The 57,018-nt window shown below is 41.8% G+C and carries 54 protein-coding genes and 1 pseudogene (1 of these 55 running past the window's edge); 12 read left to right on the top strand and 43 right to left on the bottom strand.

The window, feature by feature from the left end; translation table 11 throughout:
• Positions 1-497: 497 nt before the first annotated feature.
• Complete coding sequence (locus AA980_RS07305) at positions 498-1,028, bottom strand: DinB family protein (protein ID WP_034725069.1); 531 nt, start codon at positions 1,026-1,028, stop codon at positions 498-500.
• Positions 1,029-1,245: 217 nt separating this feature from the next.
• On the opposite strand from AA980_RS07305, the gene AA980_RS26210 reads away from it, so the two are divergent.
• Entirely contained in the window at positions 1,246-1,389 is a 144-nt protein-coding gene (locus AA980_RS26210; protein ID WP_024030769.1) for a DUF3934 domain-containing protein, read from the top strand.
• A gap of 85 nt (positions 1,390-1,474) precedes the next feature.
• Here AA980_RS26210 and AA980_RS07300 read toward each other — a convergent pair whose 3' ends face one another.
• From AA980_RS07300 to AA980_RS07280, 5 genes are all read right to left on the bottom strand, one after another.
• A complete protein-coding gene (locus tag AA980_RS07300; RefSeq protein WP_024030768.1) occupies positions 1,475-1,684 on the bottom strand; it encodes a hypothetical protein in 210 nt (69 codons plus the stop codon).
• 17 nt (positions 1,685-1,701) lie between these two features.
• The gene (locus AA980_RS07295) at positions 1,702-2,907 is read right to left on the bottom strand and encodes a hypothetical protein (protein WP_156351212.1); all 1,206 of its coding nucleotides are present in this window, start codon (positions 2,905-2,907) and stop codon (positions 1,702-1,704) included.
• Positions 2,904-3,368 carry an RNA polymerase sigma factor gene (locus AA980_RS07290; RefSeq protein ID WP_024030766.1) on the bottom strand — a complete coding sequence of 155 codons (465 nt, stop codon included), beginning with the start codon at positions 3,366-3,368 and terminating at the stop codon, positions 2,904-2,906. The genes AA980_RS07295 and AA980_RS07290 overlap by 4 nt, the downstream gene beginning before the upstream one ends.
• Positions 3,369-3,993: 625 nt before the next feature.
• Positions 3,994-5,376 carry an L-cystine transporter gene (locus AA980_RS07285; RefSeq protein ID WP_024026895.1) on the bottom strand — a complete coding sequence of 461 codons (1,383 nt, stop codon included), beginning with the start codon at positions 5,374-5,376 and terminating at the stop codon, positions 3,994-3,996.
• 119 nt (positions 5,377-5,495) lie between these two features.
• Positions 5,496-7,685 (bottom strand): alpha-galactosidase, encoded by a 2,190-nt coding sequence (locus AA980_RS07280; protein WP_024026894.1) that lies wholly within the window; start codon positions 7,683-7,685, stop codon positions 5,496-5,498.
• A 164-nt stretch (positions 7,686-7,849) separates the two neighbouring features.
• Between AA980_RS07280 and AA980_RS07275 the strand changes: the two genes are divergently transcribed.
• Positions 7,850-8,455: a DedA family protein gene (locus AA980_RS07275; protein ID WP_024026893.1), complete on the top strand. Its 606-nt coding sequence runs from the start codon at positions 7,850-7,852 to the stop codon at positions 8,453-8,455.
• Positions 8,456-8,542: 87 nt separating this feature from the next.
• Here the strand turns inward: AA980_RS07275 and AA980_RS07270 are convergent, their stop codons facing one another.
• The 20 genes and pseudogenes from AA980_RS07270 to atoD all read right to left on the bottom strand — a co-directional run bounded on the left by AA980_RS07270 (position 8,543) and on the right by atoD (position 31,839).
• Positions 8,543-9,298: an NRDE family protein gene (locus AA980_RS07270; RefSeq protein ID WP_024026892.1), complete on the bottom strand. Its 756-nt coding sequence runs from the start codon at positions 9,296-9,298 to the stop codon at positions 8,543-8,545.
• A 141-nt stretch (positions 9,299-9,439) separates the two neighbouring features.
• Positions 9,440-10,771, bottom strand: a complete 1,332-nt coding sequence (locus AA980_RS07265; protein WP_024026891.1) for a cation:proton antiporter — start codon at positions 10,769-10,771, stop codon at positions 9,440-9,442.
• Between the two features lie 164 nt (positions 10,772-10,935).
• A complete protein-coding gene (locus AA980_RS07260) occupies positions 10,936-11,673 on the bottom strand; it encodes a TPM domain-containing protein (protein WP_024026890.1) in 738 nt (245 codons plus the stop codon).
• Positions 11,673-12,233: a LemA family protein gene (locus AA980_RS07255; protein WP_193392234.1), complete on the bottom strand. Its 561-nt coding sequence runs from the start codon at positions 12,231-12,233 to the stop codon at positions 11,673-11,675. Before AA980_RS07255 ends, AA980_RS07260 begins: the two co-directional genes overlap by 1 nt.
• Before the next feature lie 233 nt (positions 12,234-12,466).
• Positions 12,467-13,468 (bottom strand): SPFH domain-containing protein, encoded by a 1,002-nt coding sequence (locus tag AA980_RS07250; protein ID WP_024026888.1) that lies wholly within the window; start codon positions 13,466-13,468, stop codon positions 12,467-12,469.
• Positions 13,469-13,678: 210 nt separating this feature from the next.
• Positions 13,679-14,512 (bottom strand): TPM domain-containing protein, encoded by an 834-nt coding sequence (locus tag AA980_RS07245; protein ID WP_034724044.1) that lies wholly within the window; start codon positions 14,510-14,512, stop codon positions 13,679-13,681.
• 38 nt (positions 14,513-14,550) lie between these two features.
• The gene (locus AA980_RS07240) at positions 14,551-15,579 is read right to left on the bottom strand and encodes a TFIIB-type zinc ribbon-containing protein (protein WP_024028509.1); all 1,029 of its coding nucleotides are present in this window, start codon (positions 15,577-15,579) and stop codon (positions 14,551-14,553) included.
• 100 nt (positions 15,580-15,679) lie between these two features.
• Positions 15,680-16,075, bottom strand: a pseudogene (locus tag AA980_RS07235) (PspA/IM30 family protein); the annotation flags it as partial.
• A gap of 159 nt (positions 16,076-16,234) precedes the next feature.
• On the bottom strand, positions 16,235-17,491 hold the full coding sequence (hflX, locus tag AA980_RS07230; RefSeq protein WP_024028511.1) for a GTPase HflX: 1,257 nt from the start codon (positions 17,489-17,491) through the stop codon (positions 16,235-16,237).
• A 539-nt stretch (positions 17,492-18,030) separates the two neighbouring features.
• Positions 18,031-19,020 carry a LacI family DNA-binding transcriptional regulator gene (locus AA980_RS07220; RefSeq protein WP_024028513.1) on the bottom strand — a complete coding sequence of 330 codons (990 nt, stop codon included), beginning with the start codon at positions 19,018-19,020 and terminating at the stop codon, positions 18,031-18,033.
• 2 nt (positions 19,021-19,022) lie between these two features.
• Positions 19,023-20,081 carry an aldose epimerase family protein gene (locus AA980_RS07215; RefSeq protein ID WP_024028514.1) on the bottom strand — a complete coding sequence of 353 codons (1,059 nt, stop codon included), beginning with the start codon at positions 20,079-20,081 and terminating at the stop codon, positions 19,023-19,025.
• Between the two features lie 115 nt (positions 20,082-20,196).
• Positions 20,197-21,675 carry a UDP-glucose--hexose-1-phosphate uridylyltransferase gene (galT, locus tag AA980_RS07210; protein WP_024028515.1) on the bottom strand — a complete coding sequence of 493 codons (1,479 nt, stop codon included), beginning with the start codon at positions 21,673-21,675 and terminating at the stop codon, positions 20,197-20,199.
• 40 nt (positions 21,676-21,715) lie between these two features.
• A complete protein-coding gene (locus tag AA980_RS07205; protein ID WP_024028516.1) occupies positions 21,716-22,897 on the bottom strand; it encodes a galactokinase in 1,182 nt (393 codons plus the stop codon).
• Between the two features lie 168 nt (positions 22,898-23,065).
• Positions 23,066-24,691 carry an ATP-binding protein gene (locus AA980_RS07200; RefSeq protein WP_034724047.1) on the bottom strand — a complete coding sequence of 542 codons (1,626 nt, stop codon included), beginning with the start codon at positions 24,689-24,691 and terminating at the stop codon, positions 23,066-23,068.
• Between the two features lie 187 nt (positions 24,692-24,878).
• Positions 24,879-26,300 carry a sigma-54 interaction domain-containing protein gene (locus AA980_RS07195; protein ID WP_024028518.1) on the bottom strand — a complete coding sequence of 474 codons (1,422 nt, stop codon included), beginning with the start codon at positions 26,298-26,300 and terminating at the stop codon, positions 24,879-24,881.
• A 163-nt stretch (positions 26,301-26,463) separates the two neighbouring features.
• Positions 26,464-27,249 (bottom strand): 3-hydroxybutyrate dehydrogenase, encoded by a 786-nt coding sequence (locus AA980_RS07190; protein WP_024028519.1) that lies wholly within the window; start codon positions 27,247-27,249, stop codon positions 26,464-26,466.
• Between the two features lie 42 nt (positions 27,250-27,291).
• Positions 27,292-28,731 (bottom strand): GntP family permease, encoded by a 1,440-nt coding sequence (locus AA980_RS07185; RefSeq protein WP_024028520.1) that lies wholly within the window; start codon positions 28,729-28,731, stop codon positions 27,292-27,294.
• A gap of 379 nt (positions 28,732-29,110) precedes the next feature.
• Positions 29,111-30,295 carry an acetyl-CoA C-acetyltransferase gene (locus AA980_RS07180; protein WP_024028521.1) on the bottom strand — a complete coding sequence of 395 codons (1,185 nt, stop codon included), beginning with the start codon at positions 30,293-30,295 and terminating at the stop codon, positions 29,111-29,113.
• A 243-nt stretch (positions 30,296-30,538) separates the two neighbouring features.
• A complete protein-coding gene (locus AA980_RS07175; RefSeq protein ID WP_024028522.1) occupies positions 30,539-31,189 on the bottom strand; it encodes a 3-oxoacid CoA-transferase subunit B in 651 nt (216 codons plus the stop codon).
• Positions 31,186-31,839, bottom strand: coding sequence for an acetate CoA-transferase subunit alpha (gene atoD, locus AA980_RS07170; RefSeq protein WP_034724051.1), 654 nt, complete (start codon positions 31,837-31,839; stop codon positions 31,186-31,188). Before atoD ends, AA980_RS07175 begins: the two co-directional genes overlap by 4 nt.
• A 182-nt stretch (positions 31,840-32,021) precedes the next feature.
• Here atoD and AA980_RS07165 point away from each other — a divergent pair, with 182 nt between their 5' ends.
• Complete coding sequence (locus AA980_RS07165) at positions 32,022-32,333, top strand: winged helix-turn-helix transcriptional regulator (protein WP_024028524.1); 312 nt, start codon at positions 32,022-32,024, stop codon at positions 32,331-32,333.
• A 21-nt stretch (positions 32,334-32,354) separates the two neighbouring features.
• Positions 32,355-33,275: a DsbA family oxidoreductase gene (locus AA980_RS07160; protein ID WP_024028525.1), complete on the top strand. Its 921-nt coding sequence runs from the start codon at positions 32,355-32,357 to the stop codon at positions 33,273-33,275.
• A gap of 60 nt (positions 33,276-33,335) precedes the next feature.
• On the opposite strand, the gene AA980_RS07155 is transcribed toward AA980_RS07160, so the two are convergent.
• Positions 33,336-34,568: a Zn-dependent hydrolase gene (locus AA980_RS07155; protein WP_024028526.1), complete on the bottom strand. Its 1,233-nt coding sequence runs from the start codon at positions 34,566-34,568 to the stop codon at positions 33,336-33,338.
• 345 nt (positions 34,569-34,913) lie between these two features.
• Positions 34,914-35,795 carry a LysR family transcriptional regulator gene (locus AA980_RS07150; RefSeq protein WP_024028527.1) on the bottom strand — a complete coding sequence of 294 codons (882 nt, stop codon included), beginning with the start codon at positions 35,793-35,795 and terminating at the stop codon, positions 34,914-34,916.
• A gap of 221 nt (positions 35,796-36,016) precedes the next feature.
• Between AA980_RS07150 and AA980_RS07145 the strand changes: the two genes are divergently transcribed.
• A complete protein-coding gene (locus tag AA980_RS07145; RefSeq protein ID WP_024028528.1) occupies positions 36,017-37,078 on the top strand; it encodes a YeiH family protein in 1,062 nt (353 codons plus the stop codon).
• A gap of 64 nt (positions 37,079-37,142) precedes the next feature.
• Here the strand turns inward: AA980_RS07145 and AA980_RS07140 are convergent, their stop codons facing one another.
• The 6 genes from AA980_RS07140 to kynU form a co-directional block, all read right to left on the bottom strand.
• Positions 37,143-37,862: a hypothetical protein gene (locus tag AA980_RS07140; protein ID WP_024028529.1), complete on the bottom strand. Its 720-nt coding sequence runs from the start codon at positions 37,860-37,862 to the stop codon at positions 37,143-37,145.
• A complete protein-coding gene (locus AA980_RS07135) occupies positions 37,862-38,614 on the bottom strand; it encodes a hypothetical protein (protein ID WP_156351182.1) in 753 nt (250 codons plus the stop codon). The genes AA980_RS07140 and AA980_RS07135 overlap by 1 nt, the downstream gene beginning before the upstream one ends.
• Positions 38,598-39,494 carry an ABC transporter ATP-binding protein gene (locus AA980_RS07130; RefSeq protein ID WP_024028531.1) on the bottom strand — a complete coding sequence of 299 codons (897 nt, stop codon included), beginning with the start codon at positions 39,492-39,494 and terminating at the stop codon, positions 38,598-38,600. The genes AA980_RS07135 and AA980_RS07130 overlap by 17 nt, the downstream gene beginning before the upstream one ends.
• Positions 39,491-39,871: a GntR family transcriptional regulator gene (locus AA980_RS07125; protein ID WP_024028532.1), complete on the bottom strand. Its 381-nt coding sequence runs from the start codon at positions 39,869-39,871 to the stop codon at positions 39,491-39,493. The genes AA980_RS07130 and AA980_RS07125 overlap by 4 nt, the downstream gene beginning before the upstream one ends.
• Before the next feature lie 354 nt (positions 39,872-40,225).
• Positions 40,226-40,696 (bottom strand): nucleoside deaminase, encoded by a 471-nt coding sequence (locus tag AA980_RS07115; RefSeq protein WP_024031064.1) that lies wholly within the window; start codon positions 40,694-40,696, stop codon positions 40,226-40,228.
• Between the two features lie 107 nt (positions 40,697-40,803).
• Positions 40,804-42,096 carry a kynureninase gene (gene kynU / locus AA980_RS07110; RefSeq protein WP_024031063.1) on the bottom strand — a complete coding sequence of 431 codons (1,293 nt, stop codon included), beginning with the start codon at positions 42,094-42,096 and terminating at the stop codon, positions 40,804-40,806.
• Between the two features lie 337 nt (positions 42,097-42,433).
• Between kynU and AA980_RS07105 the strand changes: the two genes are divergently transcribed.
• Positions 42,434-43,681 (top strand): GGDEF domain-containing protein, encoded by a 1,248-nt coding sequence (locus AA980_RS07105; protein WP_024031062.1) that lies wholly within the window; start codon positions 42,434-42,436, stop codon positions 43,679-43,681.
• Between the two features lie 211 nt (positions 43,682-43,892).
• Here the strand turns inward: AA980_RS07105 and AA980_RS07100 are convergent, their stop codons facing one another.
• Positions 43,893-44,483, bottom strand: a complete 591-nt coding sequence (locus AA980_RS07100; protein ID WP_024031061.1) for a biotin transporter BioY — start codon at positions 44,481-44,483, stop codon at positions 43,893-43,895.
• Between the two features lie 508 nt (positions 44,484-44,991).
• On the opposite strand from AA980_RS07100, the gene AA980_RS07095 reads away from it, so the two are divergent.
• Together AA980_RS07095 and AA980_RS26200 are read left to right on the top strand one after the other, a co-directional pair.
• Positions 44,992-46,497 (top strand): sodium-dependent transporter, encoded by a 1,506-nt coding sequence (locus AA980_RS07095; protein ID WP_024026428.1) that lies wholly within the window; start codon positions 44,992-44,994, stop codon positions 46,495-46,497.
• A 1-nt stretch (position 46,498) separates the two neighbouring features.
• On the top strand, positions 46,499-46,603 hold the full coding sequence (locus AA980_RS26200) for a methionine/alanine import family NSS transporter small subunit (protein WP_082195658.1): 105 nt from the start codon (positions 46,499-46,501) through the stop codon (positions 46,601-46,603).
• Between the two features lie 131 nt (positions 46,604-46,734).
• Here AA980_RS26200 and AA980_RS27475 read toward each other — a convergent pair whose 3' ends face one another.
• Positions 46,735-46,899, bottom strand: coding sequence for a hypothetical protein (locus tag AA980_RS27475; protein WP_024026427.1), 165 nt, complete (start codon positions 46,897-46,899; stop codon positions 46,735-46,737).
• Positions 46,900-47,123: 224 nt separating this feature from the next.
• Here AA980_RS27475 and AA980_RS07090 point away from each other — a divergent pair, with 224 nt between their 5' ends.
• Entirely contained in the window at positions 47,124-47,660 is a 537-nt protein-coding gene (locus AA980_RS07090; RefSeq protein ID WP_024026426.1) for a ribonuclease H-like YkuK family protein, read from the top strand.
• A gap of 55 nt (positions 47,661-47,715) precedes the next feature.
• Here the strand turns inward: AA980_RS07090 and AA980_RS07085 are convergent, their stop codons facing one another.
• The 4 genes from AA980_RS07085 to AA980_RS07070 are packed head-to-tail and all read right to left on the bottom strand — an operon-like array spanning position 47,716 to position 51,343.
• Positions 47,716-48,672, bottom strand: a complete 957-nt coding sequence (locus tag AA980_RS07085; protein WP_034723050.1) for a siderophore ABC transporter substrate-binding protein — start codon at positions 48,670-48,672, stop codon at positions 47,716-47,718.
• 19 nt (positions 48,673-48,691) lie between these two features.
• Positions 48,692-49,453 carry an iron ABC transporter ATP-binding protein gene (locus AA980_RS07080; RefSeq protein WP_024026424.1) on the bottom strand — a complete coding sequence of 254 codons (762 nt, stop codon included), beginning with the start codon at positions 49,451-49,453 and terminating at the stop codon, positions 48,692-48,694.
• The gene (locus tag AA980_RS07075) at positions 49,450-50,400 is read right to left on the bottom strand and encodes an iron chelate uptake ABC transporter family permease subunit (protein WP_024026423.1); all 951 of its coding nucleotides are present in this window, start codon (positions 50,398-50,400) and stop codon (positions 49,450-49,452) included. The genes AA980_RS07080 and AA980_RS07075 overlap by 4 nt, the downstream gene beginning before the upstream one ends.
• On the bottom strand, positions 50,393-51,343 hold the full coding sequence (locus tag AA980_RS07070) for an ABC transporter permease (RefSeq protein WP_024026422.1): 951 nt from the start codon (positions 51,341-51,343) through the stop codon (positions 50,393-50,395). Before AA980_RS07070 ends, AA980_RS07075 begins: the two co-directional genes overlap by 8 nt.
• A gap of 304 nt (positions 51,344-51,647) precedes the next feature.
• On the opposite strand from AA980_RS07070, the gene AA980_RS07065 reads away from it, so the two are divergent.
• Both AA980_RS07065 and AA980_RS07060 read left to right on the top strand, forming a co-directional pair.
• Complete coding sequence (locus tag AA980_RS07065) at positions 51,648-53,297, top strand: M20/M25/M40 family metallo-hydrolase (protein ID WP_024026421.1); 1,650 nt, start codon at positions 51,648-51,650, stop codon at positions 53,295-53,297.
• Positions 53,298-53,427: 130 nt separating this feature from the next.
• Positions 53,428-53,913, top strand: a complete 486-nt coding sequence (locus AA980_RS07060) for a lipoprotein (protein WP_024026420.1) — start codon at positions 53,428-53,430, stop codon at positions 53,911-53,913.
• A gap of 150 nt (positions 53,914-54,063) precedes the next feature.
• Here AA980_RS07060 and AA980_RS07055 read toward each other — a convergent pair whose 3' ends face one another.
• Both AA980_RS07055 and AA980_RS07050 read right to left on the bottom strand, forming a co-directional pair.
• Entirely contained in the window at positions 54,064-55,062 is a 999-nt protein-coding gene (locus AA980_RS07055) for a DUF418 domain-containing protein (RefSeq protein ID WP_024026419.1), read from the bottom strand.
• 100 nt (positions 55,063-55,162) lie between these two features.
• On the bottom strand, positions 55,163-55,774 hold the full coding sequence (locus AA980_RS07050) for a methyltransferase (protein ID WP_024026418.1): 612 nt from the start codon (positions 55,772-55,774) through the stop codon (positions 55,163-55,165).
• A gap of 235 nt (positions 55,775-56,009) precedes the next feature.
• Here AA980_RS07050 and AA980_RS07045 point away from each other — a divergent pair, with 235 nt between their 5' ends.
• Entirely contained in the window at positions 56,010-56,828 is an 819-nt protein-coding gene (locus tag AA980_RS07045; protein ID WP_024026417.1) for a PRD domain-containing protein, read from the top strand.
• 49 nt (positions 56,829-56,877) lie between these two features.
• Here AA980_RS07045 and nagE read toward each other — a convergent pair whose 3' ends face one another.
• Positions 56,878-57,018: the end of an N-acetylglucosamine-specific PTS transporter subunit IIBC gene (nagE, locus tag AA980_RS07040; protein ID WP_024026416.1), read on the bottom strand. 1,305 nt of this gene lie beyond the right edge of the window; 141 of the gene's 1,446 nt are visible here — the last part of the coding sequence; the start codon falls outside the window, past its right edge; it ends in the stop codon at positions 56,878-56,880.

Here is a 57,018-nt window from a genome sequence, read left to right as displayed (position 1 = left end):
CCGGTTTCCCGAAGTTATCCCAGTCTTACAGGCAGGTTGCCCACGTGTTACTCACCCGTCCGCCGCTAATCATCGGGAGCAAGCTCCCAAAGATTCACTTGCATGTNAGGATCAAACTCTCCAAGAAAGTTGATTAGCTCATAAAAGTTACGTTGGCTTAGTTTTATAAAAAAACTAAAAAATATTGTTTGTTGACGTTTTTGTTTGTTTAGTTTTCAAAGAACAATTTCTAGTGCTTCGCTTTCAAGCAGCTATATTAGAATAACATTTTAAGTTGTTAATGTCAACAACTTTTTTTGTTTTCTTTCGTCTTGCTGACGACTTTTCATATATTACAGGAGATTAATAGATTGGTCAATACCTTTTCTAAAGTTTTTTTAAAATAAGAAGCAATGATATTGTAAACAAAGCAGCGGTGGGGGTTAGGCTGCTTTGTTCAGGGCCGGTCCACTTTGGTAACAGGGATATTATAAGTGACCCTACCTCTTTAACTCCTTTTAAGACTCTTTAAGTTTGCGTATCATTTTTTTGATAATGCGAATTTGTCCGCGATGGTTCAGCTCGTCTTCAAACACATGAAACCACTTAAAGAAATTGTTTGCCGGTTTGTCCCACCAAAACGGGGTTTGCTCAAATAACCATTCATCAGGCAGGGTTTTAAACGTTTCAATTGTCGTGTTTCTGACATCGGTTAATTGCTTCAAGTAATAATCAATTGTGTTCCCCTTGATTTGCTCCCTCGCGCTGCTCCCTAAATCTAATCCAGGATTTAGTTGACTAATTTCTTCTTCCGTTAGATCCCGGATTTCAAAGGTTTCAATTTGGTACGCTTTCTCCACGGCAGCCATATGGGCTAACAGCATTCCGATTGAATTCGCCTCGTCATCATAAAGGAAGTCCAGCTCCTCAACCGTTAAATCTTTTACAGCTTCCATTGTCGTTGCTCTCGTGTAATTCATCATGGAAACCAATTTGCTAAACTCTAGACCCAAGCCGTCTTTTTGATCAATCAAAAATAATGTTTGCATATCCATTTCAAGTACCCCCCTTTGGAAAAATAATACTTACCTATTATTCGGCATTTGCTTCGGAAAACCCTTTTATGGAAAATGCGAAAGGTTTTAGATTTCTATTAGGATCTTTCTGGAATGATTGTTCTAACATTTTTCCGGGCTAATTACAGTGGTTTGTGTTAAACTAACCAAACGACGTTTAGCGGAACGAACAAAAAAATGGAGTGGTTATATGAGTAAAGCTAAGGGAAAAAGCGGAACAGGCCAAGGAACTGGCAAGAAGGGCTGGAATCGCTGGCAGGCCGGTGCCAACAAAGCAAAAAGTGCCAAACCATATGTCAGTAAAGGCACGAAAAAACCAGATAAAGCACAATAAGACCGACAACTTCAATAGAACAAAATACGATGCTCTTTATTTCAAGAGCATCGTATTTTGTTCCCTTATTATTTTCACCCCGCAGCTACTCTCTCATAAAAGATGCCGGTTTACTTCCCTTGCTCACCACAACCTTTTCACCACGGCCTACTACACGACTCAAGAGCTTTTTCCAAAATGATTGTACTTTTCTCTTTTTCGCAAACCAACTAAACCGCTCCGACTGGCATTGTTTATATCCCTCTTGGACATCTTTCATTCGTTGCTTGAGAGTATATTCATTCACATGAAACATTTCTCTTCCTCCCCCTCTTATAGAGATAGTTTACCAACATTATGAAGAGCCGCTCCATTTTCCTTTGACTTTTCTTCTTCAACACTGCCTGTGTTTACTCGGATGATGTTCTGAAGGACACCTATTAATTTCTTATCGTGAACGGTTACCTCCCCAAGGTTATCTATTGCTACAACCTTATTTCGCAGCACATCTTCGCTTACATCTTTATTAAGAATAAGCTTTCCGTTAACGATAAAATTGGTCGGATCATCTAAAGCGAGGAATTGTTCGTTTGACCAGACTTCTTCCCCCTCAATCATGATAAAGCTATGTTCATAGGATAATATTTCTGTATCTAACAGGCTTGTGAGTTCATACATAAGATCTTCTACCTGCTCATGGCAAACGATAACAGATGTAGAATGAACCTTGGCGATGGTCTCGGTGATTAATTCTCTTGTTACATCTACATCAAACAAAATCGGCTTTTTTGTATATAATTTCTTTTGTTTAAAGCGGCGTATCGAACGGTTGTTTAACCGCAGAGTTCTATTTAACACCTCATATCCTGCTGGAATCACCTCTATCTTACAACCCGCTAAAGAAGCTGTTTTTTTATATAAAAAGGCTTCCTGCTCTTCGTAAAGAAAGATTTTTCCGTGAACCTCCAACTTGCTTATTTTTTCGTCGAATTTTTCCATGTTTAAATCTTTTGAAAAGGAAAGCACTCCACTGATAACTAAAAACGCTTGCTCATCAATCGCTTGGAGGAAGGAATTTGTTAAGGTAAATTTCCCGCTTTCCATCCGCGGCGGTGTCCCTTGATAGCTTTCAAGCTCAAATGCCCCTTTGGAGATAATAGGGCTTAGTAGGCCGGAGAGATGAGCTGGACTATAAACCTTTCCATTTACCATTAAATGAAGCAGTCCTTTTTTCAAATCATCAGGATGAACGTTTTTGTCGACAATGACTTCGCCGTTCACGAGTAGATGTACCGGTTCCGAAATTGATTTCAGGTATGCATCATCGAGTTTCAGTATTCCATTAAAAAGGCTATAGCCCTCTGGCACCTCAGAGGTCGAACCAATATTTCCAATATTCAACGCTGATAAAAGACCGGCATTTCCTTCTCGATAAAGTACCATTCCAACATTTTCAATTCGTTCGATTCCCTTAATGCTTTCTTCTGTCGCATCCAGTAAATTTAATAATCCAACATTTCCAATTCGTTGATTCATCATTTTTCCTCCTCTAATACCGTTCTTAATTTTTTGATGGCTAAATGAAGTTTGTAACGCACCGTTGCGGCTGGAAGCCCCAATTGACTGCCGATTTCCTGGCTGGTAAGCCCGAGCCAATAGCGTTTAAAAATCAAATCACTTGTTTCCTGCGGCAAGTGGGATAAGAGTTCGGTTATTTCTAGGTGGCTATGGGCCGCCCCCTGAATGGAAAAGTCTAAATCGTCCTCCCACTCAGTTAACCGTTTTTCTTTTCTTCGTTCATCAATCATTTTGTTCTTCATGACACGGAAGAACCATGCCCGCTGCTTATAGTCTGGTAAAGTGTGAAGCTGCTCTTCCCTAAGTGCCTTAAGCACCGCATCCTGGACAAGGTCATTCGCTTCTTGTTCATGCCGAGCTATCGACCGGGCAAAGCGGTGCAGATCGTCTTTTAACCTTTCATATAAATCACTCACTCCCACTTTGATCACTCACTTTTGTTTTTTTAAAAGATAGGCTGGGTTAAAAATGAATGTTGATTTCCGTTCCAGGCGCTTCGCTTTCCGCGGGGCGGGCGGTGAGCCTCCTCGGCGCTAAAGCGCCTGCGGGGTCTCACCTGTCCCGCTGCTCCCGCAGGAGTCTCGCGCCTTCCACTCCAATCAACATTGTGCTCAGTAATAACAATGTTCTTTAACACGGCCAAAAGATGTTAAGAAAGTATAAATGAAGAATTTTTACTTTGAAGACTGTGATTCGCTTTCATTTAAGCGAAGAAAATTTGTTTTCTCTGCGTTCTCATATAGGTAACGATTGAAGAGCGCAAAGTGTTGGAGGAATTTGAATAAATATTTTAAACTTTCTTGGGGGTTGGATGAACGAACTCGAACAAAAGTCCTTTACTTGTATTTAAACAAACGTTGGAACAGTTTTCCAACCTTACTAATCCAAGTCATTCAACCAGTTCCAGAACACAAAAAACTGGATAGCCATTTTTAGCTATCCAGCAGCGGAATAAGTTTGGGTGTCAGGCACCGCAAAAACACATTTGTCCACCCCACGCGGACACAACGATGGTGTCTGACACCCATTATTTATTTATTTATTTATTTAAGCTTCAACAACGTTTGGTTGTTGGTATATTTCGGTTTCGAGTTCTCCTGTTGCTTTGCTTGTTAATACGCCTGCTGTCATGGAGCCGCTGACGTTTAGGGCGGTGCGTCCCATGTCAATAAGCGGTTCGACTGAGATAAGCAGTCCGGCTATCGCAATTGGCAGGTTCATGACAGATAAAACGATTAGCGCTGCGAAGGTTGCCCCGCCGCCAACACCTGCGACACCAAAGGAACTAATCATCACGACTAGAATAAGCGTCAGAATAAAAGATGGACTTGTCGGATTAATTCCAGCCGCTGGTGCAACCATTACGGCTAACATCGCCGGGTAAATCCCTGCACAGCCATTTTGGCCGATAGAAAGTCCGAAAGAACCGGCAAAGTTGGCAATCCCTTCTGATACACCAAGATCTTTTGTTTGTGTTTTAATTGTCAATGGTAATGTTCCCGCACTTGATCTTGACGTAAAGGCAAAGGTTAACGTTGGCAATGCCTTTTTCACATAATTCACAGGACTTAGTTTAGCAAAGGATATTAATAGTAAATGCACAATGAACATAAGGATGAGCGCAACATAGGAAGCAATGACAAACTTACCTAGTTTCGCAATCGCTTCAAAATCACTTGTAGCTGTCACCTTGGTGATAATCGCTAGGATGCCATAAGGTGTTAGACGAAGGATAAGTGTAACAACCCTCATAATAACGGCGTACAACGTATCAATGATTTTCGCGAAAAATTCACCCTGCTCCGGATTCTTACGTTTGACCCCAAGATAGGCAATCCCGATAAAGGCTGCAAAAATAACGACTGCTATCGTGGAGGTTGGACGTGCTCCTGTTAAATCTTGAAACGGATTACTTGGAACAAGTTCAAGAATTTGCTGCGGGATCGTCATATTTTCAACACTGACAGCCTTTTCTTGTAAAAGAGCATTTCTCGCCTTTTCCGCATCACCTTCGTTTAGATGGATGCCATCAAGACCAAATCCTAAGGCCGAACCAATGCCAATAGCTGCCGAAATGGCCGTCGTTGCAAGCAGAATGCCGATCACTAGGAAACTAATTTTCCCAATATTCTTTGTTAATTTTAATTTCGTAAAGGCACCGACAATGGAAATGAATACAAGCGGCATTACTACCATTTGTAATAGTTTTACATATCCGTTGCCAACAATGCTAAACCAATCGATGGAGCCAGTTGTGACTTCGTGTGTAGTACCGTAAATTAAATGAATGATAAAACCAAAGATAATACCTAAACCCAATGCAGTGAAAACACGTTTTGAAAAAGAAACATGCTTTTTTTGCATGATGAACAAACCAAGAATAAGTAATAGTAAAATTGCTACGTTCACAATGATCAGAACGGTATTCATCAAATTCCTCCTTAGTTAATTTATTGAAAATTCTATTACACATATTCCTATGAGTCAAGTCGGAATTTCAATTACTATTTAAGAAAAATGAAAACCTCCCAGTAAGGAGGTTTTCATTTCTAATTTACCTTTTCAATTTGATAAAGATGTGAACTGTAATCTTTTTTAATCAGTGGAAGCGTTAAGCCAATTTGCATAAGCTCATCCCCGAAAAAAACCTTATCGTCATTATTTACTTTGTACATTGCCTCCCGCTTAAGTCCGCGCAATTTCAGCCGAAAAAAAGGGGGATTCGGCGTTGCTAGGGTTTTATAATAAAAAACAACCGCGCGTTCCTGTTTAGGCGAAACATACATCCATGCCGTATCCATTCCAGCAAACGGACTTAACAGCCTGAATTGGTCACCAAAACAGACTAGGTCTTTGATTTGATGATATTGTTGGATTTGCGCGGCGACTAACGTTTTGTCGTCCTCGCTCAGTTTATCGATGTTTAATTCGAATCCTAAATTTGCCGCCATCGCCACATGGCATCTCATTAACAGCGGGGTCGTTCTCCCGACTTGGTGATTCGGCACATCTGAGACATGTGCCCCCATCGTGATCGCGGGGTATATAAGACTTGTTCCATATTGAATTTTTAACCGTTCGACCGCATCGGTATCATCACTCGTCCAAGTTTGCGGCATGTAATACAGCATGCCAGGGTCAAAACGGCCGCCGCCTCCCGAGCAGCTTTCATATAAAATCGTGGGAAATCGTTCGGTTAGTTTTTCTAAAATCCAATACAGACCAAGCATATAGCGGTGTACTGTTTCTCTTTGCCTTTCAGGTGGAAGCGCTGCCGAACCAATTTCAGTCATATTACGGTTCATATCCCATTTGACATAGGAAATCGGGGCACTCTTGAATACCTTCGAGAGTGTATCGATTAAGTAATCACATACCTCTTTCCTGCTTAGATCAAGGACCAATTGATTTCTTGACGGCGTCCGCCTGCGTCCCGGTACATGCAGGCACCAATCGGGATGCCTGCGATACAACTCGCTATCTGGCGATACCATTTCCGGCTCGACCCACAATCCAAATTGCATCCGCTTCTTACCAATATAATCAGCCAATCCTGCCAATCCATTCGGCAATTTCTTCCGATTTACCACCCAATCGCCTAACGAACTTTTATCGTTGTCACGACGCCCAAACCAGCCATCATCCAAGACAAACAGCTCAATCCCCAGCTCGTTTCCGGCATCGGCAATCTTCTTTAACTTTTTTTCATTAAAATCAAAATAAGTAGCCTCCCAATTATTAATCAAAATCGGGCGCGTTTTGTCGCGATAAACACCGCGGCAAACCCTTGTTCGCAGCAATTTATGATACGTTCTAGACATTCCGCCGAGACCGTCTGAAGAATAGACCATAATCGCCTCAGGAGTTTGAAACGTTTCCCCCGGTTTTAACAGCCAGGTAAAATCGAATGGATTAATCCCGATGCTGAGCCTTGTTGTTTGAAAAGAGTCTACTTCAATGGCAGCTTGGAAATTCCCGCTGTACACTAAACTAACGCCATAAACATCGCCGTACTCTTCATCCGTATTTCTCGAGAGCAGGGCAATAAATGGATTATGCTGATGGCTGCTTGCCCCCCTGGCGGAAGAAATGGTCTGTATCCCGTGGTGTAGGGAGGAGCGTTCGATGTGACGTTCCCGGCTCCAAGTCCCGTGCAGATGGAGCCAGTCCCAGTCCGCTTGATGGAAATCGACGGACATACTCATACATTTATGTAATTCCACTTCCCTGCTCCCAAGGTGCTCGAAGGAAACAGACCTTGTGATGACATCAAGGTCACGGTAGATTGTATAATGGAGGTTCATTCCAACCCCAAGCAGTGAATCAACCAGGGTGATGATTAATGTATCCGCCTCAGAATCATCCTCGATATAGGCAGCCGGCAATCCTTTTAGCGGACGTTTCCCTTGAAAAATCTCATGAGAATTATAGACAAATTCCGTTATCGTTGACCCATCCGCTGAACGCAGCTGATAGGCTGGCGAACGAAAATCGCCATTTCCATAAGCCGGATACTCCTGAGGCAGAGTATCAAGCGAAAACTTTGGGTCTTTCGGTTCTGTCGTCGGCGAAAACGCCCTGCCCTTAAAGGCTAGGATAGAGGAAGATTGGCGCGTCTTAACCTGCCTGCCCCAATACAAATGGGCCGGATACTTCCCTAAGACAAGCTGAATGATGTAACTAACCCTGCCATTAGATAAATGAAACACTTTCTCTTTTTCATTCCACTCAATCGGCATGCAAATTCCCCTCCTTATCAATCCAACTATATTCATTCCAAAACTAAACAATGCGACCAAGTCAAAACGGGGTAATATACAACAAAGGTCTTACATTTTTTCCGCCTTTTAGCAGAAAATAATGACGGTAATTATCTATATTGAAACTAGGATGTGTAAATGTTATGCAGCATTTGAATCATTTAATAGAACACTATGGGTATTTTGGCATTATTATTGCGTTGGTCGGAGGTATTATCGGGCTCCCGATTCCTGATGAGGTTCTGCTGACTTATGTAGGATATAACATTTTTAGTGGCAAAATGTCTTACTTACCTTCACTTCTATCTGCCTTTGCTGGGGCATGTGGCGGTATTTCGCTTAGTTATTTCTTAGGTGTAAAACTAGGCCTGCCCTTTTTAATAAAGTTTGGACCTAAATTTCATATTACGGAAGAAAAAGTGAGTAGGACAAGAAAACTTTTTTTGAAATTTGGACCTTTTCTCTTAATCGTCGGTTTTTTTATCCCCGGAGTCCGGCATATCACTGCCTATCTTGCAGGTATTAATGGCTATTCCTATCGAAGGTTTGCTCTGTTTGCCTATTCTGGCGCGGTAACCTGGTGTTTTTCTTTCATAACTCTCGGAAGGACGCTCGGTGAGAAATGGATTCTCGTTGGAACATATCTTTCTAAGTATAGTATTTATTTAATTTTTGCATTCCTGCTCGGCTGCCTCATATTTTATACCTATTGGCGAAAAAAAAGGCTGCTGGGGTTGGTCGATAAATAACATCCTTATAATAGAACTCCTTGATTTCAGGGAGTTTTTCTTTTTTAGCCGATAGGAAGACTAACTTTCATAAGCTAAACAAAGATCTTATAGTACGATCGTATATTTTTTATTATTTTCTCCAGCCTTTGAAAAGACCCGTTCCGCGTATTGAATTTCTTTTTCCGACATTAATAAAACCGTTGAACTTCTTGTCCCGTAATGCTCACTTTTGATAAACAGCGGTGAGAGCATTCTTTCCCACTCTAATGAAATGCCAGTACTAGGAAGGATACTGTCCGGTGCAGGGTCAGAATGTTGGAGCAGCTCGAAAAGCTTGTCTGCCAAATCTTCCTGTTTCCCTGTTATGATTCTTGACAGACCTTCCCTGCCTATTTTTACTTTTGGCCATTCGGTATTCAATAAATGATTACTGACACCATAAATGCCAGGCTCAATCTTTCGCAGCATCTGCTCAATATTCGAATAATAAAACAACTCATTTGCATCGCCTGCAAGTAGGTTATAGCCTGGATATTCATTATTGTAATCAGCAAGGCCTTGCAGATAATCCTTTACATTCCCTTTGTGTTTCAAGGCTTCCGCCACCAGTTCACCGCGCGACCGTTTGCCTTCAATTAACTCTTGGGGATTGCGATAGTTGGTTAGGGCAGCAAAACGCCCTTTGGTGGTGATTCCCATCCAAGTTCCCATTTTTTCTAGATCCCGGCCGGCGAGGATTTTAGGACTCTCTTCCCAGTAATGTACTGGGGCAGTCGGCCTCTGATAAAATTCATCACGGTTCGCCGCCACGATGAGTTTATATACCGGATGTACTTGATAGGCAAACAAAATTAAACACATTCCAATCACAGCCCTTTTATTAAAAATTATAACAATTTTGGGTGTCAGGCACCATGTGAAAAATTCACATGGTGCCTGACACCCTTACTGACACCCTTACCTTATTTCTAAATACGAAAAAAACCGGGTATTCCCCGGTTTCTACTTTACTGGATAATTTATTTCTTTAAATGTGTCATCGTCACTTCTTCGCCGAGGGACCACTTTCTCATCGCCTGGCATTAGTCTCCAGCCTTTGCTTACAACAATTCGCAGCCACGTTCCAGGAATCCAGGAAGTCACCAACGCTAACATAACAAGGATAGCGAAAAACTCCTGATTAATGATACCCGTTGAATAGGCTACCGATGAAAGGACGATGCCAGGGCCGCCCCGGTCATTGATTGCCAATCCTAAGTTTAAACTTGTAAAGGGGTCTTGCTTGAGGGTACGGGAAGTAATGTAAACAGCTAACGTTTGTGTTAATGTTGCAAATAATAGATAGCCAAGGAAGAACAATGGGTTAAAGTGTCTGACAAGATCTAATTGTAATCCGACCGTCGCAAAGTAGATCGGGATAAACCATGAAAATGAGATATTCGACACCCCTTGTTCTAGCCGTTCAGACACCACTTTTGGCAAGGCTACTTTTGCAACAATCCCTGCAAGCAGGGCACCAAAGATCGCCTCAACATGAAGATTACCGGCAAGTGATGCAAGCATAAACATGATAAATAAGAAGTATCCTAAATTGGATGACCTGAACAAGAGGTTCTGTTTAATGATCGTCATTCGTTTAAATAGCAGGTAGCCAAGAAACAAGGTGCCAAGAATAAACGCAGTCGATATCGAGATACTTTTCACCGCAGTACCTAGAGTAAAAACGCCTCCTTCGCTAGCGATGGCAGTGGCGAACCCTAATGCAACCCAAAGCAGTACGTCATGAATTCCTGCGCAGGCAATAACAATTTTTGCAAAACGGGTATGCATAATTCCCAGGTCATTAAATATTTTGGATATAACCGGAATCGATGTTATTGCAATGGATATTGCAATAACAATTTTGAAAGCTAAGGTGTTGTTAGCTGTACCCAAATACGGAGTAATGTTAAACCAACCCGCCGCAAGCCAGCCCACGATAAAAGCTGGAATGGTCGCACCAATTACTAATGCCGAGGTGATTTTTGCGTCTTCCTTACTAAATTTCGTCTGGAATTTAAGCCCTGAGCAGAACATCAAAAGCAGTAAACCAAACTGATAAAGAAGGCCAAACAATTTATCCTCTCCGGCAAAACCCAGAAACAACCATTTAAATGCATCCGGGAAGAAATGCCCTAATAGCGTTGGGCCGAGGACTAAGCCTGCGGCAACCTCCCCTATAACTCGTGGAATGAATATTCGCTCCGCTAAATACCCTAATAAGTGTGCCATTGCTAATAAACATCCCATAGCCATAAGAAAATGACTAATTTCCGCCCCGCTTAAACTAAACATTCCGTGCATCATCCTTTTCAACTTTTATTGGTTACTTTTTATAAAGGTATGCAATAATAGCCTCAGTGAAATGGACAATTGTCCACTGCTTGTCAAAATTAAAAAAAGGGTGTCAGGCACCATGTGAAAAATTCACATGGTGCCTGACACCCTTTTAACAAAAACTACCAGCCCCGGCTGGCGCCGCCGCCTCCTGAGGAACCGCCCCCGCCACCGCGGGATCCTCCGCCGCCTCTTCCTCCACCCCTGAACAAGATGGAAAGTAGAAGGTAGGTGAGGGTACCGCCAAAGAATTTAAAGTCAAGGAACACGACGACAACTACAATAATAATGAGGAGCCATGGCGGAATCCCTATCCCTTCATTCTTAGGTGCTGTCTGCTCTCCTCCCTTGACGCCATATTCTGCAAGTACCTCTTTCACCAGGACCTTATACGTTTCAACAACAGCATTATTCGGCTGCTGATTTTTCAAACTTGGAATAGCATATTGATCAAGAATCCGTCCTGCCTTACCATCAGGAATTCTGCCCTCGAGCCCGTATCCTACTTCAATCCTTGCTTTCCGTTCCTTCATTGCTAAAACGAGTAAGACACCGTTGTTTTCCTTTTTGCTTCCAATTCCGTACTTTCGAAATGCCTCAACGGCAAATTCCTCTATTGTTCGATCCCCGATTGTCGGGACCGTCAAAACGGCAACCTGTGCTGTCGTTCGATTTTCAAGGCTTCTTCCTAAATTGATTAACTCAGCCTTTTCCGTTTCGTTTAAAACATGGGCAAAATCCTGAACATAAATATCTCCCGTAGGGGCGGGAATTTGAACATCCTCAGCAAGTGCATTTGCTGCACATAGTAGCAAGGTGAAAAACACCAATAGAAGGCTGAAGACCCGTTTCGCATTCATCACCCATTGCCCCCAAAGTCAACCTGAGGTACTTCCTGTGCTTTAGGATCCGCTTTAAAATATTCCTTTTCATTAAACCCGGCAATTCTGGCGATGATTGCTCCCGGGAATTGCTTTACTTTTTTGTTAAACACAGCTACCTGGTCATTATAATCCTTCCGGGCAACAGAGATTCGATTTTCCGTTCCGGCCAGTTCATCCATTAATTGGGCAAACTGCTGGTTGGCCTTCAGGTCTGGATAGTTTTCTACAACGACGAGCAAACGGCTTAACGCTCCTGATAATTCGGCGTTTGCAGTCGCTTCCTCTCCCGGTGTTTTCGCCCCGGCAAGTCGTGCACGGGCATCGGAAATGGAGGTTATCACTTCTTTTTCATGTGCGGCATAACCTTTTACCGTATTTACTAAGTTGGGGATCAAGTCTAGCCTTCTTTGCAGCTGATTTTCAATTTGTGCATAAGACTGATTCACGTTTTCTTCGGAATTGACAAAGTTGTTATAGCTGGACATGAACATAAGCCCAAAAACAACAATGACAGCAATAACAATTCCGATTGCCATAAAACCTTTTTTCAAAATATCCACGCTCCTTTCTCACCTATAGGATATATCACTTTAAAAATAAGTTCCGTTTCTAATATTAGGATGAATTTCATCGCTCAATTATATGCTTATATTTGTATACCCGTTACTAAAAGCTATTAATCGAATAAAAAAAAGCCCAGAGACAATTCTTATAGAATCATCCCCACGCTTTCTTAATTCTAAGTAACGGGCGCTTGCGCATTCTAAATTTATATGAGCTTTTGCCCACAGTTTGAGCAGAAATTGGCCGCTCCTGTTTTTGTCCCGCAATTCGGGCAAAAGTTTGGTCTTGGTTGGTCTCCTGCATTCGGTTGTGAAGGAGGTGGTGTATTTTGAACTGGTGCAGGCTGATTTTGCGTATGCTGATTCTGATTCATTTGATTCATCATTTGGCCCGCAACATTCATCCCCATCATCATTCCAGCCATATCTGATGCCGTCCCGCCCCCGCTCATTTTTCCAGAGGCCATGCCGTCTGTTAAGGAGATTTGCTGGTACCTGCCAACATCACTTACCATGCCGTGCGAAGCATTTTTAGTAATCATGTCTTGAATCTCTTTTGGATAGCTGAAGCTCATGACATTAAACCCGGTAATGGTGATGCCGCTCTTGATCATTTGCATATCTAAATCCTCTTGAATTCCTTTTGAAATGTCGAAGGAATTTGCCTGCAGATTGAACATATCCTTCCCTTCCCGTGTAATCCATTTCATCAGGAGCTGATCAAGGATGGATGTGATGCGAATTTTGACATCCTCCACTACATATTGATCCTTTACACCGGCAATTTGATCGATTAAGGCAATATAATCATGTACTTTAAAATTAAATGTTCCGTTCGCGCGAATCGGCATGCCGCCTGGGAGTCCCAATGTCGGGATATTAATCGCATTTTGCGTTCCCCATTTCACCACAAACTCTTTCGTATTCACAAACAGCACTTCTACCCTCATACCACTATTGAAGCCAAACTTGAATCCCTTTAAGGTCGATAAGAAGGGAATAATTTGTGACTCGATATCGTACTCGCCGTCATCCCGAAACACCCCTTCGATTTTTCCATTGTTAAAAAAGATTGCATCTTGACCAGGTCGAATAATCAGTTTGCTCCCCTTTTTAATTTCACGATTGCTCCATTTATAAAAAATCATATCATCTCTAAACTCTTGCCATTCCACAACATTTGCAAATTGATTTTTAAAAAAAGACATCGATCAGCTGCTCCCTTCTACTAATATCAGAATTTATATGTTTTCGAATTTGAGAATTGTCTAGCTCCAGCGCCCTAGCGGCTAATGTCCTTCGCTCTCCGCCCTACGATAAGTCAACATCGCATCGCTAACGCTCTTCGTGTTTCCTTTATCTCAGTTGGAGCGCTCCAGGCCATACGCCGCTGACCAGGGCGCTTGCGCTTTTCTTACTTAAAATTTGCCTCTGCTGCCGCTATGCGAGTGACCGCCCCCAGTGATTCCGCCTCCACCGCCGCTATGGGTATTATTAGATGGTTTCCTTTGCCGTGTCACTGTTTGTCTGACAAAATTATCATATTTGTTTAGTACTCTTGATTGATCACTATTCATATAGGTTCCGGCATTTACCGTGACCCTGCCGCCAGAGCGATATGCCATAATCGCTACAACTACACCGGCAACGATGAAGGAGGCAATTAATTGAAACCACCATTGAAAAAATATATTCTCCTGGTCGGCCCCCGAATCATAGCCGTTGTACCCAACCGAACTTCCACCCGGCCCATAGTCCGAATATCCATCCGACCCGCTGCCGTCATTCGGCTCATTGCCCATATATTCATGGGAGGCAGTTATAAATGCCGAAAAGGCTTGAAAGTAGTGACCATCTGATAGATCAGGGGTAATGTTATCACGAATCTGATCCAACCGTCCATCACTCAAATATTGCTCCGCTTTTTTAAAACCTGCCAAATAAATATCCCGTTCTTGCATGTCGATGGCTAGTATCGCTGTATTTCCATGCGGCTGGTCATACCCGGGAGCATTATCATCATAGAAATCCTCCACATATTGAACGATATCCTTTCCATCCGTTCCACTTACCGTGAGAATGATAAAAGCGGTCTCCCTCTCTTTGCCCAGTTCACTTGCGATATTTTGAAGTTCTGCCGCCTCATTATCCGTCAGTAAATGGGCAAAATCATAAATATACTTGTTCCGATCAAAGTTTTCAGCTTTAGCCGGCATTGCCCATGGCAGCAGCAGAAGAAGAACCGCTATCATTAAGAAAAAGATTCCTCGTTTTTGCAGATAAATCCTGCTCACCAAAACCCGCCTCCCATCATATAAGAGACACATTTTAAGGCAAGGAAGGTTCCAGCCGCGATGCCGCTAAACCACATCGCCACTTTAGATGTGCTGATTGGCGGTTTGCCGACTATTTTTCCCGTCTCGCCATTCATCGCAAACGTATAATCAGAATTGTTATAATCATAGCTGACCATCCAAACCGGCAGTAATACATAATCGCTGTTCTTGTTTATCGTATCAATTTGTTTATTCGTATAATTTACTGAATGATAGCCTGTTAAAGTTGAACGAATATAAGAATCAATATAGCCGCTGATTTTATCTTTCGCTCTTGGAAGCAGCTCTTCGTCTGTATAATTGTATTTTTCCGCAATATATCCCGCTAAATATGGGGTTTTAAAATCTTTTAATTGATCATATGGGTATGGTTCTAACCTATCCATTAATTTATCATTCATCTTTTCCGATGCATCAACAGGGATTTTGACATAATCAAGGTTGATATCACGGAAAGCATCAAAATACTTCGTTTCTGTATAAATATAATCTCCCTGTGTGTAGGTTCTGACTTTTGTACATGTGGCATTTACTTGCACCTTACTATTTAAATCAAATAACCAAAATGGAACATACATGCCCGTCAGGCTCTTAATACGGTCTGCATTCATGAAGCCTTTTGGAGTCAGCAGCCCTTTTCTGCACCATTTTTGAAACGCCTTCGTTGCCTCTTCCTTACTGATCATAAATGGAATGACCTTTGCCGGTGCAAGAGTACCCGATAATCTGTCGGCAATGACAACACCCGCTCCGCAGAAACTGCAGTTTGTTGCGGCTGTTTCAGCCTCTGTAATAAGAACAGCCCCACAATTCTCGCAATGGTATTCGTTCGCCTCATCCTCCGAGAATCTTACCGACCTCAATTCTTCCGGATAATTTTCAATATTTTCGTGTCTGCCGCAGCTCAGGCAAGATAATTCCCCTGAATCGGGATCAAAGCTCATATCACTCCCGCAGCTAGGACACTTATAATGAAGAATCATTTTTTATCACCTCTTTTTGGGACATGGGGTCAGGGGACCTTGTCTCTCTTTCTTTCTATTTATCGAATTGGGACAAGTTTCTTACCCTCTCGTCCCCGAGTAGTTGACCGATATCCGCAATCAGTTTGTTGTGCATTTGTTTCATTTTCTGAGCATTTGATGAAGCCAGTTGATACGCTGCTTGCAATTGCGATAATTCTGCCGCCAAAGCTGCTTTCTTTTCGAGAAATCGCCTCGTATCCCCTTCATTACCGGCTTCTAATGCCTTGAGACGATAGCGCTCCATTTTTTCCATATCATCGTGGCACTCATTTAATGCCCTTTTTGCCCTCTGCTCTTCAGCCGCCACTGATGCCGTTTTCGCTTTTATCTTCCCTAAATCGCTGTTAAGTTTTTTTAAATACTGCTTAATCATTTTATCTGGGTCATCAGCCTTATCCAATATTGCGTCGATATTGCTTTCCATAATATCATTAAATCTTGAAATAATACTCATCCTGATTCCCCCCCAATTCTGAAACAAATATAAAAAAGCATCTCTACATATATACTGTTTGATTTTAAAAATAGTTTCACTTTTTTGCTGCCGTATTTCGGACATGGGCACATTGTCCCTCTTTCTATTGAAAAGGGACGAGGTACTGTCCCCTCATCCCTAGATCACATACTGCTGATATTTTTCAAAATCATTTTGATTACATTCCACGGTTAGCTTTGTGCCGTTATCGTCATAGCTCGTTGCAAGCACATTCGCATTCTCGTTAAGGTAGGAAACTAATCGCCCTCCGTCAAAAGGGATCAGCATGTCGCAATGGATTTTATTTTTAAAAACGCGTTCGCCGATCAGCTCGGCTAATTCCTCGATTCCGACTTCTTGTTTCGCCGAAAGATACAGACTTTCGCCCTTCAACTGCGGAATTTCAATATCAACTAAATCCGCTTTATTATAAGCGTAAATCATAGGAACATTTTCAATCCCGATATCTTTTAGCGTTTTATTGGTTACGTCAACTAGTTTTTGATAATTAGGACTGGAAAAATCAACGACAACAATCAATAAATCCGCTGTTGCAGCCTCTTCCAAAGTCGACCGGAAGGCTTTGACGAGATGGTGCGGCAGCTTATCAACAAATCCGACCGTATCAGACAGCAAAAAGGGCTGATGATTGGCCAGTTTTATTTTTCTAACCGATGTATCAAGGGTGGCGAACAACATATCTTTCTCAAACACTTGTTTATTGAAGGATTGATGGGATCTTCTTAGCAGTGCATTCAAAATCGTTGATTTCCCTGCATTCGTATAGCCGACTAAGGAAACTAGCGGCACACCGCTCTTCTTGCGTTGATTGCGTTGTGTTTCCCGCTGCGCGACGAGCGCCTCTAATTCCTTATTCAAGACCACGATTTTTGCTTCGATTTTCCGGCGGTCGAGCTCTAATTTGGTTTCACCGGCACCTCTATTTTTTAGTCCGACACCGCCGCCTTGCCGCCCTAACGATTCGCGCTGGCCAGTAATCCTTGGGAGCATGTACTTTAAGTGTGCCACTTCCACCTGGAGCTGTGCCTCTCTCGTTTTGGCTCTTGACGCAAATATATCCAAAATCAACATCGTCCGGTCGATTACTGTTTTGCCCAGCTCTTGCTCAAGATTGCGAATCTGCGTGGCGGATAACTCGTCATTAAAAATGACTAATTCTGCATCCAGCTCTTCAAGGAATCGGAGCGTTTCTTCAATTTTTCCAGTGCCGATATAATGAGTTTTATTTATCCTGTTTAAATTTTGCGTAACCTCAGCGACTGAATCGATGTGGCAAGCGGCGGCAAGGTTCGCCAATTCCTTCATTGAATAGGAAAAGTCCGCTTGCTGCTTGATATTGACACCTACTAAAAGCGCTTTTCGATTTCCTTTCATGGTTAAATTCCTCCATTCATTTTGAAAAATTAGCCAAAAAAAGCACAGACCTCTGCCTGTGCTAAAGTAAATGGAAAAAACCATCTTGAAAACGCCGATAAGGTATTGACCTTTTCTGGCTTGTTAGTGGGTTTTGTTTGAAAAATAACCTATACAAGTTCTTTATTACGATAGCAAAGAACAAGTAAAGGATGCATTCCTCATATTATTTATTTTAAAGACAGCAAAAAAGAGGGGACATTTTAATGCGGGGTCCCCGCTTTTTCACTTACCGTAAGATAAAGGTTTCCCTAAAAATAGGCAGACCAATCCCATTTACTCTGCACAGCAGGCAGAGATTTGAACGTTATTCAATTAACGGTTCAAAGTTTGGAATCGCAATCTGCAAAAATACACAGGGAAAACCTCCATTTCTCTATAATTACGATAATGATAACATCATATTTTTTGGAAATCAATGGGTTTTAAAAGAAACATCCGAATTACAGACAGAACCTTCAAAATTCCTTTTCCACTAGTTATGAAATGGTTAGTTTGGGTTAAAAGCTGCTATTTCTTATGACGAGTTCGGTGGCGATAAATATTTTCTTGGCTGTCTTTCTGCCTTCGATTCGCTCTATCAGTGTGTCTACGGCGGTTTCGCCCATGAGCTCGGTATACACCTTTACCGTGCTTAACGCGGGAAAGACATATTTGGAGACACTGATATCATTGACACCGATAATATTCACGCGGTCAGGAACAGAAATCCCTTCCTCTAGCAATGCCCTGAGCGCTCCTACAGCAATAGAATCATTCCCAGCAAAAAAAGCAGTCGGCAGGTTATCGCTATGCTCCTCAATTGCCCGTTTCATCAGAGAATACCCGTCATCAACAGAAAAAGTACCATGGTACATAAAGGTTTCGTTCAGCATTCCTTTGTCAGCAAAATAGCGTTTGAATGTCCGTTCTCTTGGATCTTCGATAATAGAGGTATTGTCTTTAAACCCCTCTCTGCCACCGAGATAACCGATGTGCTTATGCCCTTTTTCAATAAAATAATCGAGTACTTTACTCGTCGCCTTTTCAAAATCAATTACAATTGAATCAAACCGGTCTTCATCCGGAGAAGTGTCGACAAAGACAATATTTTCGCTAATCTTAACCAGCTCACCCACCTGCTGACTGCTAAATTTCCCGATGGCAATCAGCCCCCGAATCTCATTCTCCTTTAAAGCCTCATAGTTGTCTTGAAAAAACTTGGCCGTGTCAAGCCCCTGCTGAAGGCAGCGGTTTTCAACCCCTAGCCGGATCGACATGTAATACAAATCTTCGAGCTCTTCCTTTTCGGAATACCATTGCAAAACGGCAATTTTCCCCGACTCCTGCTTTCGTGCCGGTTTCTTTTTATACGATAATTCCTCTGCAGCTTCAAAAATCCTCTTTTTAGTATCATCGCTGACTGAAAGGGTGGTGTCATAATTCAGCACGCGGGATACCGTCGCAATCGAAACGCCTGCCATTTTTGCAATATCTTTAATTGTTGCCATTTCTATTCTCCTAATTTTTCAATGAAAAACTGGTACGTTGTTGTTGAATAGTATAATTCCTCTGGGTTTAAAATGACAGTTGGAAATTCCGGATGATGAATCGCGTCAGGCAGGCCTTGTGTTTCCAAGCAAACACCTAAATAATTTCTTGCCGGAACACCTGAAATAGAGAAGGGGCCCATTAATTGATTCGAGGTATATAGGACCACACATGGCTGATTCGTGGTAACCGCCAGCCCCCTACCGCTTTCCTTATCACGTAAAACGATCGTGTTTTCCCCTTTTTTTGCAAAAACAAGCGGGTGATCATAGCCATTTCCGGCCAGCACATTTTGTGGATGCGTTGAATTCTTCCCGTCCCTTAAGCTTCGCTCCTGATAAAAATCAAATGGGGTGCCTGATGCGTCCATCATTTTACCTGTTGGAATCAAATCAGGCCCCAGCTCCAAAAAGCGATCGCTTTCCAGTTGAAGCTTGTGCTCCAAACAATCTCGTTTCAAATCACCGCTTAAATTAAAATACGAGTGATTCGTCATGTTCAGCAATGTTTTTTGATCGGTTCTGCCTTCAAAGGTCACGCATAGTTCATTTTCATTAGTTAGCAGATAGGTGACACTTGTTGTCAAATTACCCGGATAGCCTTCTTCACCATCAGGGCTAACGTAAAAAAACTTCACACCCACAGCATCGTTTGTCACTAATTTTTCCGTTCTCCAAATCACTGAACTAAAGCCCTTGTTCCCGCCATGTAAGTGATTAGGAGCCTCATTAGCCGCCAGCCTGTATTCTTTTCCATCCAACGTAAATTTAGCACCGTTTATTCTCCCCGCCACACGACCGACAACAGCTCCAAAGTACGGGGACCATTGGAGGTAATCATTAAAGTCTTCGAAACCGAGCACAACATTTTCAAAGTTCCCGTCACGGTCAGGGGCGACGATTTTGGAAATCACACAGCCGTAATTCAGACATGAAACTGTCATACCTGAATCGTTGGCAAGAGTATACTCAATAACGGACTCAGCCTCATACGTGCCGAATAATCTTTCTAGTATTTTCATCAATATTCACTCCTTTATTTCTTTGGGTCATAAATTTTCTTTCTACAGGAGGTGCAATTCAACAAATTCCAAACGAGAATCTACAAACATCAAGCCCCTGCCAAAAAATCCTCCACTATAATGATTCGATAAACCGCCGGAATCCGGCCGCTCCCGCTCGATCCCGTTTAAACACTCCGGCATCCTCTAATACCCTCAAGAACTTCTTCCCAACTTCCTCCCGTACCAGACCCTCTATATTCGATTCACTGGCAACCGCATGGTAGCGGGTTTTTAACTCTTCCGCCCAGCTTACATGATAATCAGCCACTTCAGTAGTTTTACCGAGGATGAAATTCCCGACTTCCTCTAGTTCTTCCTTTAAACGTGCTGGCAGTACAGCCAATCCCATAACTTCAATTAAACCAATGTTTTCCTTCTTTATATGATGCACATCGGCATGTGGATGGAAAATTCCCAGTGGATGCTCCTCACTGGTCCGGTTGTTGCGCAATACTAAGTCTAATTCGAAATAATCTCCTTTTTTGCGGGCAATCGGGGTTATCGTATTGTGCGGAGTCCCTTTAGTCCACGCCAAAACTCCGACCGCTTCATCACTGTAATTTTTCCATTTTGCTAAAATATGAGCCCCTGCTTCCACTAACGAGTCTTTTCGTTCTGAACGCAGACGAATAACCGACATTGGCCATTTGACAATAGAGCACTCGATATTCGGGAACCCCCCCATCGCAAACTCCCAGTCCGAATTTGCCTTCGCCATCGCAAATTCATAGTTGCCGCCTTGATAATGTTCATGCGAAAGAATCGAACCGCCGACAATCGGAATATCGGCATTGGAACCAAGGAAATAATGAGGAAATTGCTCGACAAACGTTAAAAGTCGCGCAAAAGTCACCGGGCTGATTTTCATATCGGTATGCCTTTCAGACAAAACAATACAATGCTCGTTGTAATACACATAAGGTGAAAATTGCAGATACCATTTCTCTTCCAAGAGATTTAACCGAATCATCCGGTGATTTGATCGGGCCGGGTGCCCGATTCTCCCGGCATACCCTTCATTCTCAATACACAGCAGGCATTTCGGATAATTGGTTTTTTCTGCCGCCCGTTCGCGCGCAATACTGACCGGATCCTTTTCCGGCTTCGATAAATTAATCGTGATGTCGATTGCACCGTACTCTGTCTCAGCCTTATACTCGATATTCTTTTTAATCTGCTTCATCTGAATGTAATTGCTATTTTTACTTAATTGATAAAAATAATTCGTCGCCGCTTGCGGATCCTGTTGATATTTTTCAAAAAAAAGCTGATTAACAGTGGACGGGCGCGCGATAAAGCAGTTGATTAGTTTGCTAGAAAAGACTTCTTTTTCATCAAAAAGATTTTCAATTATCCCTTGCGAGCAGGCATACTCAACCATCTGCTCGAGTAAATCAGGAATATCAATTTTCTCACTCATTTCCATTTCGTTAAAATCAGCTAAATGAAGCAGTGATAAAAGCTGATTGCGAGCATAGATTTCATCTTCCCGTTCGATTAATCCTGCAGCAAGCGCTTGATGAACTAATTGCTGGACTAATTGATTAATCATTTTTCGCTTCACCTGCACCGTTTACAACGAGTTCACTCATTTATACCGTCTCCTCGATTTCAATTTCCTTTGCACCGTCGCCAATGCTGGCAACGTAAAAAGCTGCCTCGTAGCCAATTTTAGCAAGATAGGCCGCACCCACATTAGCAATGAAGCTATCGACCGCATCATTTTCAACAATCGCGATGGCACAGCCGCCAAATCCGGCACCTGTCATCCGCGCTCCAATGACACCCGGCTGGTTCCAAGCAGCTTCTACCAAACTATCAAGTTCTAAACCGGTCACTTCATAATCGTCACGTAAAGAAATATGCGATTGGTTCATCAACTGTCCAAACGCTGCTAAATTTCCCGCTTTCAGCTTCTCTAATGCCTGGAGCGTCCTCGCATTTTCATAAACCGCATGCTTCGCCCGTTTGCGTACGGTTTCATTTGTAATCAACGATTGAAATTGAGCAAATTCTTCTTCCGAAAGCTGTCCCAGTGCTTCAATAGGAAGCTTTCGCTGAAGCTGTGCAAGGGCCGCCTCACACTCACTTCTGCGCTCATTGTATTTAGAATCAGCCAGCTCGCGGCGTTTGTTCGTATTCATAATGATGATTTTGTGATTTTCAAGCTGGATCGGCGCATACTCATATTTAAGTGTCTGGCAATCCAGTAAAATTCCGGCATCCTTCATTCCCATCCCAACTGCAAATTGATCCATAATGCCGCTGTTGACGCCGATAAATTCATTCTCGACCTTCTTTCCAAGCTTGATCAACTCAACTCGTGGAATCTCTATCCCAAACAAGCCAGCAACGAGGACTCCCGTTACTAATTCAATTGATGCGGATGAGGAAAGCCCGGCACCATTAGGAATATTCCCGTAGATTGCACACTCAAATCCAGACGGAATCTCGTATCCCGCCTCTAGGATATAGCGGATCATTCCCTTTGGATAATTAGCCCAATTGTCTTCTTTATTATAATCCAGCTGACTAATGTTAAATTCAATGATTCCTTGGTCAGGAAAATTAACGGAGTACAAGCGGATAAGTTTATCCTCACGCTTCCTCGCAACAGCATAGGTCCCGTAGGTTATCGCACAGGGAAAAACATGACCGCCGTTATAATCAGTATGCTCACCAATTAGATTTATCCTCCCAGGGGCAAAAAATGCCTGTCTCGGCAATGCCTGATACAAGTCCAAAAATGTTTTATTAAGAGTTGTGATATTCATAATCTTTCCTCCAACTTTCTATTAGTGAACAATCCTTCTAATAAATACCAATCTTACACTTTATTTTACTCTCTTTAGTAAAATCATTCAATTATTTTACTAAATTTTTTACTAAAATTCATAAAAAAGAACGACCCGTGGATGATCGCTTTTTTTGTTGCATTCTACCTATTTCACCATCGGAAGTTTTATTTCGACTAGTGTTCCTTCTTTTTCTTTGCTTTGGTAGGTGATGCTGCCATGGTGCTGTTTTATTATTTTTTTGCAGATCATTAAACCAAGGCCTGTTCCCTTTTCCTTCAAGGTGTAAAAAGGCTCTCCCAAGCGTGGCAGCAGTTCTTCCGGGATGCCGCAGCCTTGGTCTTGAAAAGAGATTACACAGTTGCCCTCCGCACCTTTTCGCAGCTCAATCGTAATTTCTCCCCCATCGGGCATGGCTTCCATCGCATTTTTTAGGACATTAAGGAATACTTGTTTTAATTGATTCTTCTCACAAGTAATAAAAAAAGCAGCTTCCTCGAACTTTTGGATAAATTGAATATCCTTCATCAAGGCCTCTGGAGAAAGTAATTCGAGCGTTTTCTCGATTAATTCCCGTAAATTCGCCCGGTTAAGCTGGACCGCCTGAGGCTTTCCCAACGAAAGCAACTCGCTTGTGATCGTTTCAATCCGTTCTAGTTCACTTAGGAGCAAGTCGTTATAAACGATCGAACTGTTTTCCGCTTTATAAAGCTGAACGAAACCTTTGATCGTCGTCAGCGGATTCCGAATTTCATGGGCAACCCCTGCCGCTAACTCCCCGACAATCGACAGCTTTTCAGATTGCAACAGAAATCCCTCTGCCTTTTTCCGTTCAGAGATATCCCGGCTAATCATTACAATATACTCGACGGAATTCTGCTCTCCCCGGACTGGCATACAGCGGGATTCAAATTCAATCCACCGTCCATCCTTATGCTTGAAACGGAATTCCATCGATAGCGATTCTTTTTTTTCAAAAAGAGCCTTAATCGTATTTTGAAATATAAAGATATCGTCCGGATGAATGTATTTACATAATTCCACCTTTTCTAGCTCATTGTTTTGGTAGCCCAAAACCTGCTCATGGGATGGTGAAAAGTAACTAATCAACTGATCTTTACCCATTATCTTTATCAAGTCGGAGGTGTTCTCAGCAATCAGCCGGTATTTTGCCTCACTTTCGGCCAAGGATACCTCCATGCGGTCTTTTTCAGTAATGATTCGATGCAGCTTTAAGTAGGATTCAATTAGTAATCCCCCTAGCATTACCCCAAACATTACAAACAGCACGTATTGAAGATGAAAGAGTGGCTTGTCTCGAAAAACATTGAAAGCAAGTGGTACTGTGATTAGGTAGATAACGATGTAAGCTCCATATAAATAGAAACATTTTTTTACTGGGGTGAGACGTTTTGTGAACAAATGAATGATTGAAAAACCAATCATGATGATGGACCAGCCAATAATAGCTGGCATCCAATGACCGCTGGCAAACAATCGTGCGGATAATGCAATGCCTCCGGTAATGAGGCCTGCCATTGGGCCAAAATAAGCAAATATCAGAATGACAATGGCATATCGGATGTCATAGGTATAGCCTTGCTGCTGGAAAGATAACATAACGAGGAAACAGGAGACAATTCCCCCATATATACCGCCCCAAAGCTGGACCCGCTTGAACGGTTTAAGTTTAATAAACGAGCGAATAACTAGTGGCGTACTAACCATTAGCGAAAAAATAGAGAGATTCATAATATAGTCTAAAAGAATCAATGGAATCCCACCCATGGCATAGTTATTTTCATAATATTCCCTCTCATCATATACAAAAAATAGTATAATTTCCATAGGTCATAAACTTTTAATTAGTAATATAGGTTCAAGGCAGGATAGCAAAACGCACTCCGGCGTTTACCATCATTTGTGCTATATTAACCGTTGCGTTTAGCTGCAGTCTTTACTAGTTAATCCCATACAGTTTGCATTTCTCATAGAAACTAGTTTTACCTATTTCTAGCAGTTTAGCCGCTTCCTGCTTATTTCCATTCGTGACATCCAGTGCCTTTAAAAAGGCTTCCTTTTCAACTTTGGCCAGCGCTTCCTTCAATGTAGGAACCGGCAATTGAGGCTTAATCGTAGAAGGTTTAGTATATGTATTCGTTTCATTTACGTAGTTATTCTCCAATTCTTGATCTCGTAAATATAATGGCAGGTGGGCCAAGTCAATAATTCTTCCATCTAATACATTGATGGCCCGCTCCAACACATTCTCAAGTTCGCGAATATTCCCAGGCCATGTATGCTGCATGAGTCTTTTTATAACATCCGAAGAAAGCTCTATTCCTTTACGGTAAAACTTACCTTCTAGTTTTTTCAACAAACTCAGGGAAATTAACGGAATATCCTCTATTCGTTTCCTCAGGGGCGGAATTTCGATTTTGATAACATTTAATCGGTAGTATAAATCCTGGCGGAACTTCCCTTCCTCCACCATCTTTTCTAAATCGCGATGGGTTGCGGCAATGATTCTTACGTCAACATCAATCGATTTTTGTCCGCCAATACGTTGTATTTCTTTTTCCTGCAACACCCTTAATAGTTTACTTTGCATGGCAAGCGGCATGTCGCCGATTTCATCAAGAAAAATAGTTCCATTATTGGCAACTTGGAACTGTCCTTTCTTTCCGCCTTTTTTTGCGCCTGTAAAAGCCCCATCCTCATATCCAAACAGTTCTGATTCTAGTAAATCCTCAGGAATTGATGCACAGTTGATCGCAACAAATGGCAATGATGCGCGCATGCTGTTGTTGTGGATGGCATGGGCAAACAATTCCTTGCCAGTGCCTGATTCACCTATCAATAAAACAGAGGAATTATTGGCAGAAATTCGTTCAGCCAGCTTTTTGGTGGCAAGAAATGTCGTGCTGTTTCCAATTAAATTATTAAAATGGTACTTACTTTTCAAATCTTTTTCCACTTTTGTTTTATAATAGTTTAGTTCTTCTGCTAGATTCTGAATCTTTGTTTTATACATTCGCCATTCCTCAGGATTGCGAAACATGACCGTTCCTAAGGCTCCCACTATTTCACCATCTACGATAAGCGGAAAGCGGTTCGCAACCATTTCACTCCCGTTTATCGGATGAACGGCTGCCAGCTCTTTTTGGCCAGTTTTGACGACGATATGCATACGTGTATTTTCAATCACATCTTGGACGGGGCGGTTGATGGCCTTCTCAACAGTCGTCCCCAAAAACTCACAATAAGCTTCATTTATATAGAGAATAATACCGTCACGATCGACTACAACGATTCGTTCAGCTAAAAGATTAATGATTTGCTCGTGCCAATTATAAGGGATTGCTTCCATTCCTAGGTTCATCTTTTCTCACCCTTTTCACGTCTAGTAAGTTAATTATACCAAAAAAAGGATTGGCTGCTGCCTGCATTTTACAGAATAAAAGAATCCTATTCCAGCAATCGAATAGGATTCTCTTAATTTTCAAAAAGGTGCAGCTATATTAATCTGGATTCTCAGAATGCAATTATTGAACTGTGTAGCCGCCATCTAAAATAACGGCTTGACCTGTGACTCCTCTTGCTTTATCACTTGCTAAAAAGACGGCATAGTCAGCGATTTCTGTTACCGATAAAAGCCTTCTTTGCGGTACGAGCGGGAATAGCACCTCTTCAACCACACGATCTAGGCTGACATTTCTTGTTCTTGCCAAGTCTTTCAGCTGGTTTTGTACAAGTGGGGTATCCACGTAACCTGGACATAAGGCATTTACCGTGATTCCGTGGGCCGCACCTTCTAATGCAGCAACCTTTGTCAAACCGATGACTCCGTGTTTGGCACTATTGTAGGCAGCCTTTCCAGCAAACCCGATCACTCCATTAATCGAAGCCATATTAATTACTCTTCCGAAGCCTTGTTCCTTCATAATTGGAAAAACATTTTTAATCCCGATAAAAGGTGCTGTTAACATGATTTTTACTAGTAATTCAAATTTTTCGGTAGGAAATTCCTCAATTGGCGAAACATACTGCAGTCCTGCATTGTTGACTAAAATATCTAGTCTTCCGAATGTTTTATAAGCTAACTCAAGACTATCCTTGTAGGCTTCCTCATTCGTCACATCACAGGGAGCCGACAGTGCTTCAAACCCTTGCGCGGTTAATTCCGCTGCCACTTGTTCGCTTTTTTCAGCATTTAAATCTGAAATAACCACTTTCGCGCCTTCCTGTGCAAAGGTTTTTGCAATTTCTAAGCCAATCCCACTTGCAGACCCGGTAATAAATGCTACTTTTCCTTCTAATGACTTGTTCATGTGATATTCTCCTTTAGCGACTAACATTTAATCTTGCGGTTATTAAATAATCCCAAACATGGTGTACAGAGCAATAATGAAGAAAACGGCTAATGTTTTAATGATCGTTACAGCGAAAATATCACGGTACGATTGTTTGTGTGTTAATCCTGTAACGGCTAGCAAGGTAATAACAGCTCCATTGTGCGGCAGCGTATCCATCCCGCCTGATGCCATCGCGACGACACGGTGCATTACTTCAGGTGGAATATTCGCCGCAGCAATCGCCTGATTGTATTTATCAGCCATCGCACCTAAGGCAATCCCCATTCCTCCAGAAGCAGATCCTGTAATACCGGCTAGTGAACTCGTAGTAACGGCACCGTTGACAAGTGGATTTGTAAAGGTGCTAGAGATGCCATCACTGATTTTTGCAAATCCCGGAAGAGACGAAATAACGCCGCCAAAACCATATTCTGCCCCTGTATTCATAGTGGCAAGCAGTGCTCCGGCAATACTTAAATTTAATCCTTCTTTAAAGTTATGGGTTACCCGTTTCCAATCATAGGCCAGGGACGTGATAATTCCGACCGCAAGCGCCATTTCAATTGCCCAGATGGCTGCAACAGCTGGCACATCCACTGTATATGCTTTTAAACCAATGGCGGAAAAATCAAAGCCGTTCGGATACCATTTTGGTATGTAGGTAATGAACAGCTTATTTGTAACCCCTACGAGAATCAAAGGCACAAAAGCCAATATCTGTTTTAATACAGTTTGACTTGAAGTTAAATCCGGAACAGGCTCACTCTTTTCATACGATACGGTCTTTTCCAATGCAGCGGCATTTTCTGAACCAAATCCAAAATACCCTTCCCCGGCTTTTTCGGCCTTTTTCCTTCTCGCCTCTAGGTAAAATAAACCAAGACCTAGGACAAATATCGCGCCGATAATCCCCAGTACTGGTGCTGCATAAATATCTGTTTTAAAGAAAGCAATCGGTATAACGTTTTGAATTTGCGGCGTACCAGGAAGTGCATCCATCGTAAATGTAAAGGCCCCAAGTGCGATGGTACCGGGAATAAGCCGTTTCGGGATATTCGCTTCCCTAAACATTTGCGCGGCAAATGGATAAATAGCGAAAACAGCTACAAATAAACTTACGCCGCTATACGTTAAAATCGCGCCCAATAAGACGATGGTCAACATCGCCCGTTTCGCGCCAAGCAGACGAACAATCGTCTTGGCAATAGATTCGGCGATGCCTGACATTTCAACCACTTTCCCAAAAATAGCTCCTAATAAGAAGACTGGGAAATAGGATTTAATAAAGCCAACCATTTTTTCCATGAATACACCGGAAAAGAACGGCAAGACATGGGTTGGTTCAATAAGTAAGACAGCTAAAAGTGCACAGATTGGAGCAAATAAGATAACAGAAAAACCACGGTAGGCGACAAACATTAACAGCCCAAGTGCCAGTAGAATAACAACTAATTGCATGTAAATCCCCCTTATAAAATTTTTATGTAAGTCCTCTCGTAAGGTAAGCGTTTTCAAAAGGAACTTACATTTATACATTTGCAAGTATCATGCCAGAAAGGTTATATTTTGAAAACTATTAATATTCCCTTTATTAAACAAGCATTCTAAGTTTTTAAAGGTAAATAATTTCGTACTAGTGGAGTTGATAATTCCGGAAATCCGGAAATTACTCTCTATCCGATTCCGCAAAAACGGAATTTTTCCGCTTTTACGGAATCGTTTTGACCAGCTACATTAGGAATGAAATCCAATTACTTTTCCCTTTTCGACAATCTAAGCAGGCATTGTCTACAATTATTTTTCCAGTTCGACAATTTAAGCAAGCATCGACATACAATTACTTTTCCATTTCAACAATCGTTGCAATCCCTTGCCCGCCGCCAATACAAAGGGCAGCAAGTCCATATCGGTCATCCCTCCGTTTCATTTCATGCAGCAAGGTGACAAGCACGCGTGCACCGCTGGCCCCAATCGGGTGGCCTAATGCGATAGCACCGCCATTTACATTCAGTTTTTCGTTTGGAATCTGCAGTTCACGGCCGACTGCCATTGACTGCGCAGCAAAGGCTTCGTTTGCCTCAACTAAGTCGATCTCATCCATGGAAAGCCCTGTTTTCTCCAATGCTTTTTTCGTAGCCGGAACAGGACCAATGCCCATAATTTTCGGATCCACTCCTGCTGTTCCATTGCCACGGATGACGGCCATTGGTTTGATGCCTAGTTCAATTGCTTTTTCTCTGCTCATAAGGACTAAGGCGGCAGCACCATCATTGATACCAGAAGCATTTCCGGCGGTAACGGTCCCTTCTTTTTTAAAAGCAGGCTTTAGTTTTGCAAGCTTTTCCACGGTTACGCCTGCACGTGGAAATTCATCGGTATCAAAAACTATCGGTTCACCCTTCCGCTGTGGAATCACCACAGGAACAACCTCATCCTTGAATTTTCCTTCTTCAATTGCCAGTTCAGCCTTTTGCTGGCTCCACGCAGAAAATTCGTCCTGCTCTTCTCGGCTTATGCCATATTGCTCCGCAATGTTTTCCGCTGTAACACCCATATGGTACGAGTTCAACGCACATTGCAGACCATCATGGATCATACTGTCGATGATATTTCCATCACCCATGCGGTACCCTGTCCGGCCATTCATCAAAAGGTATGGTGCTAGACTCATATTTTCCATACCTCCGGCTACAACAATTTCAGCTTCACCAGTTTGGATCGCCTGAGCAGCAAGATGAATGGCCTTCAGTCCCGAGCCGCAAAGTTTATTAATTGCCATGGAAGATACTTCAATGGGTAAGCCCGCTCTAATTGCAGCCTGGCGGGCAGGTCCTTGACCAAGACCAGCCTGAAGCACGTTCCCCATAATCACTTCATCCACTTGTTCACCATTTACTCCCGCACGGTTTAAAGCTTCCTTGATTACAAGGGCACCTAACTCTACGGCAGGAGTATTACTTAAAGCTCCCATGAAACTGCCAATCGCTGTCCGAACAGCACTAACTATAACAACATCACGCATGAAATTTAGCCTCCTATGCTTTTATTCGTGGCCTAATCTATGAAAATGGTACTTTTTTTCTTAAAATATTCCCTTTATTTACGAAGTTTGAACATTAATCAGCGAATTTTGATAGTTTATCAGCGAATCCAGCCTTTTATCAGCGAATTTTATACTTTTATCAGCGAATCTGGAGGTTTTATCAGCGAATCCATTTATTTCGGGTAAAAATATTACTCAGATCCTTGAACATTTATCGTGAAGCTATGCTAATGCTGGATTAACAGTAAACGATGCCTCTGTTTTTTCTTTCACAGTCTCTAGGTCGACACCTTCTTGGAGTTCTTCCAGTACCAATCCTGCTTCTGTCACACGAAAAACGGCTAATTCTGTTACGATCATATCGACAACGCCTTTTCCTGTAAGGGGCAGACGACATTGTTGAAGGATTTTGGACGACCCGTTTTTCGCCATATGTTCCATCGCGACAATAACTTTCTTGGCTCCGGTAACCAAATCCATTGCACCGCCCATACCCGGCACCATTTTTCCAGGAACCATCCAGTTGGCGAGGTTGCCGTTTGCGTCTACTTCTAATCCGCCCAGAACAGTGACATCCACATGCCCGCCGCGGATTAATTCGAACGAAAATAGACTATCAAAAAAGGCACCGCCCGGAAGAATACTTGAAGGCTGTCCACCCGCATTGACCAAATCGGGATCAATCTCCCCTTCTAAAGGCCCAAGGCCGATGTAGCCGTTTTCCGATTGAAGGATAACATTGACATCCTCCGGAAGGAAGTTCGGCACCATTGTTGGCAAACCGATCCCTAAGTTCACTACATCCCCGTCCCTTAATTCCTTCGCAACACGAGCGGCGATGATTTGTTTTGGATTTATTAATGTACTAATCATGATTGATAACCTCCCTGCACAAAAATTTTATCGACGAGGATGCCCGGAGTCATGACCTCATCCGGGTCAATATCCCCGATTTCGACGATTTGCTCTACTTGAACAATGACCGTGTCTGCTGCCAAAGCCATTAATGGGTTAAAGTTCCGAGCGGAGCGGTGATAGATTAAATTTCCGGCTTTGTCTGCTTTATATGCTTTTAGAAGGGCAACTTCAGCACGAAGCGGTTTTTCAAGCAGGTATTCGCGCCCGTCGACAGTGATCTTTTCTTTGCCTTCTTCGACAACAGTTCCAACACCCGTTGGCGTCAATACTCCGCCAAGTCCAGACCCGCCAGCCCGGACACGTTCAGCCAATGTACCTTGGGGAACCAATTCCACTTCCAATTCACCAGCAATCATTTGTCTGCCTGTTTCCGGGTTTGTCCCGATGTGGGAGGCAATTACTTTTTTAACTCGTCTGTTTACAATTAACGGCCCGACACCAGTTTCTATGAAAGCGGTGTCATTTGCGATCAGGGTAATATCCCTCACATTGGCTTCCAGCATCGCAGATACCAGTTCCTGTGGCGTACCAACCCCCATAAAGCCCCCTGCCATAATCGTCATACCATCTGTAAAAAGCGTTGAAACTTCCTCCATTGAAATCATTTTATCCACTTAAAAGCACCTCCTGAAAAAATAAGTGTAGTTAATCGTCCTCACACTTATTTATAATGCAAGATTCGTGCCAATAAATAATTGAAAAAACTCCATGAAAATTAAGTATAATTTTTATACTTGATATATTTTTTATATCATATATACTTAAGTTTATAAGGGAGGTTGTTATATTGGAAATTTGCCCCTATCTACAATACTCATTTGAAATATTAGGCAAAAAGTGGAATGGCCTCATCATCCATTACCTCTCACTTTGTCCCAATGGAAAAGCCCATTTTTCCGAAATGAAACGTGACCTTCCGGATATTACGCCAAGAGCCCTTTCATTAAAGCTAACAGAGCTTGGCGAGTACGGATTAATTGAAAAAAAGGTGGTCACTGGATCCCCAGTTATTATTTCGTATGAATTAACTGAAAAGGGCCAATCCTTAACAGCGGCACTGGAATCGATTCAGAAATGGGCATTGCAATACAAAAATTAGAAAAGGAAAGAGGAGACTTACATGACGAACAACAAAATGGTTTGCGACTTAGAAACAGGCGTTTGCGGTGAAGCAGGCGATGAGACATTTGAGACAATCGATTTGAACCAACCCCAAAAGAAGATCACACTTTATTATGTAACGGACCCAATCTGCTCTCACTGCTGGGCACTGGAGCCAGTATTGCGCAAGTTTGAAGAGCAGTATGGACAATATTTTGATTTGCATACAGTGATGGGGGGATTATTAGAAAGCTGGGACGGCTTTGCTGACGTAGCCAATGGTATTGGCAGTCCGGCAGATGTTGCAGGTCACTGGAGAGAAGTTGGCGAGTACTCGCGAATGCCAATTGACGGTTCCTTATGGCATGACAATCCCGTTCATTCTTCGTTCATCCCATCCCGTGTGTATAAAATCGTTCAGCAACAGGATGAGCAGCTGGCGAGAACTTTTTTACGGCGTGCAAGAGAAGCTGTTTTTGCCTTCAATGAAAATATTGCTGATGAACAGGTATTGATTAACATCGTAAACCAATTGGGGTTAGATGGAGAAACAATTGTGAAAGAAGCAGAACTCCCTAAAGGACACGAACTATTAAATCAAGACTTTGCCCTAGCCAGGAGCCTTGGTGTACGCGGCTTCCCAACCATCATAATGGTAAACGAAGAAAACAAAGGCGTCAAAATCGTAGGTTCACGTCCACTAGAATACTACGTGAAGGGCCTTGAACAAATATTAGGAACAACTGACTCTTTACAAGCACAGACACCTTCTTCACTTAAAAACCTCCTTGAAAAAGAAGGTCTATTATTCTCAAAAGAAATCGAAGTCCTGTATGATCTTGAACAAAATCAGGTCAGCTCATTTATTGAGGCAGGGATTTCATCTGACGATTACGAACTGAATGAAATTCTTGGAGAAACTTATCTCGAAAAAAAGTAGAAAAAAGTCATAAAAAAAAGACTCTTCCTTAAGCGAAAGAGTCTTTTTTTGCATGTTTACCTATTTTGCCAACAATGTCAGCACTGTATCTAAAACAACATTTACACCCTTTTCACAATCTTCCCACGTCGTTAGCTCTTCTTCACAATGGCTTTTTCCATTGATACTTGGCACAAACAGCATTGCCGTTGGAACGAAGCTTGCAATGAATTGCGCATCATGGCCGGCACCGCTGACCATCCGTCGATTGGAATAGCCCAGCGATTGTGCCGATTCTTCAAGCAGATTGCAGATGTCCGGTTCGAACCAAACGGTATCCCGCTCCCATAATTTGGTCACTTTAACCTCACAGCCCTCATTGACTCCTAAATGTGGCAGACCTTGAACAAAATCCTTATAAGTGCTGACGATTTCCGGATCCTTATGCCGCGCCTCTAGCGAAAAGATTACCTTATTAGGAATGACAGTATGGATACTCGGATACACATTCACTCGGCCGATAGTGAAGACCAATTCTTCATCTAACGCACTTAAGCGTTGGCGGATTTCATTGATTAAGTTATTAGTTGCAAACAGAGCATCTTTTCGCATGTTCATTGGGGTTGTACCGGCATGGTCCGATTCCCCGGTTACTTCAATCTCAAAGCACGCCATCCCGACGACACATTCGACGACACCTATAGAAAGCGCAACATTTTCTAAAATGGGCCCTTGTTCAATATGTAATTCCAAGAAGGCGGTCGCTTCTTTCAGACGGTTTTCAATATCCCCTGCGTACCCGCTTGCTTGAAGGGCTTCCTCAAAGGTAATTCCTTCAGCATCTTTCTTTTTCAACATAACAGACTTATCAAATTTCCCTGAGAGAACACCTGATGCCATCATCGAAGGTTCGAATCTTGCGCCTTCTTCATTAGTAAAATTCACAATCGTAATTGGAATCCGCGGCTTGATATTATTTTCCACTAGCGTTCTAACCACTTCCAGGCCAGTCACGACACCTAGCACCCCATCAAAGCGGCCGCCTTTTTTTACCGTATCCAGGTGGGATCCAATCAGGATTGGAGGTTTATTTTCACTGCCCTCAAGGGTGGCATACATGCAGCCCATATCATCGACCGTGACCGCCATTCCTAATTCCTCGCAACAGGAACGGAAGTAATCCCTTACCTTGTAATCCTGTTCTGATAATGATAACCGGGTGACCCCATTGTTTTCTGTTCGGCCAAAATCGGCAAATTGCTCCAGTGTCTGCTTCAGTCTTTCTCCGTTAATCAATAGCTTTTGTTTTTGCATGATTAAACACTCCCTTTTAAAAATGAGATTAAGAACGTTTCTATGTGTGTTAATAAATCTCATGGAGTTGAAAAGCAGAAATTCAGTTTGTCAGGAACGGTTACGACTCTTCTTTCGTAAGCCGTCCCGTTCCCGCAATCATCTTATGATAACATTTTTAAAAATATTCAGTCATCTTAATTATATAACACTTCCCCTTGCTGTCACTAGACAAAACATCAAATCCTTCAGGGAGATTGTTTTATAAATTGTATGATTCACAGCTTTGCACAATGAGGATACAGCGAATGAGCCAATTGGTATTGAATGTGTAGATATTCTAATATGCAGTGCTTTAATTTCCCATCAAGCTAGGTATCCTCTTAATGATCCGATAAATGTCTTCAATGCTTTTGTCTGATAGGAGGTATGCGTTAGGATTGAAAAATTCCGTTTAAATGGCAGTCCCTGGACATCAATCTTTCCCATATAGCCATTGGTTATTTCCTTCTCGATTGCCCACTGAGACAATAAGCTGATTCCAAGCCCCGCTTCAACCGATTCCTTAATCAGCTGTGTGCTTCCGAATTCCAAGATTTTTTTCGGAGTAAACTCAGACATCCGAAACAGATTTTCAGCAGCCTCCCTTGTGCCGGAGCCCTCTTCTCGTAGAATCCATGTTTCTTCCGCTAAATCAGACATCCTTTTTTCCCATTTCTCAGTCAATAAATGATGTCCAAGCGGCGCAACAATAAGCATATTATCTTCAGATACGACTTCTGAATTTAACGTATCCTCTTTAAAAAATCCTTCAATGATTCCAATATCTAGTTGATGCATTTTCACCAGCTCAATGATTTCCTTTGTATTTTGGATTTTGATGGACGGACTGATCTGAGGGTATTCCCGTTGCATTCTAGCAATAATATGCGGCAGGATATATTCACCAAATGTATAGCTCGCGCCAATCGCAAGCGGTCCGCTCGCCTTATTGGTCAGGTCATCGACCAGTGACTGCATTTTTGTATAAAGTGCTAGAATTTCTTTTGCGTGATGGTAAACAATCTCCCCGGCCTGATTGAGGCGCACATATTTATTGCTCCTCTCTAGCAGCCTCGTGCCGATGGATTCTTCTAAGGTTCTAATATACTGGCTGACCGCAGGCTGCGTCATATGCAGTTCCTCCGCCGCTTTCGAAAAATTCTCCTTTTCAACAACCTTTACAAATACCGCTAAATGCTGATCCATCGTTTTGCTCCTTAACGTTTTTTGTAGCATCGGAATTTATATTAATTCGACTATGAGAATTGTCTAGCGCAAGCAGCCCATTGACTAGTAGTTCGCTAAATTGGCGCTTGCGTTTTTCTCATTTATATAAATTTACTTATCATCCCTATTATATATCTTTATTTTCCTTATGTATAAAACAGGAGTATGCTGAGGATAGAAAAATAACTGAGGTGATTTGAATGGGGAGCCAAAGTGCTAGAACTTTATCTTTGAATGAACAGGCTGAACAGCCGCAAAAAAGGCCCGAACCAAAGCCTTCCGCAGGATTATGGTTATCAGGAATCGCGTTTACCGTTGTGATCGCGGCAATCGGATATGTTTTATCAAAAGTCCCTGGCTTTGATCGTGTTGGCCCGCTCGCTTGTGCTATTGTGATTGCGGTTATGTATCGGCAATTTCTCGGTTATCCGGAAAAAATCCGCGCCGGGATCCAATTTTCCTCGAAACGTTTTTTACGTTTTGCAATTATTTTATACGGTTTAAAACTTAATATCGATATTGTGCTCCATCAAGGACTGGGACTGCTTGCACGGGATGTTGGTGTCATCGCTTTTGCAATATTATTTACCGTTTGGCTGGGAAAATTGCTGAAAGCCGAATCTTCCCTCGTTATGCTTCTGGGAGTCGGTACAGGTGTATGCGGGGCAGCGGCGATTGCAGCCGTTTCGCCAATCATCAAAGCAAAGGATGAAGATACTGCTATTGGTGTAGGAATTATTGCGTTAGTTGGGACAGTTTTTTCGATTACGTATACCATCCTGCGCCCGTTTCTTCCGTTATCAGCGATTGATTATGGAATTTGGAGCGGGATCAGTCTTCACGAAATTGCCCATGTTGCTTTAGCCGGTGCTCCAGCTGGTCCGGATGGGTTAGCAATTGCCTTACTGGCCAAATTAGGCCGGGTGCTGCTGCTTGTGCCATTATGCTTTATTTTAATGTATTGGGTAAAAAGAAAAAGTGCCGGAAAGGCCGGGGATACGAAAATTGAATTCCCATGGTTTCTGATTGGTTTTATATTGATGAGCTTGTTTGGAAGTTATGTTCTTGGCAAATCGATTCCGGTTTCAAAGGCGGCCATGGATGGGATTGCAAACGCAACAACCTTTATTTTAACCACCGCTATGGTCGGCCTTGGTTTGAATGTAAGCTTGCGCGATCTCCGGACCAAAGCTGCTAGACCGTTAATTGCGATGTTGATTACATCAGTCATTCTATCAATCGCTGCGTACTTTATTGCTTAAAAACCGTCTGTTTTTAGTGGTTTAATAGGTATGTAAAGAGGAAACAGGAGTACCTGTTTCCTCTTTACTGCTCAACAAATTGAATGTCTTGATTCGATTGGTCATGCAGTTCAAGGTCTTTCGGGATGCGCAGGTAGAGAATACTTTGTCCATGCATAATGTCGGTATTATGGTCGAATAAGGATGCCTCTCCTGTAAACTGACTGACCGAAAATGGGCTTGAAAATTCTGTGAAGGCCAGGTTACTTGCCTTTGGATTCTTGATTGTTAAACTGTCCCCCGTTAGTGTCAAGCCAGGGGGATTTGCTAAATCAGATATTTCCATCCCATCCACACTTGAACTTGTTTTATAAAATACAGCTTCAAGCGTGCCATCATTGGTCTGTTTCCGCTCGACTACGATGGAAATATTTTGGTATTCATCATTATCAAAAGCGATTGCAAGCTGTTCCCCTGTTACAGTAAATTGCCATTGTTTACGGATCCATTTATTGTCAACCTGATTGATTTTCCCCTCCTTTACTGCCTCATATAAGTTTAAGCCTTCACGTTCCAATTCCTCGCTATCCACCTTTTCCAGCCCTTCCACTATTTTAGCGGGATGAACAGCTGCCAACACAACACAAATCAAAAGGACCGCTACATATCCGCTGAAGATCCACAGAACACGATGACTGTATGAGATTTTTCCTTTCCGATTGATTGTTCTTTTCATCGCTTTTGCCGAAAAAGCCACAATACCGATAATTATCATTAAAGCAATAAGAGTTGTTAGCATCCCCATTATGACCGGACCTCCATTCTATTCGATAACGCAAAGGTTCCAGAAATAAGCAGGCCCGCCGTAACAATGACTTTTATAATAAACACTGTTAATGATGGTTCCATAAAGAAAAAATTAAATCCCTTTGCGATGACTCCTTCATTTCCTCTAAGTCCATCAATAATTAATCCCCCGAAAAAAGCTGCTGGTATCAAAACTGCAAATGCTTTATTAATCTGGACTAATGTTCCAAATAAATAACCGAGCGCACAAAATAGGAAGATGTAGAGAGAAGTAGAGAACGAGCCTAAGAAAAACTCGTTTGGAGCCGCCAGGACTGACGTGCTTTTTAGAGATACGTCACTAAAAAAATAATAAACAATCACTTTGATTAAATACGTAGATAACATCGATGTAATTCCGCCAATGATACTTGCGGTTAATAAAAATACTATATTAGACAAATTACTGCTGGTTCGATTGGTAACAAAGACGAAGTCATCATTGCGATACGCCTTCGTTGTGATGATGATGGCGGTAATAAACCCCCACAGCATTGTAAAGACCACCACCAATACAGCGGAGAAATATTTGATTTCTATTTGCATATTTCCATCACTTGAACCCATCCCCCCGACACCATTCATGGAAAAAAGGACAGCTAACAATTGAATGAAAATCAGCGACATGAAAACCTGGCTGTAAGCCTTCATCTTATAAAGATACTGCTTTTTTACAACGTCTGTCAGTCGAACACTAGTTAAAGACATCATCAATTCCCCCTTTCGTTTTGCTAGTTAAATAGACACAAAGGTCACTCGAAGTAACCGGCGTAAGTTCGAGTCCGGCGACACGGGCTTTTTGCCATTCTACTTCGGAAAAATCATTCCTTACGGCAACATACGACTGGTCTAGGCCGATGCTTTTTGTATAGATAACCTCTTTGTTCCTGGTCCATTCGTTAATCACAGAAGTCTTTCCCTGCAATCCAATCGCCCATTCTTTCAAGTCGGCTACCGGCAAATGCAGCAGTTCTTTCCCATCTTTCATAAGCAGAATGTCTTCTAGCAAATCCTCAATTTCATTCAAGTGATGACTCGAAATAATGATGGTTCTTGGGTGGGCAAGATAGTCCTTAAGTAAAGCACGGTAAAAATCCTTTCGGACCGCTGCATCCATCCCGGATGTCGGTTCATCAAAAAGAGTTAGCGGGACTCGGGCAGCCAATCCTAAAATGGCGTTAAACGTGCTTTTCATTCCCTTAGATAATCCGTTATGATGCTGCAATGGGTTGAGGGAGAAATACTCTAAGAGTCGGTTCGCCAAATCATGGTCCCATTTTTCATAAAAACTCGCTGCTGTATCCAATATTTCCTTAAGATTTAAGGAAGTCGGCAGATTCATTTGGTCATGAATAAAAATCACATTCGCCGAAACCAGCAGGTTGTTAAACGGATTTTCGGAAAAAACGTTCAGTTCCCCAGAAGTTTCCTTCAAATAACCGGCAATGATTTTTAGCAAGGTTGTTTTCCCAGCACCATTCCGCCCGATGAGTCCAGTAATTTTATTTTCTTCAATTTTGCAGCTAAGATTGTTTAATGCTTTTGCCCCGCCATATACTTTCGTCAGTCCACGACACTCGATTACAGTCATTGCTCTTCCTCCCCTATGTCAGCCGTTTTGATCATGTCGATTAATTCCTCTTTGCTTACCTGAAGCCGTCCCGCTTCCAAAACAATTTCCTGTACAAGCCGCTTCAACGTTTGGTTTTTTCGCTTGGTCAGAATCATTTCTTTAGCATTGCTCGTGACAAACATCCCAAGCCCGCGCTTTTTCATTAAAATTTGTTCATCCGCCAAAATGTTCAGCCCCTTTGCCGCCGTTGCCGGGTTAATATTAAAAATCTCTGCAAGCTGATACTGGGAGTAAATTTTTTGTTCACTTTCAACATTTCCATTTAAAATCTCATTCTCCAGCCACTCTGAAATTTGGACATAAATCGGCTTCGTCCCGTCCAGATTAAGAATCAATCTTTTCACCCCTCCCCTGATATAGTGCATTAGTGATGTAATGTAGTATATCATAATTGGTAATGATAAACAATTACCCTTGAGAAATTTTTTTAAAAAAACAAAGGCAATGTTAAAGCACGTTGTTGATTTTGAGCACAATGTTGATTGGAGTGGAGGGCGCAAGACTCCTGCGGGAGCAGCGGGACAGGTGAGACCCCGCAGGCGCTTTAGCGCCGAGGAGGCTCACCGCCCGCCCCGCGGAAAGCGAAGCGCCTGGAAAGGAAATCAACATTCCCTTTTAACACAGCAAAAAACAAAAAAGCCCCTTACCTTGGGGCAATCCCGCACCAAGGTCAGAGCCTTTTGCAACCTTTAATAATTAATCTTGTTCGTTTTGTGTATCCAGGCATTTAATGGCATATAGGTATTGCTTGGGACGATTCGTTTCATGGGAATACTTCGTTTTTCTACTGGCAGGGCAAGTTGTTTGTATATAAAGAGGTCGTCAAATCCAATTTGTGCTGCATCTTTATTTGTACAAGCATAGTAAACTGATTTTAGTCTGGCCCAATAGATCGCTCCTAAACACATTGGGCATGGTTCACAGCTTGAATATATTTCACAATCTCTTAATTCATGACTATTCAAATACCGGCATGCAGCCCGAATCGCCTGCATCTCAGCATGTGCCGAAGGATCCTTATTTGCCACTACTTGGTTACGGCCGACCGCAATGATCTGCCCGTTTTTAACGATAATCGCACCAAACGGCCCGCCGCCGTTAGTTACAACATTATCAAGCGCAAGATCTACCGCTGCCTTCATAAACATTTCTTGACTCATCTTCTTCCCCCTGTCCTTTAAGACATTTTTCCTCCATATAAGGGTATTCCTAAATTTAGGAAGGGCGAATTAGAAATCATCTATAAACCTTGGATGACACAACTTCTTTATGCGACAACTTCCCGTTCGTTGCTGAATTTTTTGTATTGTTCTTCGATCATGATGGTTTTTAGAATTTGCACCGTTTTCCAAATGTCATGATAGCTGGTATAAAGGGCAATCGGGGCTAAACGGATGACGTTGGGCGCACGAAAATCCGGTGTTACCTTGTTTTCTTTTAACGCCTTGCAGATGCGCGCTGCATCATGATGTTCAAGGCTGACATGCCCGCCTCTATAGCGGTCATCCCCTGGATTGGTGATGGAAAACCCCATACCCCGCAGCTCACAGTCAATCAGCTCCATCATATACCGGGTCAAACTTAAAGATTTACTGCGAATATTTTCGATTCCTGCTTCCTGAAAAATTTCTAACGATCCCAAAATCGGTGCTAAGCTTAATATATGTGGTGTACCAATTTGGAAGGCACCTGCTGTTTCGGCAGGCGTGTGGACATGCTCCATATCAAATTGTTTCTCCTTTTTCGAACCAAACCAGCCCCCCAGACCCGGTCCGTGAAATGCCTCAAGCTGCTTTTCATGAACGAAAAGTCCCCCGACACTGCCTGGGCCGCCATTCAAATATTTATAATTGCACCACACCGCAAAGTCCACTCCCCAATCATGCAGTTCATGAGGCATCGCCCCAATGGAATGGGCAAGATCAAAACCAATGATGATTCCGCGCTTATGGGCTTCATGCGTCAAGATCTCCATATCAAGGAGCTGGCCGCTGCGATAGAGCACTGATGGAAGCAAAATGACAGCCACTTCATCCGTCATTGCGGCTATAATGTCTTCCTCGTTGAGGGTTCGCCCATCCCTGCTTTTCACGCAAATGAGATCTTCAACAGGGTCAAGGTTCTTTATCCTTAACTGACTTTGAAGGGCGTAAATATCCGACGGAAAAGTTAACTCGTCTGCTAAAATTTTCTTTCTTTTTCCTTCAGGCTTATAAAAGGTTGCTATTAACTGGTGGATATTGACGGTAATAGAGCCCGTCGCAATCACTTCTTCTTCCTTGGCACCAACTAAAGGTGCAAGCATCCCTGCCACTTTTTCAGATAGGGAAAACCAAGGCTGCTTCCCGACCATCCAGCCATCAATTCCATACCTCTTCCAGTCTTCAAGGGAAGTTAACAGCGTTTCCTCTGCACGTTTGGATAATAGGCCTAATGAATTTCCATCCATATAATAATGATCCTTTTGAAGGTAAAATTCTTCGCGAAACTTTGTTAATTTCGCTTTTTCATCTAGTAATTTTGCATAGGCTTCTGAAGCATCGAGTAAAGACCCCTCCATTATTAACAATCATCCCTTCATCTATCAGATTGGAAAATCAGGTGCATACACCAGTGAACTAGGAAGTAGAATCTTATTTTTATCAAAACAACCAAACTTCACTTTATCGCTATGTGATAATTATAAAACATTATATCTGCTATACGGGACTAAATGTCTTTAGTTTTCTGAATTTTACTAATAATTTTTCAAGAAACCAATAATTTTGTAAAAAGTAGTTCGTTATCTTCAGGAAATTTTGTACAATAGGAATATAGACAGGCCCATTATGACAATCTTTTTAAATTCGATATTGATTAAGATAGAATTTATGATACTAGGAAGTGAATGGAATGTTATGTTGAAAACTAGGATTTACGAATTATCGTTATTTTTTACTTCCGTGGCCATAGTTTTTTTCTCATCTAATATTTTGGCAGACAACACCAGCTTTATTATGGCTTTAATTGTCTTCTGGTTTTTCTCCAGTCTATACTTTCGCCTACGGGTTTTCTTTAAAAACGGCAATACCAATATTGAATATGGAATAAGCTATGATTTATCCCTTATTTTATTTGCCGGTCCATTTGGCTTGTTTATCTTTGAAACCCTTTATCGATTTACCGTTTATTTTTATCGAAAATGGGCAAAGATGGCTGATCCAAATGAGTTTTTCGATACTTTTTACAACATTGGCTCCTTTGTTATTACACACTCGATTGCTTATTTTTTATTCCAGCACTTTTATTCAAGTTTTCAATCCTTTCCCTTTGGCTATTGGATTCTGTTATTTGGATTAGTTTGTCTTTCTTCCTATTTGTCAGGTGCGATCATGTTGATTTTATTTGTTACTTTAGGAGAACAAAAATCATTTAAAGAGGGCATCGATTTTATTTTTAGAGACATAAGTTTACTAGACTATGGGAAAGTGGCAATCACGAACGGTCTATTATTTCTTTTTCTTAAAGACGGAAAATGGGAAATGATTATCAGCCTATTTATCTTAAATTATATTGTTAACCTCTCGTTCTACTCTAAATCTCAAAGTATACAAAATAAGCTGGAGCGGGACCAATTTGAACAAATGGCCTATACGGACTTTTTGACAGGCGTCTTCAATCGCACCTTCATGGATAAAAAGATGGCCGAGTTAAATCAAACCGGGGAGGATATCGGTATTGTCGTCGCCGACATCGATAAATTTAAAGGAATTAACGATAACTACAATCATGCCGTGGGAGATAAAGTAATCCAGCATTTTGCCTCCACGTTAAAAAGCTATCTAAGTCAAGAGGATTATCTTTTCAGAAGCGGCGGTGAAGAATTTACGCTTTGTCTTAGAAACAGAAACTATACCCAGGCCGTAGATTTGATCAACAGGATGCTTGGCGGGATTGCAAATAATTCCGTACAAGTAGAGTATAACGGGGAAATAAGGACTATTTCCTACACAGCATCGTTCGGGCTCTATTTCTACAAAGTGAATGATCACACCTCAATGGAAAAAGCCTATATCCAAGCCGACGAACTATTGCTCCAATCCAAACAGCTCGGAAAAAACCAAGTATCCGCCCTCAACGGCCTCCTAAACAAGAAAGTGGTATAACCAGAAATTTATGGTTATGCCGCTTTTTTTGTTTGCGTTGATCGGGTGTCATTATTGGGTGTCACTATTGGGTGTCAGGCACCACAAAAAGACATTTGTCCGCCTCCAGTGGACACAGTCTGATTTTGGTGTCAGGCACCATAAAAAGACATTTGTCCGTCTCCAGTGGACACTTTCTTTTCCACGTGCCTGACACTATTTAGGAAACTATCTAGGAAACGCGTTTTAATTGTTTGAATTGGCCTTTTGATAGGACGGTTTTTTCTAGCCGGTGGGCCATCATTCCTGCAAATATGGCTAGGATTAAATCCTTTGGCAACGGGGGAACCATCCAGAGCCATGCCATTTTGTATGTAAAGCCAGATGGTGCCGCAGCCCAGATTTTATAGGCAAAGTACATCCAGTTTGTTCCTAAGAGGTAATTGACGGCCATGCCGATTACAGCTGCAATGATAAAAGCCGCCACAGTTTTTTTCCTTTCCACCACTCTTCCAATGATAAATGCAACAAAAATATATGAAACGATAAAGCCGAAGGTAGGTCTAATAATGATAGAGAGACCACCATAAAAATCTGCAAAGACCGGCGCCCCCACCATGCCTACTAACATATAAACAAGCATCGCAATGGCTCCCAAACGACTCCCCAAAATTAACCCTGCTAAAATAGCGAAAAATGTTTGCAGGGTGATCGGTACTCCGCCAACACGCAAAAACGGAGCGATTGTCGTGATGTTAGCCCCAATCGCCATAAGTGCCACGAACATACCAACTAGTGTTATATCAAGTGCCCTTAACTTCATTCTTTTCAATCTCCTATCCCAAAATAAAATGTCATAAATTTAAAATAAATGGTTAGAGGTAGTATTGTCAACCTATAATTAATTTTGGTTAACAATTAATTTTTTTAATTAGGCTGTGTTAAAGAACATTGTTGATTATGAACACAATGTTGATTGGAGTGGAAGGCGCGAGACTCCTGCGGGAGCAGCGGGACAGGTGAGACCTCGCAGGCGCTTTAGCGCCGAGGAGGCTCACCGCCCGCCCCGCGGAAAGCGAAGCGCCTGGAACGGAAATCAACATTCACTTTTAACAAAGCCTTTAATTAAAAAAAATGAGATACCCTAACGTGATAACCAACCATTTTCCCACCGCTTTAATGCTAACCTACAGGATTTATCCTTTGGCAAAAATTACAATTAAACAAATTATTCTAAAGAGTTTGACATCTATCACCAATAACTATATATTAGGATAATAATAAAATTATCTGAATCTTATAAAAAGATATCCTGTTTAGGAGGGACATTTATGGAGAATCGTCAGCAGTGGGGCTCTAGATACGGTTTTATCATGGCAGCAGTGGGGTCCGCAGTTGGATTAGGGAATATATGGCGATTCCCCGCCGTTGCTTATGAGAATGGCGGAGGTGCCTTTTACTTTCCCTATTTATTTGCACTTTTAACCGCGGGGATCCCGATTTTAATTTTGGAATTCACGATTGGTCACAAATACCGAGGTTCAGCACCACTTTCCTTCTTCCGGATTAGCAAAAAAGCGGAATGGCTTGGCTGGTGGCAAGTATTAATCTCGTTTGTTATTTGTACCTATTACGCAGTGATTATTGCATGGGCCGTTAAATACACAATCTATTCGGTTGGTACCCAGTGGGGGGCAAAACCTGATCAATTTTTATATGGAAAAGTTTTAAAATTATCTGAAACTCCTGGAGATATCGGCAGTTTAGTTCCAGGCGTAGTTATTCCATTACTTTTTGTTTGGGCTGTTACGCTTTTCGTTCTATACAGGGGTGTATCAAAAGGAATCGAAAGACTAAATAAGATTTTTATCCCAACTCTTGTCATCATGTTCTTAATCATCGTTATACGTGCGGTTACACTTGACGGTGCTGCTGAAGGACTAAACGCCTTCTTTAAGCCCAACTGGGATAAAATGCTTGACGGAAAAGTATGGGTTGCCGCATACGGACAAATCTTCTTCTCATTATCCATTGGATTTGCCATTATGCTTACTTATTCTAGCTATCTACCAAAAAAATCGGATATCAATAATAATGCCTTCATTACCGGTTTTGCCAACTCTGGATTTGAATTACTTGCTGGTATCGGAGTATTTGCCGCTTTAGGGTTTATGGCTAAACAGCAGGGGGTACCAATTGATCAAGTGGTTAGCAGCGGAATCGGCCTTGCGTTCGTTGTCTTCCCAAGCATTATTAATGAATTTCCTGGATGGAATGGACTATTCGGAATACTATTCTTCCTTTCACTTGTTTTTGCTGGAATGACATCGCTGATTTCGATTGTAGAAACCTTTGTCGCCGGTGTTCAGGATAAGTTTAATGTCTCGCGGACAAAAGCAGTTTTAGCTAGCGGTTTAACTGCCGCTGTCATTTCATTGCTGTTTGCCACAAACGGCGGATTGCGTTTGCTTGATATTGTCGATTATTTCATCAATAACTTCGGTGTTGCTCTTGCGGGATTAGTGGAAATCATCTTGATGGCATGGTTCTTTAAAGGATTAACTGGTTTACAAAAGCATGCTAACGAAATTTCAGACTTGCGCACTGGTGCTTGGTGGAAATTCTGCCTCGCAATCCTTACACCACTTGTTCTTGGATACATGATGTTTGATAACATCCGTCAGAACCTTGCGAAAAATTACGAGGGTTACCCAACGAGCCTGATATTGTTCGCTGGAGTAGTTGTTGCCGCAGGTGTTATCCTAGTTGCTCTCCTCCTTTCCCTTAAGGGATGGAAAGCCAATGCCAATGTAGAAGAGAAAGAGGGGGTCGCCTAGCATGTCAGGAAGCGCAATTACCATGATGGTCGTAGGAATTGTTATTATATGGGGCGGTTTAGCAGCCAGCGTTTTCAACGTTATCAGAGTTTCAAAAAAATCATAAACACCGGTAAAAACAAAAAGAAAGGATTGAGCACTACTTATAGCTCAATCCTTTTTTTCGTTAAACGGAAGTGTCCACCCCACACGGACAAATGTCCACGGACGGTGCCTGACACCCCATTGAATAACACCCTATTTTTCTTTCGGACGGCAGTTTTTGCAGACTTTGATGGTTTGGTTTGTTTCTGTTTTGTATGGATAGAGCAGTTTTATTCTTGTTCTTTCACATATTGGACATGTCCCCCGTCCATTTTCCGGCAGGTGACTGATGGTCTTTCCCCGATTTCTCTTTGCCATTTTCATCCATCCTAATCAATAATAAATTCCTTTCTTTATTAAATGTTGGACTAGCAGAAAGAATGATAGGCATTTAATTGTTTTTACGGATAAAAACAACAAAAATGTATAAACCAAGGAACTCATTTTACTATGGCTGCACGCTAAATATCCCCTTTCCATAAAATGTGGTAAGAGCCAATAGGAAATTCTTCAACAAGAAGGGAAAGATATGGTGCTTAAAAATGAAAAAATCCCAGGCTTATCATCATTCATTTCAGAATCTTCAAGAGAATAGAATGTCGTTTGATCAGGTTTTTACACGGATTGTCGAGTTCATGAACATAGATCCTCGAGGAAACTTCCGCTTAATGGTCGGAACGGATTCACAGGTTCATAAATCCCAGACTACCTTTATCACTGGAATCGTGATCCAAAATGAAGGGAAAGGTGTGTGGGCTTGCATTCGAAAAGTGATTATCCCAAGAAAAATGACACATTTACATGATCGCATCTCCCTTGAACTGTCATTAACAGAAGAGGTCGTTTCTTTGTTCACAGAGGAAAGAAAAAGTGAACTGATCAATATTGTTCTTCCCCATCTTTATCAAGGTGCAACCTTCACAATGGAGGGCCATATCGATATCGGTGCAGGGAAACGCAACAAAACAAGAGAATTTGTCAAAGAAATGGTAACAAGGATTGAATCCATGGGAGTCGAACCAAAAATCAAACCAAACGCCTTCGTCGCCTCAAGCTATGCAAACCGTTACACAAAATAAGGGTGTCAGGCACCATGTGAAATTTTCACATAGTGCCTGACACCCTTTCCTTCATTTATATAGCGGATTCTATTTCTTTGGCCATTATTTTCATGGATTTTAAGCCGCCGCCGCTTAGGTACCAAGCGTCTGCGTCTAGGTAGACGATCTTATCATTTTTATAAGCTGCCGTTTTCTTTACTAGTTCATTTTCAATGATTTCTTTTGCGCCGACTTCTCCTCCTACAGCTGTTGCGCGGTCAATGACAAATAATACGTCTGGATTTTTCTCCATAATGTATTCAAACGTTACGCTTTGACCATGAGTAGAGACTTCAATTTTCTTATCGGCAGCGCCAAATCCAAATACATCATGAATGATTCCAAAGCGGGAGCTTGGTCCATAGGCACTCACTTTTCCTTCGTTCGCCAACAAAATAAGTCCTTTTTGGTCTAGTCCAGTGGCCTTTTTATTTACCTTTTCAACGGACGCTTTAATGTCTTCTAATTCACCGGCCACCTTGTCTTCTTTTCCAAAAATTTCTCCCACTAGCTTCATATTTTTCTCAAAAGAGTCCATATAGTTTGTATAATCAATGTCCACATATACCGTTGGTGCAATCTCTGCAAATTGATCATATAATTCCGCTTGACGTGTCGAGATAAAAATAACATCTGGTTTCAATGCATGAACTGCTTCAAAATCCGGCTCTTTTAAGCTGCCGACATTCGTATATTTTTTATCGGCATATTTTTTCAAATAGGCTGGAACCGTTGCTTGTGGGACACCAGTGACATCGATACCTAACTCATCTAGGGTATCCAAGATACCAAAATCAAACACAACCACTTTCTGAGGTTTTTTCCCAACTACTGCCTCACCATATTTATGCTTAATAGTCATTTTCTCTGCTGTTTCCTTTGTATCCGCTGAAGTCGTTTTCGACTGGTCTGCCTCTTTTGAAGCACCCCCACAGGCAGCTAATACGAAAATCACGCTAAAAATCAATCCTAGTAAACTCCACTTTCTCATCATCAATCCCACTTTCTTTTTATGAATTAAAATAAACACAGATTCTGCAGTTATTCATTTCTTGAATCGGTATTTCCATATCGTAAATCTCGCTTAACGCCTCCGACTGAATAATCTCCTCTGTCGGTCCGTCCTTCACGACCTTGCCATCCTTCATCGCGACAATTCGGTCCGAATAAACAGAAGCAAAGTTAATATCATGCAAGACGATGACGACGGTTTTCCCCAACTCATCCACTAACCGGCGTAATATTTTCATAATTTGAACAGAGTGCTTCATATCCAAATTATTCAGCGGTTCATCCAGCAAAATGTAGTCGGTATCTTGGGCAATCACCATCGCGATAAAGGCCCGCTGGCGCTGACCGCCAGATAACTCATCCAAAAAGCTGTCCTGCATTTCGGTTAGGTGCATATATTCGAGCGATTGCTCGACAATCCGTTCATCTTCCGCCGTTAACCGCCCCTTTGAGTAGGGAAAGCGCCCAAAGGAAACAAGCTCGCGAATCGTCAGGCGGACATTCATGTAATTCGACTGCTTTAGAATTGAAACCCTTTTAGCAAATTCCTGTGACTTCATCTTGCGGACATCCGCGTTATCGACAAGCACTTCGCCCGTATCAGCATCAAGCAGCCGGCTGACCATCGACAACAGTGTTGATTTCCCTGCACCATTCGGGCCAATAAAGGAAGTAATTTTACCAGGTTGAATATCCACCGAAACCTCTTCGACAACCGGCTTTTTCCCGTAAAACTTCGATAATGCTCTCACTTGAATCATCCAGTCTTCCTCTCCTTCAATAATAAGTAGATGAAATAGACACCACCGATAAAGTTAATGATGACGCTCAAGGTCGTCGAAAACGTAAAGACCCGTTCGACCACCCATTGCCCACCGACAAGAGCGATTATACTCATGACAACGGAACCGCTAATGAGTACCCTGTGTTTGTGTGTTTTAAAAAATTGGTACGACAGGTTGGCAACAATTAAACCAAAAAAAGTAATCGGGCCAACTAATGCCGTCGAAATCGAAATGAAAATCGCCACAATTACCAGCATTTTTTTCACAATCGCATCATAGGGAACCCCTAGATTAATCGCCATCTCCCTGCCAAGCGATAACACATCAAGATATTTTAAATAACGCCAAGCATAAATCGTCACAAGCCCAATGATGACAAGGGCCAGCCACACTAAATCACCATTAATATTATTAAAACTAGCAAACATCCGGTCTTGGACAATCTGAAACTCATTTGGATCAATCAGCACTTGGAAAAACGTCGAAATACTTGAGAAAAAGGTTCCAACGATAATCCCAACCAGCAATAAGAAATAAATCGACTGCCCGCCTTTTTTAAATAAAAACCGATATAACAATAGAGCAAATACAACCATCACGGCCGAAGAAAGAAGAAAATTCACTTGCTTATTGACAATGATCATGTGACCGGAACCGAGGAAGAATATAATCAATGTTTGTAATAACAGGTAAAGAGAATCCAGCCCCATAATGCTCGGGGTTAAAATTCGGTTATGGGTAATCGTCTGAAAAACAACGGTGGCATACGCGATGGTAAAACCTGTTATCACCATTGCCATCACTTTTATTGCTCTTCTCGGCAGCGCATAATCAAAACTGCCATTTAAATCATGAAATAAGTACAGGGCACAGCAACCCGCCGCGATCAAGGCGAGACTGGCCATTTTCATCGAATTACGCATATGCTTTCCTCCTAAAAAGAAGGATTAAGAAAATCCCACTGCCTATAACTCCCACCATGAGACTGATCGAAATCTCATAAGGGTAAATGATAACACGCCCCAAAATATCACAAACCAGCAAAAAGATGGCTCCTGCCAAGGCAGTATGAGGTAATGTTTTTTGTAAATGGTCCCCTTTGAAGATCGAGATGATATTCGGAATGATTAAGCCAAGAAATGGGATAATTCCCACAGTTAATACAACTGTTGCCGTAATCAAGGCGACCAATATCAGTCCTATATTCACAACCCGGCGATAGCCAAGACCCAAGTTTTTCGAAAAATCCTCGCCCATTCCTGCCACGGTAAAGCGGTTGGCATATAAATAGGCCATTATTAAGATTGGGATACTTATGTATAGCAGTTCATAGCGACCTTTCATAATCATTGAAAAATCACCCTGCAGCCATGCCGACATATTTTGAATGACATCAGCACGATAAGCGAAAAAGGTTGTCACAGAGGACAAAATATTTCCAAACATCAGCCCGACCAGCGGAATAAAAATCGCATCTTTAAACTTAATCCGGTTAAGAATCTGCATAAATAAAAATGTACCGCCAAGTGCAAACAGGAATGCAACCACCATTTTCTCAAGCATCGATGCGTTTGCAAACAACAACATTGCCACAAGGATTCCAAGCCGAGTAGCATCCAAGGTTCCTGCCGTTGTTGGAGAGACGAATTTGTTCCGGCTGAGCTGCTGCATAATCAAACCAGCAATACTCATTCCCGCCCCGGCCAGTAATATCGCAACAAGACGCGGTATGCGGCTGATTAAGAATATTTGCGTTTCCTCTGATTGAAGGTCTAATAGGTCCAATGGTGATAGATTGCTAACCCCTACAAACAAGGAAATCCCTGATAATATAAGTAACACAACTAGTAAATATCGTTTCTTCATGACTGTCTCCAATATTTCTATTTTCCCAGCATTATAGATGAAATTGAAAATCATTATCATTTGCTTATTAACTTGATTATACCATTGAGAAATTTTACGTCAACAGGTAATTGAGAATTTCTATCAATTGTAAGAGGGAGAGAAATTCAAATAAAAAGCGGCACCATCAATAAAATGTTACACCTTTTAAAGGCTAAAAATGATGCGTAACCTTTTCTTGTTCCACAATCAGAATAGTGGTTGCCTACCTTCCAACTTTCCCCTTATACTTAAGTGGATAAATTTGGTTATAAGGAGAAACCGTATGTTTTCAAACCTTCAATTTTTAGAAGCGGCACAGCAGGCAGAGTATTTGACGAAGGAACTGATCAAGCTTAAAAGCTATAACGGGACGAATGGGGAAAATCTGAAGGCGCAGTATTTATTGGATGTGATTCACTCGTTTCCATATTTCCAACAAAATCGCGAGCATGCTTGGACAAAATCGATTGAACACGACGAGCACCAGCGCAAAAATGTCTTTGCCTTTGTCAAAGCGGCAAACGAGTCGAAAAAAACGATTATTTTTCATGCTCATATCGATACAGTGGGAACAGAAGATTTTGGCTCTTTGCAGGCTATCTCCCATGATCCAGATGCACTCCAAGCCTATTTTGCAGGCTATAGCGCTGATCAGGAGGTCCAACAGGATGCCTTGTCAGGTGAGTGGCTGTTTGGCAGAGGATCGCTTGATATGCAAAGCGGCATTGCTGTTCATCTCGTCAACCTCCTTTATTTTTCAAGACATCCCGAAGAATTAAACGGGAATTTGCTGGTGATGTTTAATCCCGACGAAGAAAGCCAGCACGCGGGGATGCGCAGTGCACTAACCGAGTTAAAAAGATTAAGAGATGAACACTCCTTGGAATTAACGGCTGCGATCAATGACGATTTCATTACGAATTTATATGAAGGGGACGAAAATAAATATATTTATACAGGTGTGGCCGGAAAGCTGCTCCCGTGTTTTTATATTTTCGGCAGAGAGGCACATGTCGGTGAGAGTGTTTCCACCATCGATCCAACTATTATAGCCTCTGCCCTTAATCTGAAAATTGCCCAAAACCTTCAGCTTGTCGAAAAAATTGAAGGAGAACTGATCCTGCCTCCGAGTTGTTTATTTCTAAGGGATGATAAAAAAAGCTATGATGTGCAGACAGCCATAAGCTGTAAGCTATATTTTAATTACTTTGTTTACGAAAAATCTCCAAAGCAGATAATCAACGAGCTGCTCGGAATAACGAAGCAAATCTGTACGGAACAGGCTGAAAGACAGAAAAGTACTTATCTGCAATTCTGCCATGTAAACGCTCTCCCAGCTAAACAGCTTGATTGGACGATCGAGGTTACTAGTTTAGAGGATTATATTCATTATCTGAACAAATTGAATTTACATCCAGAGGAGACAATTCAGGAAACCTACAAAATGTATAACCGAAAAGACCAGGATGATCGGATGCTGGCATTCTATATCGTTGAAGCCTTGCAAAACCTTGATCCGGAGAAAAAGCCGCGCGTGATTGTATTTTTTGCACCGCCTTTCCTGCCTTCAAACTATATGGAGGAGGACAACCGGATATATTCGAAGGTTAAGGCGGAATTGGAAAAGGAAGCATTACTCGTAAACGAACGATTTCAATTAAAGAAATACTTCCCTTTTTTATCTGATGGAAGTTTTATGACCTTTAATGGGGCTGAAGCGGAAATGATTTCTTTAAAAAATAACTTTCCTGCTATGGATCAGTTATTTCCTTTACCGCTCGAGGCGATGAAGGAATTGAGCATTCCTTCTATTAATATCGGTGTTTATGGAAAAAACGGGCACAATTGGACCGAGCGCGTCTACATGCCCTATAGCTTCGGAATCCTGCCAAGACTGATTCGGAATATAACAAAAAGTTTACTAGCTGATTGAATTTATTAAGCAAGGGACTGATCTCATTTAGGGGACGAGTCCCTTTTCCATGCTTTAACGAAATTATTATTTTTCCAGCACATATTGGACTTCCAGCGCCTCATAAATTGGGCAATAGGAGGTGAGGGGAGTGAAAAAAGCGTTAGCAGTTTTTGTTTTTTCGATGATTTTTTTATTGGCAGGATGCTTTGGCGGCGACCCAGTGAAGGACGACTTACTTAACTATGTGAACAAAGAAATGAAACAGGCTGTGAAATTGGAAGCGGCTGCTGTCTCTGCCTATGAGGGGATATCGGGGGCAAACTTTAAGGATGATCAAACGATGTACGATGGTTTAACGAAAGAGGTCATTCCGAATTATACAAAATTAATTAGTGAGCTTAACTCGGTTTCCATCAAAACGGATGAGGTAAAGGCAATCCATGAGATTTTTATTAAGGGGGCTGACATCCAGTTGAAAGCCCTTGAAAAAGTTAAGCAGGCGATAGAAGATCAGGACTCTGCTCTAATTGAAGAGGCCAACGATATGTTGGCTGACGCCGAAAAACTTCTTCTTGATTACAAAAACAAGCTGTATAAACTGGCAAAGGAACATGATGTAAAAATAAAAAAATAGACTTCCAATCCGCTTAGTTTAATGAAAAAAAACTGAACATGGTCAAAGCAAAAAACAATCCATCCTTTATCAGCCAAACAAGGGTGGATTATTTTTTTTCCTTCTTATAAACTGGTTGCTGTAATATCAGTAAATGGCTTATTAATTTGTTTACTTCCTTAGTGGCGGTATTTCAAAATAGGTTACTATTCTCCAAATCCATTCTAGTGGCCCGAAGCGAAAGAATTGCAGCCATACTTGGCTAAAAATTAGCTGAACCCCCAAAATGGCTAAACATAAAAATAGCGATTGGATGTAGGTAATAGTGTTGAATAAATGCAGGACCTTCCCCGCGAGTAAAACGAATGCAGTTTGTGAAACATAGTTTGTTAATGCCATTCGTCCATAGCTTTTTAACGGTGATAATAATTTCTGGATAAGTGTTAATTGTAAGAGCCAAATCAGAAGCCCCGCATAAAAAGCCGAGACCAGCGGACCGATGGTAATTCCGATGTTTAAAAAGCGCTTGGTCTTCTGGAAGTTCGCATCAGCTCCATCGCCGAAAACAACCGGAGCATATTGATACTGATAGATTACGCCGATGATGCTTAACACCAACATGATACTCGTAAAAATCGCAATTTGATTACGGCTTTTAGCCAGTTGCTCGAACACATGAAATTGCCCTGCGGCAATTCCTAATAGCATAAGCGGAAGAACCATAAAGAGTTTGAAAGAAAAGATACCCAAAACAATTAACATCGCAATGCCAAAGATTAGATTGACCATTTTATTAGCTTTGTAAAATGGCATAATTAAGATGCCGCAAACAGCATAAATGGTTAGCGCTTCACCCGGAAGGTATTGGACATGGACATATCCGATGATAAATAAGGCGATCATCCGTCTTAGGAATAAAACGTATCCATTCCGTCCTTTCGCCTCCGCCCGGGTGATAAACAAATAAAACCCAACCCCAAACAAAAAGGTAAAAATCGTATAAAAGCGCCCTTCCACAAATAAATATAGAAACCTCCAGTAAGACGCATTTATCGTGTGGGGCACAGGCAGCGGCATAGACAGCATCGGGATAATATTCACTAAAATAATACCCATCAACGCAAATCCCCGCAAATAATCCAGCGTATCAATCCGTTTATCGAAATCCATAGCCCCCTCCTTATAGCAGTGCAGTTAATGTCGTTTCTGACACCCCAAACTCAAAGTGTCCACCCCAGGAGGACAAATGTCCACGAGTGGTGCCTGACACCTATATAAGCCGATACACTAAAAATCTTTCATTAGGATTATGTTCAATTAAATGAGGCAAGATGATTTCCTGTTTTAATTCAAACGACGTCTGGTTTTCCAGAAAATAAATATAATCCGCTGATGGATAATATAACACCAGTTCAACATCCCGCTCATCATTCTCCACTGACAACAAAATATTATTTACAATCTTCCTAAACACTTGAATCGAAAACGGATTAAAGAAATAGAAGCGATTATCGTCTGCCCCAATCTCAAATTCTTCCGCCAAGCAGCAATAAAACTGAATGGAATCTCGGCTGCTTTTCGTTCTCCTCACATAACTCCCGAGATTTTCGACGGCAGCCTTATAAAGGGTCTCATTCATTTCCACCCCGGTCACCGAAGCATGAAAGAAATAATGGATATAAAAATTTAACCGCCCTTTCCCGCACCCAAAATCAACCACCCGATCACTGCATTTCACTTGATAATGACGAAATAATTCCTCAAGCGCACTATATGGTGTCGGTTCATAAGGATGATAATGCAACGACTGGCTGGAAGGACCCCCATGCAGGTCCCCCCTCGTTTTAATGTTCAATAATTTATCATAAGAATGTTCTTTCATCGCTTACACCTATTTAAGTAAATTTCTAACACAGCTTCATTAAGATTAAACCATTTTTTGAAAAAAAGACATTTTTATAGAGACTGCAGACGATTTTTCCTGACTATCGGGCAAGAAAGAAGGAAAAAGTGGTATAATGTCGAAAGTCTATAAATATAGAGGAATGACTGTGTAAAGGTAGAATCATTCCCAATCAATTTCTTAATCGCTCCAGAAAAGAAGGAGATGTTTTCATGTGAAAATAAAAAAAATTCTCAATAACAATGCCGTGGTGGTTTCCGATAATAATCAAGAAAAGATTGCCATTGGCGCAGGAATTGCCTATCAAAAGAGGAAAAATGATATTATTAACCCGAGTAAGGTTGAGAAACTATTTGTTATGAAAGAAAATGAGAAATTTCAGAAGCTGCTTCTCCAAATACCCGAAGAACATTTTGCCCTCTCAGAAGAAATTATCACTCACGCTGAAGAATCCCTTGGAGCCAAATTAAACGACCATATTCACATCGCCCTTACCGATCACTTGTCATTCGCCATTGAACGTGTACGGGATGGAATTAAGTTGAAAAATAAGCTTTTACACGAAATAAAAATCCTCTATAAAAGAGAATTTGATATCGGCATGTGGGCAATCCAGCATATCGAAAAAAAGACCAACATTAAAATGCCGGCTGATGAAGCGGCCTTTATCGCACTTCATCTGCACACCGCTAACCTGCAAGGCGGAGATATGAAGCACACACTAAGGCAAACTGCCATCATTGGGAGCATGGTTGAGACAATTAAGGATTCCTTAAACCTTGAAATTGACGATGATGACCTTTCCTACCAGCGCTTAATAACTCATCTTCGTTTTGCCATTTCTCGCATCAGCAGTCCTGAGCCGAACACAATCGATGACGAGATGCTGAAAATGATCACCAATAAATTCCCTGCGGCCTACAATTGTGCAAGGAAAGTCGCTAACGTTCTATTGAAAAATCACGGCATGCTTCTGCCAGACCATGAACTTGGATATTTAACCCTTCATATCGAAAGATTGCGAAAGCGTTAAAAAACGCTTGGACCCAATTCGAGTCCAAGCGTTTTTTATCAATCACCTTTTATCTTTTCTTCCGGATTTTCATAATTTCATCAGCAACAAATTGTACGTTTGTTCCGACAATAACTTGAATGCTTTCCGGTCCAACGATATTAATCCCAGGTACACCTGTCGCCTTAATTTTCTTTTGGTCGACGGCTTT

Source organism: Neobacillus vireti (assembly GCF_001026695.1).
In the GTDB taxonomy this organism is placed as follows: Bacteria; Bacillota; Bacilli; order Bacillales; family Cytobacillaceae; genus Neobacillus; species Neobacillus vireti.
The sequence above is the reverse complement of the archived record's forward strand: the minus strand, read 5'-3'. Positions and strand labels throughout refer to the sequence as shown.

Bases quoted from the DNA above. Each gene is read 5' to 3' on its own strand.
- AA980_RS07305 (WP_034725069.1), bottom strand. From the start codon at position 1,028: ATGCAAACATTATTTTTGATTGATCAAAAAGACGGCTTGGGTCTAGAG.
- AA980_RS26210 (WP_024030769.1), top strand. From the start codon at position 1,246: ATGAGTAAAGCTAAGGGAAAAAGCGGAACAGGCCAAGGAACTGGCAAG.
- AA980_RS07300 (WP_024030768.1), bottom strand. From the start codon at position 1,684: ATGTTTCATGTGAATGAATATACTCTCAAGCAACGAATGAAAGATGTC.
- AA980_RS07295 (WP_156351212.1), bottom strand. From the start codon at position 2,907: ATGATGAATCAACGAATTGGAAATGTTGGATTATTAAATTTACTGGAT.
- AA980_RS07285 (WP_024026895.1), bottom strand. From the start codon at position 5,376: ATGAATACCGTTCTGATCATTGTGAACGTAGCAATTTTACTATTACTT.
- AA980_RS07280 (WP_024026894.1), bottom strand. From the start codon at position 7,685: ATGCCGATTGAGTGGAATGAAAAAGAGAAAGTGTTTCATTTATCTAAT.
- AA980_RS07275 (WP_024026893.1), top strand. From the start codon at position 7,850: ATGCAGCATTTGAATCATTTAATAGAACACTATGGGTATTTTGGCATT.
- AA980_RS07270 (WP_024026892.1), bottom strand. From the start codon at position 9,298: ATGTGTTTAATTTTGTTTGCCTATCAAGTACATCCGGTATATAAACTC.
- AA980_RS07265 (WP_024026891.1), bottom strand. From the start codon at position 10,771: ATGTTTAGTTTAAGCGGGGCGGAAATTAGTCATTTTCTTATGGCTATG.
- AA980_RS07260 (WP_024026890.1), bottom strand. From the start codon at position 11,673: ATGAATGCGAAACGGGTCTTCAGCCTTCTATTGGTGTTTTTCACCTTG.
- AA980_RS07255 (WP_193392234.1), bottom strand. From the start codon at position 12,233: ATGGCAATCGGAATTGTTATTGCTGTCATTGTTGTTTTTGGGCTTATG.
- AA980_RS07250 (WP_024026888.1), bottom strand. From the start codon at position 13,468: ATGTCTTTTTTTAAAAATCAATTTGCAAATGTTGTGGAATGGCAAGAG.
- AA980_RS07245 (WP_034724044.1), bottom strand. From the start codon at position 14,512: ATGATAGCGGTTCTTCTTCTGCTGCTGCCATGGGCAATGCCGGCTAAA.
- AA980_RS07240 (WP_024028509.1), bottom strand. From the start codon at position 15,579: ATGATTCTTCATTATAAGTGTCCTAGCTGCGGGAGTGATATGAGCTTT.
- hflX (WP_024028511.1), bottom strand. From the start codon at position 17,491: ATGAAAGGAAATCGAAAAGCGCTTTTAGTAGGTGTCAATATCAAGCAG.
- AA980_RS07220 (WP_024028513.1), bottom strand. From the start codon at position 19,020: ATGGCAACAATTAAAGATATTGCAAAAATGGCAGGCGTTTCGATTGCG.
- AA980_RS07215 (WP_024028514.1), bottom strand. From the start codon at position 20,081: ATGAAAATACTAGAAAGATTATTCGGCACGTATGAGGCTGAGTCCGTT.
- galT (WP_024028515.1), bottom strand. From the start codon at position 21,675: ATGATTAATCAATTAGTCCAGCAATTAGTTCATCAAGCGCTTGCTGCA.
- AA980_RS07205 (WP_024028516.1), bottom strand. From the start codon at position 22,897: ATGAATATCACAACTCTTAATAAAACATTTTTGGACTTGTATCAGGCA.
- AA980_RS07195 (WP_024028518.1), bottom strand. From the start codon at position 26,300: ATGAACCTAGGAATGGAAGCAATCCCTTATAATTGGCACGAGCAAATC.
- AA980_RS07190 (WP_024028519.1), bottom strand. From the start codon at position 27,249: ATGAACAAGTCATTAGAAGGAAAAGTAGCATTTATTACCGGGTCTGCA.
- AA980_RS07185 (WP_024028520.1), bottom strand. From the start codon at position 28,731: ATGCAATTAGTTGTTATTCTACTGGCACTTGGGCTGTTAATGTTTGTC.
- AA980_RS07180 (WP_024028521.1), bottom strand. From the start codon at position 30,295: ATGCGTGATGTTGTTATAGTTAGTGCTGTTCGGACAGCGATTGGCAGT.
- AA980_RS07175 (WP_024028522.1), bottom strand. From the start codon at position 31,189: ATGATTAGTACATTAATAAATCCAAAACAAATCATCGCCGCTCGTGTT.
- atoD (WP_034724051.1), bottom strand. From the start codon at position 31,839: ATGATTTCAATGGAGGAAGTTTCAACGCTTTTTACAGATGGTATGACG.
- AA980_RS07160 (WP_024028525.1), top strand. From the start codon at position 32,355: ATGACGAACAACAAAATGGTTTGCGACTTAGAAACAGGCGTTTGCGGT.
- AA980_RS07155 (WP_024028526.1), bottom strand. From the start codon at position 34,568: ATGCAAAAACAAAAGCTATTGATTAACGGAGAAAGACTGAAGCAGACA.
- AA980_RS07150 (WP_024028527.1), bottom strand. From the start codon at position 35,795: ATGGATCAGCATTTAGCGGTATTTGTAAAGGTTGTTGAAAAGGAGAAT.
- AA980_RS07145 (WP_024028528.1), top strand. From the start codon at position 36,017: ATGGGGAGCCAAAGTGCTAGAACTTTATCTTTGAATGAACAGGCTGAA.
- AA980_RS07140 (WP_024028529.1), bottom strand. From the start codon at position 37,862: ATGGGGATGCTAACAACTCTTATTGCTTTAATGATAATTATCGGTATT.
- AA980_RS07135 (WP_156351182.1), bottom strand. From the start codon at position 38,614: ATGATGTCTTTAACTAGTGTTCGACTGACAGACGTTGTAAAAAAGCAG.
- AA980_RS07130 (WP_024028531.1), bottom strand. From the start codon at position 39,494: ATGACTGTAATCGAGTGTCGTGGACTGACGAAAGTATATGGCGGGGCA.
- AA980_RS07115 (WP_024031064.1), bottom strand. From the start codon at position 40,696: ATGAGTCAAGAAATGTTTATGAAGGCAGCGGTAGATCTTGCGCTTGAT.
- kynU (WP_024031063.1), bottom strand. From the start codon at position 42,096: ATGGAGGGGTCTTTACTCGATGCTTCAGAAGCCTATGCAAAATTACTA.
- AA980_RS07105 (WP_024031062.1), top strand. From the start codon at position 42,434: ATGTTGAAAACTAGGATTTACGAATTATCGTTATTTTTTACTTCCGTG.
- AA980_RS07100 (WP_024031061.1), bottom strand. From the start codon at position 44,483: ATGAAGTTAAGGGCACTTGATATAACACTAGTTGGTATGTTCGTGGCA.
- AA980_RS07095 (WP_024026428.1), top strand. From the start codon at position 44,992: ATGGAGAATCGTCAGCAGTGGGGCTCTAGATACGGTTTTATCATGGCA.
- AA980_RS26200 (WP_082195658.1), top strand. From the start codon at position 46,499: ATGTCAGGAAGCGCAATTACCATGATGGTCGTAGGAATTGTTATTATA.
- AA980_RS27475 (WP_024026427.1), bottom strand. From the start codon at position 46,899: ATGGCAAAGAGAAATCGGGGAAAGACCATCAGTCACCTGCCGGAAAAT.
- AA980_RS07090 (WP_024026426.1), top strand. From the start codon at position 47,124: ATGAAAAAATCCCAGGCTTATCATCATTCATTTCAGAATCTTCAAGAG.
- AA980_RS07085 (WP_034723050.1), bottom strand. From the start codon at position 48,672: ATGAGAAAGTGGAGTTTACTAGGATTGATTTTTAGCGTGATTTTCGTA.
- AA980_RS07080 (WP_024026424.1), bottom strand. From the start codon at position 49,453: ATGATTCAAGTGAGAGCATTATCGAAGTTTTACGGGAAAAAGCCGGTT.
- AA980_RS07075 (WP_024026423.1), bottom strand. From the start codon at position 50,400: ATGCGTAATTCGATGAAAATGGCCAGTCTCGCCTTGATCGCGGCGGGT.
- AA980_RS07070 (WP_024026422.1), bottom strand. From the start codon at position 51,343: ATGAAGAAACGATATTTACTAGTTGTGTTACTTATATTATCAGGGATT.
- AA980_RS07065 (WP_024026421.1), top strand. From the start codon at position 51,648: ATGTTTTCAAACCTTCAATTTTTAGAAGCGGCACAGCAGGCAGAGTAT.
- AA980_RS07055 (WP_024026419.1), bottom strand. From the start codon at position 55,062: ATGGATTTCGATAAACGGATTGATACGCTGGATTATTTGCGGGGATTT.
- AA980_RS07050 (WP_024026418.1), bottom strand. From the start codon at position 55,774: ATGAAAGAACATTCTTATGATAAATTATTGAACATTAAAACGAGGGGG.